23 protein-coding genes and 5 pseudogenes (2 of these 28 only partly in view) are annotated in these 57671 nt (G+C 67.7%); 11 read left to right on the top strand and 17 right to left on the bottom strand.

The features are described 5' to 3' along the window. Nucleotides 1-3790, top strand: the 3' portion of a protein-coding gene (locus tag N7L95_RS29300; RefSeq protein WP_301261128.1) for an OmpA family protein. It extends 428 nt beyond the left edge of the window; 3790 of the gene's 4218 nt are visible here — the last part of the coding sequence; its start codon lies beyond the left edge, outside the window; it ends in the stop codon at nt 3788-3790. 322 nt (nt 3791-4112) lie between these two features. Here N7L95_RS29300 and N7L95_RS29295 read toward each other — a convergent pair whose 3' ends face one another. Beyond that, entirely contained in the window at nt 4113-4352 is a 240-nt protein-coding gene (locus N7L95_RS29295) for a hypothetical protein (protein ID WP_301261127.1), read from the bottom strand. 223 nt (nt 4353-4575) lie between these two features. On the opposite strand from N7L95_RS29295, the gene N7L95_RS29290 reads away from it, so the two are divergent. After that, a complete protein-coding gene (locus tag N7L95_RS29290; RefSeq protein WP_301261126.1) occupies nt 4576-5385 on the top strand; it encodes an aminoglycoside adenylyltransferase family protein in 810 nt (269 codons plus the stop codon). A 115-nt stretch (nt 5386-5500) separates the two neighbouring features. Here N7L95_RS29290 and N7L95_RS29285 read toward each other — a convergent pair whose 3' ends face one another. From N7L95_RS29285 to N7L95_RS29235, 11 genes are all read right to left on the bottom strand, one after another. Next, complete coding sequence (locus tag N7L95_RS29285; RefSeq protein WP_301261125.1) at nt 5501-5950, bottom strand: hypothetical protein; 450 nt, start codon at nt 5948-5950, stop codon at nt 5501-5503. Between the two features lie 637 nt (nt 5951-6587). After that, nucleotides 6588-7064, bottom strand: a complete 477-nt coding sequence (locus N7L95_RS29280; protein WP_301261124.1) for a type II secretion system protein — start codon at nt 7062-7064, stop codon at nt 6588-6590. Continuing rightward, nucleotides 7051-7461: a type II secretion system protein gene (locus N7L95_RS29275; protein ID WP_301261123.1), complete on the bottom strand. Its 411-nt coding sequence runs from the start codon at nt 7459-7461 to the stop codon at nt 7051-7053. The genes N7L95_RS29280 and N7L95_RS29275 overlap by 14 nt, the downstream gene beginning before the upstream one ends. Then, nucleotides 7455-7997 carry a type II secretion system protein gene (locus N7L95_RS29270; protein WP_301261122.1) on the bottom strand — a complete coding sequence of 181 codons (543 nt, stop codon included), beginning with the start codon at nt 7995-7997 and terminating at the stop codon, nt 7455-7457. The genes N7L95_RS29275 and N7L95_RS29270 overlap by 7 nt, the downstream gene beginning before the upstream one ends. Nucleotides 7998-8015: 18 nt before the next feature. Next, a complete protein-coding gene (locus tag N7L95_RS29265) occupies nt 8016-9956 on the bottom strand; it encodes a secretin GspD/PilQ domain-containing protein (RefSeq protein ID WP_301261121.1) in 1941 nt (646 codons plus the stop codon). Between the two features lie 93 nt (nt 9957-10049). Beyond that, nucleotides 10050-10646: a hypothetical protein gene (locus N7L95_RS29260; RefSeq protein ID WP_301261120.1), complete on the bottom strand. Its 597-nt coding sequence runs from the start codon at nt 10644-10646 to the stop codon at nt 10050-10052. Nucleotides 10647-10672: 26 nt separating this feature from the next. Then, the gene (locus N7L95_RS29255) at nt 10673-11245 is read right to left on the bottom strand and encodes a hypothetical protein (protein WP_301261119.1); all 573 of its coding nucleotides are present in this window, start codon (nt 11243-11245) and stop codon (nt 10673-10675) included. Continuing rightward, nucleotides 11238-11744: an intermembrane phospholipid transport YdbH family protein gene (locus N7L95_RS29250; RefSeq protein WP_301261118.1), complete on the bottom strand. Its 507-nt coding sequence runs from the start codon at nt 11742-11744 to the stop codon at nt 11238-11240. Before N7L95_RS29250 ends, N7L95_RS29255 begins: the two co-directional genes overlap by 8 nt. A gap of 9 nt (nt 11745-11753) precedes the next feature. Beyond that, nucleotides 11754-12464: a hypothetical protein gene (locus N7L95_RS29245; RefSeq protein ID WP_301261117.1), complete on the bottom strand. Its 711-nt coding sequence runs from the start codon at nt 12462-12464 to the stop codon at nt 11754-11756. Between the two features lie 151 nt (nt 12465-12615). Further along, a complete protein-coding gene (locus tag N7L95_RS29240) occupies nt 12616-14235 on the bottom strand; it encodes a GspE/PulE family protein (RefSeq protein ID WP_301261116.1) in 1620 nt (539 codons plus the stop codon). A gap of 9 nt (nt 14236-14244) precedes the next feature. Further along, nucleotides 14245-15450: a type II secretion system F family protein gene (locus N7L95_RS29235; RefSeq protein WP_301261115.1), complete on the bottom strand. Its 1206-nt coding sequence runs from the start codon at nt 15448-15450 to the stop codon at nt 14245-14247. 1046 nt (nt 15451-16496) lie between these two features. On the opposite strand from N7L95_RS29235, the gene N7L95_RS29230 reads away from it, so the two are divergent. From N7L95_RS29230 to N7L95_RS29205, 6 genes and pseudogenes are all read left to right on the top strand, one after another. Further along, nucleotides 16497-18563, top strand: coding sequence for an RHS repeat domain-containing protein (locus tag N7L95_RS29230; RefSeq protein ID WP_301261114.1), 2067 nt, complete (start codon nt 16497-16499; stop codon nt 18561-18563). A gap of 50 nt (nt 18564-18613) precedes the next feature. Beyond that, nucleotides 18614-21226 carry an RHS repeat domain-containing protein gene (locus N7L95_RS29225; protein ID WP_301261113.1) on the top strand — a complete coding sequence of 871 codons (2613 nt, stop codon included), beginning with the start codon at nt 18614-18616 and terminating at the stop codon, nt 21224-21226. Between the two features lie 196 nt (nt 21227-21422). Next, the gene (locus N7L95_RS29220; protein ID WP_301261112.1) at nt 21423-23957 is read left to right on the top strand and encodes an RHS repeat domain-containing protein; all 2535 of its coding nucleotides are present in this window, start codon (nt 21423-21425) and stop codon (nt 23955-23957) included. Between the two features lie 54 nt (nt 23958-24011). After that, nucleotides 24012-26486: an RHS repeat-associated core domain-containing protein gene (locus N7L95_RS29215; RefSeq protein WP_301261111.1), complete on the top strand. Its 2475-nt coding sequence runs from the start codon at nt 24012-24014 to the stop codon at nt 26484-26486. A gap of 17 nt (nt 26487-26503) precedes the next feature. Continuing rightward, nucleotides 26504-27031 carry a hypothetical protein gene (locus tag N7L95_RS29210; protein WP_301261110.1) on the top strand — a complete coding sequence of 176 codons (528 nt, stop codon included), beginning with the start codon at nt 26504-26506 and terminating at the stop codon, nt 27029-27031. A 189-nt stretch (nt 27032-27220) separates the two neighbouring features. Further along, nucleotides 27221-28079, top strand: a pseudogene (locus tag N7L95_RS29205) (IS5 family transposase). A gap of 52 nt (nt 28080-28131) precedes the next feature. Here the strand turns inward: N7L95_RS29205 and N7L95_RS29200 are convergent. After that, a pseudogene (locus N7L95_RS29200) lies at nt 28132-28602 on the bottom strand (integrase core domain-containing protein); the annotation flags it as partial. 62 nt (nt 28603-28664) lie between these two features. Here N7L95_RS29200 and N7L95_RS29195 point away from each other — a divergent pair. Continuing rightward, entirely contained in the window at nt 28665-29735 is a 1071-nt protein-coding gene (locus N7L95_RS29195) for an IS481 family transposase (RefSeq protein WP_301261109.1), read from the top strand. A 35-nt stretch (nt 29736-29770) separates the two neighbouring features. Here N7L95_RS29195 and N7L95_RS29190 read toward each other — a convergent pair. The 4 genes and pseudogenes from N7L95_RS29190 to N7L95_RS29175 form a co-directional block, all read right to left on the bottom strand. After that, nucleotides 29771-30511, bottom strand: a pseudogene (locus N7L95_RS29190) (IS256 family transposase); the annotation flags it as partial. Nucleotides 30512-30559: 48 nt separating this feature from the next. Then, nucleotides 30560-30769: pseudogene (locus N7L95_RS29185) on the bottom strand (IS481 family transposase); the annotation flags it as partial. Between the two features lie 56 nt (nt 30770-30825). Further along, nucleotides 30826-31341, bottom strand: a pseudogene (locus N7L95_RS29180) (transposase); the annotation flags it as partial. Between the two features lie 827 nt (nt 31342-32168). Next, nucleotides 32169-32513 (bottom strand): hypothetical protein, encoded by a 345-nt coding sequence (locus N7L95_RS29175; RefSeq protein WP_301261108.1) that lies wholly within the window; start codon nt 32511-32513, stop codon nt 32169-32171. 180 nt (nt 32514-32693) lie between these two features. Here N7L95_RS29175 and N7L95_RS29170 point away from each other — a divergent pair, with 180 nt between their 5' ends. Next, nucleotides 32694-40346, top strand: coding sequence for an SDR family NAD(P)-dependent oxidoreductase (locus N7L95_RS29170; RefSeq protein ID WP_435870132.1), 7653 nt, complete (start codon nt 32694-32696; stop codon nt 40344-40346). 12 nt (nt 40347-40358) lie between these two features. Next, nucleotides 40359-57671, top strand: partial view of a non-ribosomal peptide synthetase gene (locus N7L95_RS29165; protein ID WP_435870131.1) — the 5' portion only. It continues 7230 nt past the right edge of the window; the window shows 17313 of its 24543 coding nt (coding positions 1-17313); the start codon lies at nt 40359-40361; the stop codon falls past the right edge of the window.

The raw sequence follows: 57671 nt of genomic DNA, 5'->3' as shown, positions 1-57671 counted from the left end.
TTTCGAGATCGTCGGCCATACCGACGTGCAGCGGATCAGCCGCTCGCTCCGGGCGCGCTTTCCCGACAACCAGGCGCTCGGCCTGGCCCGTGCGCACCAGGTGGGCCGCTACCTCACGCAGCAGCTCGGCCTGCCCGAGACGGCCTACCAGGCCGCATCGAAGGGACCGGACCAGCCCCGTGCCGAGCCGCGGGAGGCGCCTGCCAACTGGGCCGCCAACCGGCGCGTGGAAGTCAGCGTCTACTGGCAGGAAGAAGCCGCCCCGCGCGCGATGTCGTCGGTGCGTCTGGAACGCAGCGACCCGACCGAGTGCAACATGCTGACGCCGTATGCCGAAGGCGACGGCCCCTTGCGCATCACCATCGACGGCGATCCGCAACTCGGCAAGGACTCGTCCAGCGCGGATCGCCAGCGCTGCATCGACGTTCGCCTGGAACGGCACCGGCTTCGCCTGCAGTACGACAGCCTGGCGCAGAGCCGGCGCCTCAACGCGGCCGCCTGGCCGACCACGGTGGCGGCGGGCGACACCGTCCGGTTTGCCGGCTACAGCAACTACCTGCTGTTCCTGAAGAAGGCAGAGCTGCGCGTCTACACCGCCAATGACGTTCGACAGGCGCGCCTGCTGGCCACGGTGCCGCTCGACCGCGAGCTGCGCGGGCAGTGGCAGGTGCCGCCCGGCCTCGCGGAGCGTTTCGCCGATGCAGCCGGCGGCAAGCTGTACTACCGGCTGCGCGTGTACGACGCCACCGGCAATTTCGACGAGACGGGCGACTTCACCCTCACGCTCGGCGACCGTCCCACCGCGGCGGACGTGCAAGCGCGGGCCGACAAGGAATTGATGGCCGCCTACGGCGACAGCCGCCTGGCGATCACCAACATCGCAGTGCGCGGCGGCACGGTGACGGCCAGCGGCGAAGCGATCCGGGCCGACCAGAAGGTCCGGGCGCTGGGCCATGCCGTCCCGGTCGACGCGCACGGGCGCTTCGTCTTCCAGCAGATCGTGCCGCGCCGCGTGCACACTGGCGAAATCGCGGTGCTGGATGCCGATGGCAGCCAGCGCGTCTACCGGCGCGACTTCGAGGTGCCGCAGGAAGACTGGTTTTTCGTCGGCCAGGCCGACCTCACCGTGGGCCACCATCGCGTGCGGGGGCCGGCCGAGGCCGTCCGCCAGGACGAGCGGTACGGCAGCAAGCACTGGGAAGAGGGCCGCCTGGCCTTCTATGCCAAGGGACAGCTCAACGAGCGCTGGACCCTCACCGCCAGTGTCGACACCGAGGAGCGGGCGCTCGACGAGCTGTGGAAGAACCTGGACCGCAAGGACGCGGCCTCGCTGTTCCGCCGGATGGACCCGGCCGATTCCTGGTCCACCTTCGGCGACGATTCGACCACCATCGAAGACGCACCGACCCAGGGGCGGGTCTACCTCAAGGTGGACGACGGGCGATCGCACGCGCTGTGGGGCAACTTCAAGCTGGCCCTCAACGAGACCGAGCTGGCCCAGGTGAGCCGCGGGCTGTACGGCCTGCACGGCCGGTATGCCGGCACCGAGTCCACCGAGGCCGGCGATGCGCGGCTGCGGATCGACGCCTATGCGGCGGAGCCCGGCACCTTGTCGGCCCGGGAAGAGCTGCGCGGCACCGGCGGCTCGCTCTACTACCTGCGCAACCAGGACCTGACCCGGGGCGCCGAGCGCGTCCATGTCGAGGTGCGCGACCGCGACTCGGGCCTGGTGCTCTTGCGGCGGCAGCTGGTGCCGGCCTCCGACTACGAGGTCGACTATCTGCAGGGCCGGGTGCTGCTGAGTGCGCCGCTGCCCAGCCTGTCGGACGACGGCAGCATCGTGCGTGCCGGCGGGCTGACCGGGCAGCCCACCTTCCTGGTGGTGGACTATGAATACGCGCCGCTGCTGAGCTCGCTCGACACGCTCGCGGTCGGCGGCCGGGTGTCCTGGTGGGCGACCGATGCGCTGCGTGTCGGCATGACCGCCTCGCGCCAGCAGCAGGTGGGCGGCGACCAACGCCTGGGCGGCGTGGACCTGATGCTGCGCAAGACCGAGACCACCTATCTGAAGGCCGAAGTGGCACGCAGCGAAGGCCCGGGCACCACCCAGCTCACCTCGCTCGACGGCGGCTATCACTTCTCGGGAGCGCCGCTGGATCGCGACACCGACGCCAGCGCGTTCCGGGTGGAAGGCCAGGCCGACCTGCGCGACTTCGGGCTGACGAAGGCGGGCCGTGCCGGTGCCTATGTGCAGGTGCGCGAAGCCGGCTTCTCGGCGCCGGGGCAGCTGGCGGCCAACGAAACGCGCCAGGCCGGCGTGTCTGGCTCCTTGGCCCTCAACGACCGCACCGAGCTGAAGCTCAAGGCGGATCGTCGTGACGAAGAGCAGGGCTACGACAGCGATGCGGCCGAGGCCCAGCTCGGCGTGCAGCTCACGCCGAACTGGAAGCTGTGGGGCCACCTGCGCCACGATCGCAAGGACACCGATGCCGTGGTCACCAGCCCCTCGCTGCCCGCCACCCAGGCGGTGGAAGGCGAGCGCACCGATGTCGGTCTGCAGCTGGACTTCGACAGCCTGCGCGACTGGAGCGTCTACGGCTTCCTGCAAGGCACCGCGCGCCGCACCGGCACGCGGCGTGACAACGACCGCGGCGGCCTGGGCGGCCGCTACCGTGTGAACGACAAGCTGGCGCTGCATGGCGAGCTGTCTGGCGGCGATGGGGGCCTGGCTGGCAAGGCGGGCGTCGACTACCAGTACGACGACCGCTCCAGCGTGTACCTGACCTATGTCCAGGACACCGGCCGCACCGACGAGAACACCCTGGGCCGCGGCGGCACCATGGTCACCGGCTTGAAGTCGCGCGTCGGCGAAGGGTGGAGCGCCTACACCGAGCACCGCCACAGCACCGGCGCGCAGCCCGGGCTCACCCATGCCTACGGCGTGCAGTACGCCCCGGACACCCGCTGGACGGTGGGCGTGCACCTGGAGACCGGCCGGGTCGGCCGGGAAACCCTGGGCGAGCTGGAGCGCCAGGCGGTGGCCCTGTCCGCCGGCTATGCCACCGAGCAGGTCCGCTACAGCGGCGGCGTCGAGTACCGGGATGACCGCGGCACGGCCGACCATCGGCAGAGCTGGCTGCTGAAGAACGCCTTGAGCTACAAGGTGGGCGACGACGCCCGCTGGCTTGCCAAGCTGAACTGGGCCGACAGCGACAGCTCGCAGGGCGCGCTCGCCGCCGCCAGGTACACCGAGGCCGTGCTCGGCTATGCCTTCCGCCCGGTGCTCAACGACAAGCTCAACCTGCTGTTCAAGTACACCTACCTGTACGACCTGTCGTCACCAGGCCAGGTCTCGGTGACCGGGGTGACGTCGCAGGCGGTGTCGAGCACCGGCATCGACTACCAGCAGCGCAGCCATGTGTGGGCGGCCGACGTCAACTACGACCTGAGCCCCCGGTGGACCATCGGCGGCCGGTATGCCTGGCGCCGTGGCGAGCTCAAGCCGAGCCGCGACGACGCCGCCCCCTGGTTCGAGAGCACGGCGACGCTGGCGGTGCTGCGGGTGGACTGGAAGGTCGTGCGGCAGTGGGACTGGCTGGTCGAGCTGCGTTCGCTGCGCGCCGAGGAGCTGAAAGACCGGCGCACGGGCTGGCTGACCGCCGGCTACTACCACCTCAACGAGAACTTCAAGGTCGGCATCGGCTACAACTTCACCAACTTCTCTGACGAGTTGACGGACCTGGACTACCGCAGCCGCGGCTGGTTCCTCAACATGTTGGGCAAGTTCTGACCGGGAGTGCGCGCGGCGGCGCCGCGCTGGCATGCGACGTGGCGGTCTTCGGCGCGGCGGGCCCACAGTCGGCCTGGTGGTGGGCCAACCGTCGGGCACGTCGCATGAAGGTGCTCGCCACGATGGCCGCGGCGCTGCCGCCTGAACCACCGCAGGCCGGCTCGTCCCGGGCTGCCACTGGCGCCCGGTGCCGGCTGGCACGCCGCTGGACGGCCTGGTGCTCGTCGGCTTGCCCGGGCAGCGTCGCCCCGAGGCCGGCGTGGTCGCCCCGCCGCCGCGCTCGCACGGCTGCTGCTTCCGGTGATGCGCCGTGCCGCCTCACTCACCGGGACGGCCGGGACGACACGGTCCCGACCACCCCCTTGCGGAAGGCGAGCACGCCGCAGACGAAGATGAGGCCCATGACGGTGCTGCCCGAGTCGCCCAGGGACGCGAAGCACTGCAGCCCCGTCGAATGCGCCAACGCGTTGCCGATGTCGCCCGGCCGGTTCTCCGGGGCGATGATCACGAGGGCGCCTGCGAGGGGGGCGAACGGGGTGCCGAGCCCGCCCGACAGCGTCATCAGGATGGCTCCCTTCGGAAACCGTGATCGCCCCGGTGTAGGCGCGCTTCACCGCGGGTCGCATCACCCACACCGAGTGCACCAGCCTGGGCACTCGCTCCGGGGACGCAGCCTCAGTGACGCTAGCCAGCCGCGCGACCGGGGCGGCCTCCCTGCGAGGGAATGGGTCTACCCGCACCGCGGTGGGCCGGATGCGGCCTTGTCATCGAAGTAGCATGCTTCCATGGAAAGAAGCACTCCGCCCGAAGAGATCGCGCCCCAGTTGGCCGGCGCCCTGACAGTGATCGAAGGCCACCTGGCTGGCATCCTTGAATGCGTCCACCTGTTCGGCTCTGCGGTCGAGGGTGGATTGAAGCCGCACAGCGACATCGACCTGTTGGTGACCGTGCGCACGTCCTCCACCGAAGCCACCCGCCAGGCGGTGATGAGCGCGCTGCTCGGCGTTTCGGCGCCGCCTGGCGCCAGCGCTGGCGAGGGAAGGCTGCGCCCGCTGGAAGTGACGGTGATCGCGCTGCCGGACATTGTTCCATGGCGCCACCCTGCTCGGCGTCAGCTGCAGTTTGGCGAATGGTTGCGCGAGGAGCTACAGGCCGGCCACTTCGAGCCCCCCATGCCGGACCACGATCTCGCGATCCTGCTGACCAAGGTGCGTCAGCGCAGCATGGCCCTGCGTGGGCCTGAGGCCGCCACCGTGCTGCCGCCGGTACCGCCCGCCGACCTCATGCAGGCCCTGCTCGACACCGTGGCGCAGTGGCGTACACCGGCCGACTGGGCCGGCGACGAACGCAACGTGGTGCTCGCGCTCGCGCGCATTTGTTTCACGGCAGCCACGGGTGAAATCGCCTCCAAGGACGGGGCCGCGGTGTGGCTGCTGGAGCGGCTTCCTGCCACACACCGCGCGGTGCTGGCCGACGCAAAGGCGGCTTACCTGGGCCAGAGTGCAGACCATCTCGCCAGCCGTCCTGCGGACGTGGCTGCCTGGATCCTGCATGTCAAGGCGGCTGTGACCCACGGGCCGCGGGCCGCGTCGTAGGCGGTGCGATATCGGTTCTTGCTCCTGCGCTTGTGGTTCGTCATGGGCGAGGGACAGGCGCCGCGCGTCGGCCGGCAGGAACGCCAGGCACTCCCGGCCCAGTCGCCCTCGGTGCTCAGTGGCCTGCCGGCGGAGCAGCTGTGAGCAGGCGCAGATGGTAGTAGCAGAGATAGACCGCCAGGACCATCGGGGGCACCAGAGTCGGAATCATCAAGATGGAGAACAATGGCAGGGGGGACGCCACGAACACGCCCAAAGACAACAGGCCGAAGACCGGCCAATACCATGCCAGCCGACGGTCGTGCACCCAGGCTTTTGTCATGACGAAGAACGTGGCGGTGTGGAGTGCCAGGGCGCCCCAGGCAGGGGACAGCGGTATTGCCTGGCCCATGTGCCTGCGGTCCGACACGGCAACGGCCACCATCAGCAAGGTCGCAACACCCAGGCCGGCGAACAGGGAGCAGGCGAGGGCAATCGCGAAACGCCGTCCGTTCCCAGGGACGGCTTTCGCCGCTGCGGGTTGTTTCACCATGAACGAGTCTGGTGAACAGTGAGGATGATCCATGGTGGGAACCGTGTCCGCTTGAACAATACCGGCGATGCGCTACGGTGCTGCAAGAGCACGGCGCTGTCGTGCAGGAGTGCGCGGCAGTGTAGTCGCTGGGGCGGTCCTGGTTCGACCCCGTGTGCGCACGGAGTCAGGCGCTGCCGTCTCCTGTGGGACTCATGCCGTCGCAGTCGGTTCTTTCCCCCGGGCAATGCAATCTCTCACGCAGCATATGCAGACCACGGTTTTCGTTCCGGGGAAGGTGGGCAGCTTCTTTTGACTCTCTATCTGGGGCGTGTTTGGCAAGACGGCTCGCAAGTACCGCCGGATCATGGCCGGTTTGACGCCACCGAGATCGTGCAAGGCTAGCGCTTTCAAAGCGGGTAGCGGCGTCAGGCTGTCAGCAATTCCGTGTGTGAGGCGTAGCCTGTCGACCAGGAGCTGTCTCAAGCATGGTCCTTCCCGCATGACTGCGTGCGCTGTAAAGCGGCCGTTTGCCGATGCGGTGTTGCTGTTAACGTTGGGTCAGAACGCGACGCTGACATTTTTCGCGAACCAGGCCTCAGCCCTGTGGCCCTTCATCCAGGATGATGTGGCAGGGCCGGTGCCCCGCTCTGTCTTCTACCGCGTATAGGCATGGCGCCCTTCCAGCGACTCAGGCGCCCGGCGTGGAGGGAGTGAACAGGAACTGCCTCGGCGCGCTTGCCCCAGGCGCCGTTGCCGATTGCCGTAGCGAATAGACGCCCATCACCCCGCCGTCTGGTGCCCGCACGACGCCCCACTGGGCGTCGCCGCTGTAGGGGTCCAGGTAGATCCTCCGCAAGTGCCGTCGCACGAACGGAAAGCGAGGGTCACGCACCAGGGCCTGCAGGTCTGGCGGGAAGCGCCTCATGTTGCCAGGCGACGAGTAGTAGAAGGAGGCGATCGCCTGCACGTACTGCTGTCCCACCCATTCGAGCTCCTGTGCGCGTTGACGGTCCGCGGTGGCGGACCACAATGTTCCGGCCGCGGCGAGCCCGGTGGACAGCACTGCAATGGCAAGCAGCATGGCCAGATAGGTGAAGCCCCGACCACCGCCGGGACGCGCCCGGCCCAAACCGGTCCGGCGGCGGCCGACCTCACCAGCTGCCATACGAGGTCCCGTCTGCCGCCATGCCGGCCGCACCACTGCGCAAGTCGTACAGCACGGCAGGGGCTGCCATCGTGCCGCTGTCCGTTCCAGGCGGGCCGAGCAGCACCCAGCTGTCGTTGCGCTCCGTCACTGGATCCATCGGCAACTCGCGCAGGTAGCGCTGGTCCACCAGTTCCTGCAGCGAGGCAGGATACCGCCCGGTGTCGCCGCGGAACTTGTCGATGGCATCGCGCGTGATCCGCAGGTTGGTGCGCAGCACCGTCTCCTGCGACCGCTTCAAGGACGAGAAGTACTTGGGGCCCACCAGCGCCAGCAGCGTGGCGATGATCGCCATCACCACCAGCAGTTCGATCAAGGTGAAGCCCCGCCGGGACGACGGTCGTCGTGCATTCACCATTGTCGGTAGGGCCGGCCGTTGAGGCCGACCTCCGAAGACAGGCTATAGATGTCGAACACGTCGTTGCCGGGCCGTGGATCCTCCGGCTCGCTGGCGTAGGACCGCAGGCCCCAGGTACCGGCCCCGGCGAGCTGCGGCAACAAGGTGCTGGCGCGCTGGGCAACGGCGGCGCCGTGCGCGGCCTCCACGCCGCTCCAGAACGGATCGGCCGGAATGCGGCGCAGGAAGTACAGCTTGGTGCCGTTGCCAGCGCGAGCGTCTTCCACGCCGGTGACCAGTGCGGCGAGGCTCGGCGGATAGCCGCTGCCGTTGGCCGAGCGCGGCACGCGGCCTTCGTCTGCGGCCCGTTTGTAGGCATCGATGGCGGTGCGGATCTCGCGCAGCGCGGAGCGCAGTTCTTCCTCCCGCTGCCGCTTGTGAGCCAGCTCCGCGAGCGGAAACGCCACCGTGGCCAGGACGGCCATGATGGCCAGCACCACGAGCAGCTCCACCAGCGAGAACCCGCGCGTCGGTCGCATGACCTGGGTGGTTGCCATGACGTCGTTGTCCCCGCCTCAGTTGGGCACGATGGGCGGTGGCGTGAACGCCGGCGGCGGTTTCGCAGGCTCTGCTGCGGAGGGAACAGGCGCCGGCCGCGGCCGCTCGCTGCGCTCGTCCGCGTCGCGGCGTGCGGATGGCGGCGGCTCCTGGTAGGCCGGGCGCAGCTGGATGGGAGCGGCGCCCGTCGCTCCTTCGGTGCCCGAGAGGAACTCGATCTGCCCCGGGCCCGGCACATTGACGTTGCGCACGATGTGCGGCGTGATGAGCAGCACGATCTCGGTCTTGGTCTTCGAATTACTGCCTTGCCCGAACAGCTTGTTCAGCAGCGGCACGTCATTGGCAATCGGCAGCCCGTTGTTGGACGACCGCTCGTCGCGCTGGATCAGGCCCGCCAGCACCTGGGTCTCGCCGTCGCGCACGCGCAGGTTGGTCGAGGTGTTGCGCGTGCCCAGGCGGTAGGCCTGGGTGCCGGTGGCGCGGGTGATGGTTTCCAGGATGTTGCTCACCTCCAGCGCCACCTTCATCGCCACGTCGCCGTCCAGGGACACGCTGGGCTCGATGTCGAGCTTCAGGCCGACGTCCAGGTAGTTGACGCTTTCGGAGGTGCCGACGTTGGCGGTGTTGGTGGTGGTGATGACTGGCACCCGCTCGCCGATCAGCACCTTGGCGGTCTGGCGGTTGCGCACCCGGATGCGGGGATTGGCCAGCAGGTTGGAGTCGCCGCGCTCGGCCCGCAGCTTGGCGCTGGCCACCGGGTCGTTCAGCTGCAGGCGCACCAGGTCGGAGTTGAAGTGCTTGATCTCCGGCACCGTGAGCGCGCCCTTGGTGCCGGCGCGGCCGACGACGCTGGCCGAAATGGCGTCCGGCCATCGCAGGCCCAGCTCGGTGAGGCGGTTGGTCGCGACCTCCAGCACCTCCAGCTCCAGCATCACTTCGGGTTCGGCCAGGTCCTGGTTGGCCAGCAGTTTCTCGGCCAGCCGCACCACCTCGGCGCTGTCGCGCACCACCAGCAGGTTGAGGTTTTCATCGACGAACACATCGCGGGCCTTGGCGATGGAGCGCACCAGGTTGGCCGACTTGGTGATATCGGCATTGGACACATAGAACGAGCGCGTCACCAGCTCCTGGTACTCGCGCTGCTTGGCCGGCGTGGCGGGGTAGACCAGCACCGTGTCCTCATCGAGCACGCGGCGGTCGAGCTGGTTGGTGGCCAACAGCAGGCGCAGCACGTCCTCGACCGATTTGTTGGCCACCGAGAGCGTCACCCGCTGGTCGGTGCGCACCTCGCGGTCGAACATGAAGTTCAGGCCTGAAGCAAGCTTCAGGGACTCAAAGACCTGCAGCATGCCGGCGTTGACGAAGCTGAGCGAGACCGGCTTGCGGTAGGCGGCCTTCAGCTTGGGGTAGAGCCCCAGGTCGCGGCCCGAGCGGTCGGCCTGCTGCCGGAGCCACTGTCGCTGCAGCAGGGCGGCGCGGCGGTGCTGGGGGTTCTCGCTGAGCACCTGGGCGGTGTGCTGCAGCGCTTCATCGAGGCGCTCGGCGCGGGCCGCTCCTTCGGCGCGATCAAGCGCCTGCGCATGGCGCTCCGCGGCTCGAATGCGGTCTTCGCCGGCCTGCACGCGCGGGTCGCCCGGCTGCAGGGCGCCGGCATTGACCAGCTCGGCCCGCGCCAGCAGGAATTCGCGCGCTTCGAGGGCCAGTTCCATGCGATGCAGGGCATCCTGCAGCGCCCGCTCGCGCTGCTCGAAGTAGGCCTTGCGGTACTCGGCGTTGGAGGGACTGGCCTCCATGGCCTGCCGCAGCTCCTCGACGCCGGCCACCCGGCGACCCGCCTCGATGTGGCCCTTGCCTTCGGTGTAGTGCTGGTAGCCGGCGCAGCCGGACAGGACGCTGCCCACTGCAAGCAGCCCGGCAAGCCAGAGCAGCGGCGGGCGATGGCTGCACGCGCCGTGCATGCGCAGACGTGAACGTCCACGACCTGGCTCGGGGCGGCAGGAGGCGGTGGGGGAATGTCGTCGGGAGGTCATGGGACGGGTTCGAAATGGCGGTCACTGCCCGTATGCGGAGGACGGCAGGGTGGAAGAGGTCGCATCGCCAATGGGCAGGGTCAGGACGTGGCCGGCGGACACATGCAGCACCTGGAAGGTCCGCAAGTCAATCTGCACCACCTTGAACCCGCCCGGCAAGGTGTCGCCGACCTGGGCCTTAAGTGTGGTGTTGCCCTGGCTCAGGAACAGCGCGGCCTGCCCATCGGCCTCCCAGCGGCCGATGGCCGTCATGGTAAAGGGAGGCGGCGGCGGCGGGGGCGGCTCGACGGGCGGCGAGGGCAACTGCGCCTGCACGGCCACCACTGGTGCCCGGGGTGCCTCTGTTGCTGGAGTGACAGGAGCCACCGCGGTGGCGGCTGCCGCCGAGCCGAAGGGGTCACCTTGCGGTTCCTGAAGCAGGGGCTGCGGTAGCCCGCTGGTCATTGGGACTGGCGCGGCGGCAGAGGCGACACGGGTAGCGGCTGCGGGAACGGTGCCTTGCGAAGCTGTGCCACCGCGGTCGCGGCGCACCGGCAGCACCACGTCCTTGCTGGTGTTGTCGGTGTCGCGTGAGGGCTGTGGTGCCAGCCAGTTCAACACGAGCAGGCTGGCCAGCACGAGCAGCAGAAAAATGAGGCGTCGGCTCACCGGGTGTCCCTGAGCAGGATGCGGAAGGTCATCCGCCAGCGGGCGACCGGCTGCTCGGCTGAGTCGCGCATGGCGGACCATTGCGAGAGCGCGATGCCGCGGTGGGTGAGCAACACCTGGTTGATGAAGCGCCGCGCCGCGGGATAGCTGGCCTGTGCTTCCAGGCGGATGTCATGGCTGGCCAGCCGCTGTGCCGTGGCCGGCTGGCGTGCATGGTCGGTGGAGGTGACCACCACCTGCTGCAGCTGTGCAGCATCGAACACGGCGGCCAGCACCTCCGGCAGTTGGTCTTCGGCGTACAGGTGGCTGTGCCAATCGACGGTAGTTGCAGAGGATGGGGGCAGCGGCGAGGCCGCGACGGCGAGCGGCACAGCCGAGGCGGGCCGGTGCTGGAGTTGCAGGCGCAGCTCGGCCAGCTGCCTGTCGGCAGCCGGCAGGTAGATGCCGGCGACCATTGTCGCTGCCAGGACGAGCAGCAGCCCCAGCCCGCCGCAGACGCGCGTGGCCCACGAGGCCTCGTGCCACGCCGCAGCGAGGGGCGCCAGGCGATGCGAGATGGCGTCAACCATGAGGAAGCGCCCAGATCGCCGTGACGGTGAATCGGACCGGTCCAGCCGGCGCCGCCGGATCCAGCGCCTGGTGGGACAGCAGTCGGGGCGACTGCAGGCCAGCTTGTTTCAAATGGGCGAGGTAGGTGGCTGCCGCACCGATGGACGGCGCCTGGCCGCTCAGTCGCACGGACCCGGTGGCCGCATCCGGATCGATGGACAGCAGCTGGACACCATGGGGAGGCGGCACCTCGAGCGCCGAGAACAAGGTTTGCCAATCGACCAGCAGCGCGCGCCGCAGTTCAGCATGGCGTGGATCCGGAGGCGCTGCCGGGAGCTGAGTGGCTGCAATGGGCTTGTCCTGCCGTTCGAGCTGTGCTGCCAACTGCACGGCTTCAGCGCGTTGGTGTTGCCAGCGATGCAAGGCCCCTGCGCACCCCACGATACCGATGATCAGGAGGGTCAGCGAGATGAAGCCGGGGCGGCGACGGCTGACGAAGTTGACGTGTTGGAAATGCATGGAGCGCTCTCAGGTCTCGGCCAGCTGTGTTTCGGCAGAAGGCAGGACGGTGCTGCCGGGCCGCAGTGCCACCGAGTGGCTCCACAGGGGAAGGCGGGCGAGCGGCCTGTCATCGCAATCGACATGCTCAGGCGCGAGAAGGTCGGGCTCGATGACCAGTGCAGGCGCCGGCTCAGGCCATCCAAGGCGCCGCTCCTGGAGTGAAAGCAGGCGGGCAAGTGCCTGGCTGGCCGAGGGGCCCGTGCATCTCGGCAGCGTCAGCACCGCCTGCGACTGCGCCTGGTGGCGGAGCAGCGCCACGCTGCGGTCGGACTCGACCTGGACCACCCAGTGGGCCTGTGCCGCGGTTCTCCACCCCCTCGTGATCGATGAGAGGGTGTCATGCCGGGCCCGGCAGGCCCAGGCGACGCCAGGTTGCAGCGAGCGCAGCCGCAGGCCGCAGTCCGCGGCGGCTGACTGGAGTGCCTCGCGAACCGAGTTGCGGCAACCGAACACCAACTGCCGGCCTACCGGGCGGCGCTGTTCGGGGCGGAGCAGCCATTCGTCGCCTTCGTCGCTCCAGACGCTGAAGAAGCGTTGCCGCATCCACTCGGTGGCGATGTGGATTGGCAGCGGCTGCTCGCCGAAGTCCAGCGTCATGCAGGGAACGATGCGGGACGAGACGGCCACGTCCAGCGAGCCACGGCCGGACGCCCCGCTGTTTCGCAGGGCCTCTGCCAAGGCGCTTCTCAGCCCAGTGGCTGCCAGGTCGGGTCCGACGCCTTCGGCTTGCACCTCCCACTGTGGGCCACCGTGGTGCCGGCACAGCACCACGCGGCCTGGTTCCCACCAGAGCAGCCATCGCGGGCCAAACACCCGCGCAGCGAACCGTTCAATCACTGCCCGTGACACGTTCCACCTCTTCGGTTGTGGTCCATCCGCGCGCGACGGCTTCCATCGCCTGCTCACGCAGGCTGCGGGCACCTTGTGATTGCGCACAGCGCTGGATCTCCTGATAGGGCGCGCCGTCCACGATGAGCCCCTTCAGCTCGGGCGTCATCGTCAGCAGGTCGCCGATGGCAAAGCGCCCGCGGTAGCCGGTGCCCAGGCAGGCGGGGCAGCCCGGTGTGCTGGATGCGGCGGCGGTGCCGTGCGCCGGCCTCGCGGGACTGCACTGGACACACAGCCGCCGCATCAGGCGCTGCGCCAGCACGCCGTTCAAGGCCGAGGCCAGCGCATAGCGGTCGATGCCGAACTGCTGGAAGCGTCCCAGCACATCGAGCGCATCGTTGGCATGCACCGTGGTGAACACCAGGTGCCCGGTCAGCGCGGCCTGCACCGCGATCTGTGCGGTCTCGGCATCCCGGATCTCGCCGACCAGGATCTTGTCAGGGTCGTGGCGCAGGATCGAGCGCAGCCCACGCGCAAAGCTCAAGCCCTTGCGCTCATTGACGGGGATCTGCAGCACCCCGGGAAGCTGGTACTCCACCGGGTCCTCGATGGTCACGACCTTTTCTTCGGCCGTGCAGGTTTCGTTGATCGCCGCGTACAGGGTGGTGGTCTTGCCCGAACCGGTGGGGCCGGTCACCAGCACCATGCCGTGCGGCCGCCTGGCCAGGCGCAGCACCTTGGCGGCCAGCTCGGGCATGAGGCCCAGGCCGGTGAGGGTGAGGTCCTTCAGGCTGCGTGCCAGGTGCTGCCGGTCGAGGATGCGCAACACAGCGTCTTCACCGTGGATGCTCGGCATGATGGACACACGCACGTCGATGGTGCGCCCCTGGACCTGCACCTGCAGGCGGCCGTCCTGCGGCACACGGCGTTCGGCAATGTCCAGTTCGGCCATCACCTTGATGCGGGAGATGGCCTGCTCGGCGGTTTGCGGGTCGGCTGCGTCGCGGATGTGGCGCAGCACGCCGTCGAGGCGGAACTTCACGGCGAGGCCCGCGGGCGAGGTCTCCAGGTGGATGTCGCTGGCACCGGCGCGCAGGGCGTCGTAGAGGGTGGCGTTGACCAGGCGAACGATCGGGCTGCCGGTGGCTTCAAGGCGTTCGGCGGACAGGTCTTCGATGCTGTCGCCGAGGTGGCGGGGGTCGTCTGTGGCGGCTGCGCCCAGCGCATCGACGGACAAGGCCACGGCGGCCGACTCGTACCGGGCGAGCCAGTGACGCAGCGCTTCCGCGGGAACGAGCCGTTCTGGCAGGATGGGGCCGCGCGCCTGGGCCCAGTTCAGCTGGTCCAGCTCGAAGGGGTCGCTGACCAGCAGGCAGGCGCCCTCGGCGTTCCTCGCTGCAGCGATACCTCGCTGCAGGGCCGCAGAGTAGGGGATGCGGGCGAAGTCCGGTTGCCAGCGGTTCAGCGTGGGGTCGTGGTCTTCTTCCATCCCCAAGGCGTGCCCCAGTGTGGGCAGGGCAGAGGGCAGGCGTTGCCGCACTTCTTCGAGCACCGAGCGTCCCGATGCTTGTGCTGCTGCGCGTGCTTCGGCGATGGCGCCTGCAACAAGTGGCGTGGTCATGGAGCGGCTTTACTGGATCGCGCTGGCGAGTTCGAAGATCGGCATGTACATGATCACCACGATGCCACCGATGCCGACACCGATCACGGTCATCACCACCGGTTCGAGGGCCCGCATGAAGCGTTCGATGACGCGAGCGGTCTCGCCTTCGTGGAAGATGGCAGCCTGGTTCATCATGGCGCCCAGCTCGCCGCTGCGTTCACCGACCTGCAGCAACTGGTCAGCCACCGGGGAGGTCAGGCCACACAGCGCCAGGGCATGGGAGGGAGGCAGGCCCTCACGAACCTTGTCCAGCGCCTTGAAGGCGGCGGTACGCAGGTGCACGGGCAAAAGGGCGGCGGCCATCTCAAGTGCCTTTGGAAAGGGAATGCCGCCGTCGAGCAAGGTGCCGATGGTGCGATAGAGCCGGGCGAAATAGACCAGTTGGACGTAGTGACCCACGTGGCGTTGCGTGAGTATCCAGGCGAACACTTTCGCTCGCACGGTGGGCGAAGCGGCCGCCGCGGCGAGGGTGGCCACTGCGCCGGCGGCAGACAGGGCCAGTGCCGTCCCGTGGTCCTTGACGAGCTGGCCCCAGTTCAGCAGCAAGCGCGCGGTCCATGGCAAGTCGGTATGGAGGCTGGCGAAGATGCCGCTGAAGCGGGGCACGACGTAAGTCAGCAGGAAGGCCATGACGAGGGTGCCGACCGCGAGCAGCAACACTGGGTAGACGCTGGCCGTGATGACACGCTGCCGCACCGCTTGCGTCTGCTCGGCATGCTGCAGGTAACGTTGCAGGGCATCGGGCAGGTTGGAGGTCATCTCCGAGGCGCGGACCAGGGCGATGAGCAGGGTGTCGAATGCAGCCGTTGCTTCGAGAGCCTGCGCGAGGGAGCGCCCCTGCTCAAGTTCGGAGAGCAGCTGCTGCAGGACCGGGGTGCCGGCACCGCGCGACTGCTTCACCAGCGCTTTGACGGCCTCGACGGGGCCGATGCCGGCTTGCAGCAGGGTGGACAGTTGCTGCGCGAACAGCGGGCCGCTGATCGAGGCATGCCGCTTTGCAAGTAGGCCGCGACGCGAACCGTCAAGCTTTTCGGGCACCGCGCACTGCTGCAATACGGTGTAGCCCTGAGATCGCGCCGCTGCCGCCGCTTCGGAATGGGAAGCGGCCGAAATGGAAAAGAGCCGAGGTGCGCTGCCGCCCTTGGCGACCCATAGATGCAAAAGCCTGTTCACGAAGGACGCGCCACGAAATGCCGGAGATGGGGCTGATTTACCTCAAGGCGGGGCGCTTGAGATCTGCGAGCGTTACTGCTGGCGCACCGATAGGCGCCCGGTGCTCGCCCACGGAGGCGAGTCAATATTGTACGCTGTCTGTGGGTGTTTGGTAATAGGGCTGATCTAGAGCAACGTCAAGCCGCGGCTTTGCCGAAAGCGGAATCCGTCACGAGAAGATGGAGGGTCGTTCATCCGGCATTATGCGTTGCGAGAAATAAGTCCTTGTATTATTCGCGCGCCCTGATCTCTTGTGAAGGCGCAGCAGTCCCTTGTGAGGAAATGCCCATGGCTTCGGGCTTGTGTCATTGCACTTCGGATGTCTTGCGCATCGCCCGCTGTGGCAGGCCAGGTTTGAGCGGTATTATTGTGACAGCGAATGCGCTCTGCGGCAGGCATGCATGTCAGTCTTGCTTATAAACCGGGGGCTGCGCTTCGTCTTCCCCTCTTCTGGGGGGTTGTGCTTGCTGATGATGTTTTCAATTTCGCCTTTGCTGCTGCAGGCAGGCGACTCCATGGAGTGTCATCCAAATTTATGGATTTCGCCACGCGCGTTCGGCACGGCCGTCGGTGGATAATATTGGCAGTGAGGTGAGAGTTATATGATGCGAGGGTGGGTTGCGGCTCTGTTGCTGTTTGGTGTTTCAAGCGTTTCGCATGCCTATAAAGTGATCGAAAAGCCGGTTTATCAGTATCTCGTGACTGGCGGAGTCGGCTATATTGGAAGTTTTCCTGATCCTGCAGCGGCGTGCCGCGCTCTTGCGGACAGAATTGGCTGGACGTATGTGAGCTACAGCGTGCCTGGCGCTTATACCGGAAGCTGTCACTTGCTGATGAGGTCCGGGAAGCCAGATAACCAGACGTGGCGAGGCGATTGTCCAGGCTCGCTTCTCTGGTCGCCGTCGTATCAGGGTTGTCCGAGAACGGTGACGGAGTGTCCTGCCCCGATGCAGCCGAATGCAGAGGGGATATGCCAGCCGCCTGGCTGCCCTGAAGGCACGGCCTGGGTGAACGAGGCAAACGCCTGCATTCCCTACGTGGACCGCTACGAGCCCAAGCCCAGGGAATGCGGTGTGGGCAACCCGATCTACCCGGTCTCCGGCGGCAAAAGCGAGTTGCTGGCCACCGGTCTGCACCTGGGGGCGCTTCCACTGCAACTGCGCTACGACAGCAGCCGTCGGGTGCCGGACGTCGTCTCTCCGGCCGCCTCACGCACCGGGGAGAAGCTCGATGCTGCGGGCTTCGGCGAACTGTGGTTCAGCAGCTTGCACCGCCGGCTGACGGTGCAGGCCGGGATGAAGGGGGCGACGGCTTCCCGTGGTGACGGGCGCCTGATCAGCTTTCAAGGTGACGGCGGCGGCAACTTCACGGCGCAGACCGGAGAACCCGACCGACTGATGTACATCGACGGGCAGTACCTGTTGGTCGATGGAAGCACCGGTACGCTGGAGAGCTACAACGCAGCCGGGCAGTTGACGGAGCTGTGGACGACCAGCGGCGAGGTGCTGCGGTTCACCTACATCGGCATCGGTTCTGCCCTGGAAGAAGAAGTGCTGGCCGAGGTGCGCGACGATGGAGGCCGTTCAATCCGGTTCGAGCACGAGCCCAGCGCGTTCGGACAACGGGTGGTACGCGTCCTGTCGGCCAGCACGCCATTGATGACGATCAGCTACGACGCGGCAGGCAATGTCTCGACGCTGACGTGGGGTGACTCCAGCGCACAGACGTTCTTGTACGAGCGCTCCGATCTGCCGTGGGCGCTGACCGGCGTGGTGAGCGAGAACGGCAAGAGGCGCTCGACGTTTGGCTATGACACCTATGGTCGGGCGATCTCGACAGAGCGTGCCGGCGGCACCGACCGCTACAGCGTGAGCTATGTGAACCCGCCGGCGGCGTATGTCACGGTGACCTACGACGCCGTGGCCAAGGTGCTGTGGCGGGTGCACTCCTGGCAAGCGCCGCTTGGCACCATGATCACCAAGCCGGACATGACGACCAGTGCGTGGGGAGCGGCGAAGATCGGCAATGTGCCGCGTATCACGAGTCGCAGTCAGCCTGCGGGGGCAGGGTGCCCGGCCTCGTCGAGCGCGACTGCCTACGACGCGCAAGGCAATGCGGTGAGCCGTGATGACTTCAACGGCAAGCGGGTGTGCTATGGCTATGAGCCCGGGCGTGCGCTGGAGGGGGTGCGCGTCGAAGGTCTGGCGAAGACCGCGAGTTGCGAGACGTTGATCAAGGACAGCGCGACGTTGCCAGCCACGGCGCGCAAGGTGAGCACCCGGTGGCACCCGGACCGGCGACTGGAGACCCAGGTGGCCGAGCCGCGGCGCTTGGTCACGATGGTCTACAACGGTCAGCCGGATCCCTTCAGCAATGGCGCCCTCGCCAGCTGCGCGCCGGCAACGGCCAAGCTGCCGGACGGCAAGCCGATTGCGGTGGTGTGCAAGCGCGTGGAGCAGGCCACCACGGACGAGGACGGCAGCAAGGGCTTCGCAGCGACGCTGGCCCCCGGCGTGGCGGCGCGCCAGTGGAGCTACACGTACAACGAGTACGGCCAGGTGCTGAGCGAAGACGGCCCGCGCACGGACGTGGCGGACGTGATGAAGTACGAGTACTACACCGACACCACGGCCGAGTGGACGCGAGGCGACCTCAAGCAGGTGACCGATGCCGCCGGCCAGGTGACCCGCTACACCAGGTACAACCCGCACGGCCAGGTGTTGACCATGGTGGACCCGAACAACGTCAGCACCGAGTACAGCTACGACCTGCGGCAGCGGCTCAAGAGCGTGAGCACGGGCGGGCAGAGCACGAAGTACGACTACGAGCCCACGGGCCTGCTCAAGCAGGTGACGCAGCCGGACGGCAGCTACGTGCGCTACAGCTACGACGATGCGCACCGGCTGACGGGCGTCAGCGACGGGCTGGGCAACTCGGTGACGTACACGCTGAACAACGCCGGGGAGCGGGAGAAAGAAGAAGTGAAGGACCCGGGCGGAGCGCTGATGCGCAACATCAGCCGGGCCTATGACGCGCTGGGTCGGCTGCAGAGCGTAACCGGCGCCGTGCATTGAGCGCTGTCAACAAAGAACCCCATCAGAAAGCCCAATTTCTTGGAGAGGCTATGAAGAAGAACAGCCTGTGCGGCGTCAATAAGCGCGCTCGGCTCACAAAGTCAAAAGGGCGGATTCACCGTTTGATGCCGCGTGCCAAGCACTTCATCATCGCGGGAACCTGCGTCTTCGGGACTGCAACTGTGTCGGCCCAAGGGGCCAACGGTTGGTATTTGGTCGCGCCCAACGCTTACTGGTACTCCACTTTGCCAGATCCTCCTTACGGTGCCGAGAAGAACGGCATCTGGGCGGCGCCAACACCTGCGGAAGTTTGCGCTGCGACGTTGGGAGGTTCGCCGCCCAAGCTAATTCCACAGAACTATCACCCCGTCGATTTTGCTTCTCCGGCGCCATTCAAGAAGCACAGAAATGAAGGGTACTCTTGCAATTTGTGGGATGGCAGTCAGTGGGCAGATGGCGGCACAACGTATGGCGCGACGTTCCGCGAGTACGTTTACTGTGGTCTTGCTGCGAAGTGGGTGATCTACCCTGGGCAGAACTACGAGCGTCATTTGCCGAAGGGCAATTGCATGCTCTACAAGGATGTCTATGCTTCGCCGCCAACGAGCTGCAAGCAAAATCCGGCGAAAGGCAACCCGATCTACCCGCTGACCGGCAGCAAGCGGGAAGTCGTTTCGTTGGGATTGCAAATCGGCAATCAAAGTGTCGCCCTGACGTATGACAGCGTGAGGGCACGGCTGGATCTGGTAGAGCGGTTCATTACGCCGCAGCCATGGGGAGGGCAAGCGGGCGCGCTCTGGTCATCCAATGTGCATCGAAGGCTGGCCTTCAGTCACAACCAGACCGCACTGGCCTTCCGCGGCAATGGAAAAACGGTCAGCTTCAACACGGAGCCAAGCCGTGGGTGGGTGGCGCCCAAGCCGCAGCGCGACAGTCTGACAACGAACGGCACTTCGGGATTTTTTTACCGGGACGACGACGAGCATTCGCTGGAGGTTTACGACCTGAACGGACGGATGCTCAAGTGGGTCTCCAGCACCGGAGTCGAATTGCTGCCGGTCTACAGTGATGCCAGCACGCCCGCGTCGGTCGCGCCAGGGCCGGGACACCTTGTCGAGCTCCGTGATTCTTTTGGGCGCACTCTCAGCTTTACGTACACCGTTCTGCCGAGCGGCAACGTGGGAATCGCAAGCGTCAAGGATACGGCGGGCCGGACGATAGCAAGCAGCTACGACACCCACGGCAACCTTGCGAGTCTGACTTGGCAAGACGGCCTGGTGCGACGGTTCATATACGACAGTCCTCATCCCGATCAGCAATGGGCCTTGACCGGCATCGTCGATGAGCACAACTCACGGTATGCGACTTTTCGGTACAACGCGGAAGGATGGGCGCAGAGCACTGAGCATCAGGGCGGGGTGGGTAAGTACGAGTCGTCCTATGCTTCGAGCCCGCGCCTGAGCGTACGTGAAGTCGTGGACTGGAGCCGCGAGATGGTGTGGCGTTATCACGAGTGGAGCACGCCTGCCGGTGTAAAGGTCGCGCAGCCGAATGGCGACACACAGGTCATCCACGTGGCGACCGTTCGTACTCCGATGGGGCCGGATGTGTACCAGTCTCCCGTCAGCGCTGGGGTGAATCAGGCGGCAAGTGCCGGCTGCGATGCAGCCACGAGCCACCTGGAGTTTGACGCTCAAGGCAATGTGGCGCAGAGCGACGACTTCAACGGGCAGCGCGTGTGTTATGCCTACGACCTCGGCCGCAACCTTGAGACCGCCCGTGTCGAGGGACTTCCAAACACCGCCGTCTGCAACACCTACACCGGACCCGGCGCGCAGCTCCCTGCTTCGGCACGTAAGGTGAGCACCCGGTGGCATGTCGAATGGTCGTTGCCGATCCAGGTTGCCGAACCACGGCGCTTGGTGACGACGGTCTACAACGGTCAGCAGGACCCGTTCAACGGCAATGCGATCGCCAACTGTGCGCCGGCAACCGCGAAGCTGCCAGACGGCAAGCCGATCGCAGTGGTGTGCAAACGGGTGGAGCAGGCGACGACGGACGAGGACGGCAGCAAGGGTTTTGCAGCGAGTTTTGTCCCCGGCGTGGCGGCGCGCCAGTGGAGCTACACGTACAACGAGTACGGCCAAGTGCTGAACGAAGACGGCCCGCGCACGGACGTGGCGGACGTGACCAAGTACGAGTACTACACCGACACCACCGCCGAGTGGACCCGAGGCGACCTGAAGCAGGTGACGGACGCCGCCGGCCAAGTGACCCGCTACACCAAGTACAACCCGCACGGCCAAGTGTTGACGATGGTGGACCCGAACAACGTCAGCACCGAGTACACCTACGACCTGCGGCAGCGGCTCAAGAGCGTGAGCACGGGCGGGCAGAGCACGAAGTACGACTACGAGCCCACCGGCCTGCTCAAGCAGGTGACGCAGCCTGACGGCAGCTACGTGCGCTACAGCTACGACGGTGCGCACCGGCTAACGGGCATCAGCGACGGGCTGGGCAATTCGGTGACGTACACGCTGAACAACGCCGGCGAGCGGGAGAAGGAAGAGGTGAAGGACCCGAGCGGAGCGCTGATGCGCAACATCAGCCGGGCCTATGACGCACTGGGCCGGCTGCAGAGCGTGACCGGCGCCGTGCACTGAGCCGCCAACAACCGAACGAACAAAACACCAATCCAATACCCCTCGGGGGAGGAAGCATGACACCACGATGCGAGAGCGGGCGCTGCTGGGGACAGCGCGCGCTGTTGGGCGCTCTGATGGCTGCGCAGGCGCTGCCTGCATTTACCCCAACACCACGACGCAGTACGAGTATGAGAAATCTAGGAGCGATTGGTAAATGAAAAGAAGCAAAATCTACGCAAAAGAGCGGCGATTTTTCGATGCGTCCTTCAAGGTACGGTCGCTATCCTGTGTATTTTCTATTCTTCTTGCTTCATCGGCTGGCGCAGGACAAGTATCTGCCTGTGGAAGATGCCCCTCGGCTACAGAATCGAAATACCCTGATTGCAGTCCGTGCACGGAAATTAAAGGCACCGTCGACGAGGCATGCGCAGCTCTCACCGGCTACTTGAAAACCCTAGTTCCAAAATGGACTTCTTATGGGGTGGCCTACGAGGGATTCTCCAGCCGTCCAACATGCAGACTCGATGGCACATACTACGACGAGGACCAGAAGCAGGAGAAAGCCGCCTCTATTTCACAAGGGAGCATTTTCGGTTGCGGGGACGGCTATCAGATGCATCTCCCAGATGGGATATGCCTTGATATAGTCGATATTTACCAAAACCCACCAAATGCCTGCGCCACTAATCCAGGCTTTGGGAAGCCTGCCTATCCGCTGACAGGGACAGAAAAGCACGTAGAATCTCTTGGGATAAGGCTGGGTGGGCAATACCTTGATGTGACATATAATAGCGCCAGAGCGCCATGGGTCTATGGTGGAAAATATATTTCACAGCCAGGTGAAAAACCTGTTCTTGGGCAACTCGGAACTCTTTGGTGGAGTAGCTTTCATAGGGAGGTTCGCACCGTCTCGGCGCGCAGCTATTTAATAGCAAGAGGGGATGGGAGGATTGTCAGCATTGAGTTTAATGCTGCAAAGACGCCGTCTTATTTTCCTGTTGAAAACGAAAATGATCGCTATATCAGTTTTTCGGAGGACGGAAAGTATTACAGGCTTTACACCGATCAAGCCCGGCGTGTTGGAGAAGTCTACAGTTCTGGAGCCAAGCAATTGCTAAAGATGGTGGCGGCATCCGGTGCCACACTTGAAGCTCGATATAGCGACGCTACTACGCCGGCGGACGTGGCACCGCCAGGAAAAATGGTTGAAGTTCGAGATGCATTCGGTCGGCGAGTATTATTTAAGTATCTTGTCCTTTCGACTGGAGATGCTGCAATCAAAGAAGTTGTCGATCCTGCCGGTTTAAGTATAAAGTTTGAATACGATGATCTTGGGAATATGAAAAAAATCGTTTACCAAGACGGAAGCGCTCGCCAGTTCATATATGACAGTCCCAATCCTTCGCAAGCTTGGGCATTGACAGGCGTGGTTGACGAGCGTGGCCGAAAGTTTGGCGCAATTTCGTATTCACCGGAGGGCTGGGTGTCGTCGGTAGCGCTTGGCTCCTCAAAGCCCTACCAGTTCAAATATAATAGGCCGCCTCGCCATTCTGTGCTTGAAGATGTCGATTTAACGCGAAGAATAGTACGTCGCTATCATGTATGGTCACCTCCGATTGAGGCCATGGTGGTTACGCCGGAAGGGGGCGAGTTCGGCATTGCTTCCACCGCCGTGATGGCGGGGCGTACTGAATCGGAAATGGGTTCCCCACTCGTTTCCGGATTGTCCCAGCCCGCCGGTTCAGGTTGTGCTGCTGCAACTAACAAATTGATTTTTGATGCCCGCGGCAACGTTACCCAGAAAGATGATTTTAATGGACGGAGGGAGTGCTACTCCTATGCGGCGGATCGGAGTGTTGAAGTCATTCGCGTCGAGGGGCTGGATAAGACAACTGATTGCAGCGATGTTCTCGGCGTGGCTGCTCTTCCTGCAAATAGTCGCAAGATCAGCACGCAATGGCACCCCGACTGGCAACTGTCGGTCAAGGTGGCAGAGCCACGGCGCATCGTGACGACGGTGTACAACGGCCGACCCGATCCCTTCAACAGCAACGCCATCTCCAGCTGCGCGCCGGCAACAGCCAAGCTGCCCGGCGGCAAGCCGATTGCGGTGGTGTGCAAGCGGGTGGAGCAAGCGACCACGGACGAGGACGGGAGCAAGGGCTTCGCAGCGACGCTGGCTCCCGGCGTGGCGGCGCGCCAGTGGAGCTACACGTACAACGAGTATGGCCAAGTGCTGAGCGAAGACGGCCCGCGCACCGACGTGGCCGACGTGACCAAGTACGAGTACTACACCGACACCACCGCCGAGTGGACCCGAGGCGACCTCAAGCAGGTGACGGACGCCGCCGGCCAGGTGACCCGCTACACCAGGTACAACCCGCACGGCCAAGTGTTGACGATGGTGGACCCGAACAACGTCAGCACCGAGTACACCTACGACCTGCGGCAGCGGCTCAAGAGCGTGAGCACGGGCGGGCAGAGCACGAAGTACGACTACGAGCCCACCGGCCTGCTCAAGCAGGTGACGCAGCCCGATGGCAGCTACGTGCGCTACAGCTACGACGACGCGCACCGGCTGACGGGCATCAGCGACGGGCTGGGCAACTCGGTGACGTACACGCTGAACAACGCCGGGGAGCGGGAGAAAGAAGAAGTGAAGGACCCGAGCGGGGCGCTGATGCGCAACATCAGCCGGGCCTATGACGCGCTGGGCCGACTGCAGAGCGTGACCGGCGCCGTGCACTGAACACCGGCGGCACAAGCAAACACAACATCAACACCCCGCACTGGGGGAGGATTCATGACACAAGCAGACAAGCGGGCGCGCCGCTGGGGGCAGCGCACGCTGCTGGGCGCGCTGATGGCGGCGCAGGCCGTGCCAGCCCTGGCGCAGCAGAGCACCACCACGCAGTACGAATACGACGCCGAAGGCAATCGCACCAAGATCACCGACCCGCGCCAGCAGGTCACCACGCAGAGCTACGACGAGCTGTACCGGCTGAAGCAGCAGACGCTGCCGGCGGCCAAGGCCGGCGAAGCCACACCGGTGATCCAGTACGGCTGGGACAAGCGCGACCAGCTCAGCAGCGTCACCGACGCGCGCAAGAACACCACCAGCTACGCTGTGGACGGCCTGGGCAACCCGGTGAGCCTGATCAGCCCCGACACCGGCACCACCAGCAGCAAGGTGGATGCAGCGGGCAACGTGATCGAGGTGAGCAACGCCCGCGGGCAGAAGATCAGCTACAGCTACGACGCGCTGAACCGGCTCACGCAGGCCAGCTACCCCGGTGGCGCCAAGACCGTGTACGGCTACGACGCCTTCGTCACCACCGTGGGGGCGGAGAACCACGGCCGGGGCCGGCTGACCAGCATTGCCGAGATCAATGCCGCTGGCCAACAAACCAGCCGGCTGGAGTTCGCCTACGACCCGCAGGGCCGGGCGCTGCGGCGCTGCCAGATCTGGGGCGCCGCAGCGAGCTGCACCCCCGCCGACACGCTGAGCTACCGCTGGGACAGCAGCAGCGGGCGGCTGCAGGGGCTGACCTACCCGTCGGGCCGCCGGGTGGACTACCAGTACGACAGCCAGGGCCGCATCAGCGCCATCACCACCACCGACCCCGGCAGCAGCACGGCCCAGGCGGTGGTGAGCAACGTGCAGTACCAGCCGGTGGATGCGGGCAGCTACGTGGTCAAGGGCTGGACCTACGGCAACGGCAGCACCGCGCCCGTGCAGAGCTACAGCCGCAGCTTCGACCTGGACGGACGCATCACCGGGTTCACGCTGGGACAAGGTGCGGCCGGTGTCACGCCCGAGCAGGCGCAGTACACGCTGAAGTACGACGCGGCCAGCCGCATCGAGGCGATCCAGAGCGGGCCGGCGGCGAGCCCGACCGTGGCCAGCTTCGGCTACGACAACCTGGACCGGCTGACGCAGGCGGTGATCGGCAGCACGACGTACAGCTACGAGTACGACCTCAACGGCAACCGCACGCGGCGCATCCTGAGCGGCGCGGGCAGCAGCGCCACGACGTACAGCTACCCGGCGACGAGCAACCGGCTGCAGAGCGTGCAGGTGGACAGCCAGGCGGCGCAGGCGATCACGACGGACGAGACGGGCAACATCACGACCGATCCCGCCAACCCGGTGGGGGCGGTGAACTACAGCTACACCACCGGAGAAGGGGTGGTGGTGACGGGGCGGCTGACGCACAGCTACGGGCCGATGGCGCGGCATGTGTACAGCCACAACGGGCTGGGGCAGCGCACGCGCAAGACGGGCTCCACCCTGACGGCCAATGGGACCACGTACAACCCGCCGAGTTATGTCGGGTCGAGTGAGACGTTCTTCCACTATGACCAAGGTGGGCAGCTCATTGCCGAGCGGGATCAGAACCAGTTGGTCAAGCGGGAGTACATCTGGCTGCAGGACACACCGGTGGCGGTGGTCACCGGGGCCACGCCGACCCAGCCCGTCCGCGCGAGTGGCACGCCGCTGAACGTGCCGCAGGTTCGCTTCATCCACCCGGACCACCTCGACACGCCGCGGCTGATCACCGACACGGCGGGCGCGAAGCGCTGGGAGTGGAGCATCATCGGAGAGCCCTTCGGCATCGGAGCGGCCAACGGCGCACCACAAGGCCAACCGACGGCACAGCGGCTGGATTTCCAGCTTCGTTTCCCGGGGCAGTACTTCGATCAGGAAACGGCTACGGCGTACAACTACTTTAGGACATACTTTTCTTACAGCGGGCGTTATCTGCAAAGTGACCCTGTTGGCCTCCTCGGAGGACCCAATTCCTATTCGTACGTCGATGGCAGTCCTTCCCGCAGGTCGGATCCTTTCGGGCTCCAAGCTAAAGACCCCGGGAAAGGAGCCGGTCCTTATCATCCTCCTCCTGGGATAGGCCTAAAATGCACCCGCGCAGACGACTGTCCACGCCTTAAAGAGAAGATTACTCTGCTGGAAAGAATGATTGAGTCTCATACAGGCTGGGATAGGCATAACGATCGACCAAAAGGCGGAAACCGGCACGCAGAAGAAATCGCTGATCTCTGGAATGCGATAGCAAAGTGCCAGGAATTTTGGCGTCAGAAAGACTGTGACAATTGCCAGCCAAAGGAAAGGACGTTTGGAGATTGGTTTAGGGAGACGTTTGGGAGGGGTGCGCCAGATCGTTATGATCCTAGGCTAGACAGGATGGTGCCAGCAGAGCCGTCAAACGGTCCCGGTTTTGCTTCTCCTCCCCCTCTATGGCAGTACGCCATACCTTGACGCGAGGATATATGCAAATGGATCTACTTGGCGACTTGATCGAAACCTTCGAGGGGAAGGGGTCTATTCCTCTGGCTAAGGTCCACGAGTGGTTGAATGCTGAAGACATCGAGGTATGTGGGGCCGCCTACGCATACTTCGAGCGACTTGACTGTGTTGAGCGGATCGAGCCGCGCCTTACGCACGACGAGTTTGATGTATTTGTGCTTCGCTACCTGCAGCGATGTATTGTTGAGGGTGGGCACCATGACTGGGCTCATTCCCGATATGAGGCGGCTTGGGCTCTTGCGTCCTGGTTCACTCTCACATTCTCGAAAGACGCTCGCAATGATCGCCTGAAAGAGCTTCGCCTGTGGCTGGAGAGAACTTACCTGGATCGTGCTGATCTCCGAAGCGTCATAATCAACGGCTTTCTCGAGCACGTCGTTTCTCACAGAGGGATGGCTGAATTCTTCAAAGGATGGCGGTGCAATACCGAGTTGGCTGCCGCATTGCGACGAGCCAAGGAATGGCAGGCTTCGAGCGGAAACTCCCCGCTGGGTTAATGGCGACCTTATGGTTGTCCATCCAAGGGCGAGCAGGCATCCAACCTGCCAGCGAGCGCTCGCAAGGTGAGCACGCAGTGGCATCCCGACTGGCAACTGGCAGTCAAGGTGACAGAGCCTAGGGTGTGTTTGATAGGCGAGCCGATCCCGCCTAGGGTGAACGGGCATAGGTGAGGATAGGAGGAACGGATGGCACATCATCGTCATGAACTGTCAGATGCTGAGTGCGCGGTGCTGGAGCCGCTGTTGCCACCGCGCAAGAGGCGGGGCGACCGTACGGGGAGCATCGCAGGATGCTTAATGCCATGCTGTTCCGGCTGAACACCGGTATTGGGTGGCGCGATCTGCCCGAGCGTTACGGCCCGTGGCAGACGGTGTATTCGCGCTCGCGGCGGTGGTGCCGTTGTGGATTGTGGGACCGGATGCTGCAGGCGCTGCAGAGCGAACTGGACGCGGCGGGCCGCATCCAGTGGTCGCTGTGGTGTGTAGACGGCTCCAACGTGCGCGCGCACAAAGCGGCGGCTGGCGGCCAAAAAAATGTCGCCCGGCGCGCGAACCAGCGGACCATGCACTGGGGAGTAGCCGCGGCGGCTGGGGTACCAAGCTTCATGTGGTGAGTGACGGCGCCGGGATACCGCTGGCCGTGAAGCTCAGCCCTGGGCAGGCCCATGAATCGCTGTACGCTGAGTCAGTGCTCGACTCCGTGCGCGTCTGTCGGCCCAGCGGCACAGTGCGGCAAAGGCCCGAGCGCGTGGCTGGAGACAAGGCCTACAGCCAGCGGCGTATTAGGCAATGGCTGCGGCAGCGACACATACGAGCGGTCATCCCTGAACGGAGTGATCAGCAACAGCGTCGCCGAGGCCGACCTCCTGACTTCGACCTTCAGCAATATCGCCGCCGTAACGTCATTGAGCGCTGCATCGGCTGGTTGAAGGAAGCACGTGCCGTTGCTACCCGCTTCGAGAAACTGGCCTTGCACTATCTCGGTGGCGTCAAGCTGGCCATGATCTGTGGGATTCGCAGACATCGTTTCACTTTTTTGGCTTGACGCCACCCCCTGCTTGGTCGCTCCGCTTTGAGCGGGCAGAGGGCAAGCCGGCAACGATCTGGTCGGTCTTCCAAGCGCTGTAGCAAAGGCGTTCCTTGGAGCAGTCGTATAGAGCAGCGACCTCTTCATGTAGGGGCGTCTTTGCTGCCAGTTCGCCAACCCGTTCAGCCGGTGTTCGGCCCTTCAGACTCCCATGCGAACGGCGCCAGTTGTACTCGAATTGCCATTCTTCGATCAGCTGGGCAATGCGTGGATCCTTGGGGTCACGGCGGCTCCAGAACTCCACCAGATCGGTCAACTGCGAGCGCTCGACCTTTCCGTTGAGGTGAGGTGAACGAGGCGGGATTGGACGGAACTTGATGAACTCGTCCGCAAGCCGTCGCTGTACCTTCTCAGCAAAGAACTCCAGCCCCCGGTCGGTCTGGATTCTCTGGATGGCGAAGGGCATCTCTTCCACGACTCGCTCAAGAAACGCTACTGTACTGGCCGCGTCACGCCTTCGGGATACGGCAAGGACTCTGAAGTGTCATAGCTACGACTTGATCTGACATTACCCTTGCCCGACAGGGCGTTCAAGGAAGTCAGATGACACAAGATCAGAAGATCATTCGCAACCAGATCGGGCTATTGAAGCTGGCGCAGACGCTGGGCAGCGTATCAGAAGCATGCAAGGTGCTGGGTTTCAGCCGAGACAGCTTCTACCGCTTCAAGGAACTGTACGAGACGGGCGGAGAAACGGCGCTCGCAGAGATCTCCCGCAAGAAGCCCAACCTGAAGAACCGGGCGGACCCCATCATCGAGCGAGCGGTGATCGACTTCGCGCTGGAGCAGCCGGCATACGGCCAGGTGCGCGTTGCCAACGAGTTGAGAAAGCGCGCCATCAGCGTATCGCCCGCCGGCGTGCGCACGATCTGGCTGCGCCATGACTTGCAGACCTTCCAACTGCGCCTGAAGGCGCTGTCGGCCAAGGTGGCGCAGGAGGGCGTGATTCTCACAGAGGATCAGGTCCGTGCGCTGGAGAAGGCCAAGCAGGAGAAGGAAGCGCACGGCGAGATCGAGACCGAGCACCCGGGCTACCTCGGCTCGCAGGACACCTACTACGTGGGCAATCTCAAAGGCGTAGGGCGCATCTACCAGCAGACCTTCATCGACACGTACAGCAAGCTCGCGTTCGTCAAACTCTACGACCGCAAGCATGCGATCACGGCGGCGGATATGCTCAACGACCGGGTGCTGCCGTTCTTCGAGGACCACGGGGTGCCGCTGCTGCGCATCCTGACCGACCGTGGCAGCGAGTACTGCGGCAACCGGGAGACGCACGAGTTCGCGCTGTATCTGGACCTGGAGAACATCGAGCACACGCGCACGCGCACGAAGAGGCCTCAGACCAACGGGATCTGCGAGCGCTTCCATCAGACCATCCAGAACGAGTTCTACGCCAGCGCCTTCCGGCGCAAGCTGTACAACTCGCTGGACGAACTGCAGGTGGACGTTGACGAGTGGATGCAGAGCTACAACGCCGAGCGGACGCACTCGGGCAAGTACTGCTACGGTAAAACGCCGCTGCAGACCTTTATCGAGAGTGCAACGCTGGCGTACGATAAACAGCTGGATCAGATCAAGCAGACACCTCACACCGATACGGCCGTCGCTTGACGGCTTGTCTGTCAGATCAAGTCTCGACTAGGACACTTGAGCCCGTCAGTGACGGCGATCAGGATGTCGCCCACCCCGCGGGTCTTCAGATCGTTGAAGACCTTGAGCCAGAACTTGGCGCCCTCGGTTCCCTCGATCCATAACCCCAGGATGTCGCGGCTGCCGTCGGGCAGCACCCCAAGCGCGAGGTAGATGGCCTTGTTGCGCACCACCGCATCCTCTCGGATCTTGACCCGTAGGGCGTCGAAAAACACCACCGGGTACATCGGCTCCAGCGGCCGGCTCTGCCAAGCGGTGACCTCTGACATGACGGCGTCGGTGACCGAGCTGATGAACTCCGGTGACACCTCGGTGCCGTATTGCTCAGCAAGGAACCCCTGGATCTCACGCACCGTCATGCCACGGGCGTACATTGCGACGATCTTGTCGTCAAAGCCGGTGAAGCGGCGCTCGTGCTTGGGGATCAGAACCGGCTCGAAGCTGCCTTCGCGGTCGCGCGGCACCTCGATGCGCAGCGGCCCATCCTCGGTCTGCACGGTCTTGGCGCTGGCGCCGTTGCGCTGGTTGCCGGCCTCTTCGGGCTTCGCAGCGCCAGGCGGGTAGCCCAAGTGGTGCGACAGCTCCGCGCCCAGCGCGCGCTCGATCAAAGCCTTCTTGAACGCCATTGAGGCGGCCTGAACCGCCTCGGCACTCATCGGGCCCTTGACGAACTGGTCCACGAGCTCCTTCGGGATCGTCGGCAGCGCCGCCGCCGGCGGCTTCTTCTTGCTTGGCATAGATGTTCCTCTTCGACATGCTATGCCTCAAACACAAAAATCCTGACAGGCTCCCTCAGCCTCGCTGAGCTTGGCGCTACGTCGTTGTCTGGGACCCATCGGTGCGTCTGTCGTGGTGGTGCGGCGGCGCCACTTCGCCACCGTCTTCTCGTTCAAGCCGTAGCGGGCGGCGAGTGCGCGAGTCGTTTCTTGCGACGCTTGCAACTCGGCTCGAACTCTCGGCGTTGTGCGGGCTGAACCGTGAAGGCTTGCTGCCACAGACAGTCCTCCTGTTGGGCCGTCAGAATTCCACCATGACTCTCCGGGACTGAACACCTAGGACACTTGATCTTGTGCGCTTGCGTGATGCGCTCCACCGGTGGCGGCCGCACGTCTCGCCGACCTCGCGCAGGTCGGCGAACACCCGCCGTGCGTCGTAGACGCCGTGGCTGCCGGTATAGGAGTGGCGGATCAGCTCCAACAGCCGCTGGTCCTCCTGCTCGCGTTGCGACAGCGGCTCATGCAGCCACGCATAGAACCCGGCCCGTGCCACCTTCAACACCCGGCACATCAACGTGACAGCGAATTCACGCCGATGCTCGACCATGAAGCGGTACTTCACTCAGGCTTCTTGGCAAAGTACCGCGCGGCTTTTTTTAGCAGGTCTCGCTCCTCCTCCAGCCGGCGCATCTGAGCTCGCAGGCGAAGGATCTCGCTCTTGGCCTCCAGAAATTCCTTGGACTGCTGCTCGTCCTTGCCCGGTGTCACGGCCTTCACCCACTTGTACAGGCTGTGCGCCGAGACCCCCAAACGGGCCGCCACGTCGGCCACCGAGTAGCCCGCTCCGTCACTTGCTTGACCGCCTCTTCCTAAAATTCCGGTGTAAACCTCGGTGTTCCCACTGTCTGCCTTCTATGTTCAAAGGATAGGTTGGGCTTGTCTAGCGAACCGAGAGCAGTCCATCTTGCGGCGATCCCCATACGACGGTCCCGCCGTCTGACGCGCTGGCAGCGGCAGCTCCAGCACCGCCCGCTCCACATCCCACAGTTCGTGCCAATGATGTGCGATCTCCGCGCTGCTGATCGTCACCCAGATCCCGCTGCTGCGCAGGCCACGACAGGCAGCCTCTTCAGCACACCCAGTCATTCAGAGATTAGATTGTCCGGCAAGCGAAAGGCTGCACCATCCGCGCCAAGGCCCGTACCCGCGGGCATTGCGACCCGTCGCTCTCAAGCTGACGCAGCGGCTCCCCCTTCATACCGACTTCGTCCCGCCCCACAACCGCGAATGACATGACACCTGATGCAGATCAAAGATGTTCGCTCGGCGTGTTGACATGAGGTCGGGGCATCGTGTTGGTCCCTGCCGCCCTGTCTCGCCGACCGCGGCCTCGTTGGCATTCAGCTTCTTCACAGGTTGAAGAGATCCATCGCCCACAAGCCGTGCCTTCGTGCGGCCAACAGCTTCGGTGCCATGGGCCGACTGTCCGTCTGTTCAGTCACCTCCCGGCACCAGTCGCGGCGACATGATGAAGCGGCGCAAGTAAAGCCGGCGCCTGACCCGCCATCGTCCATCGAGCCCCACGAGTGGCGGCCAGCGCCGCTTGGACACTTATTTCGCCTGTGAACCAACGGCATCTTCATCACCCGCGTGTCTCACTCCACAGCAGTGTTGAAGGTCAAAGATGACAAGAAAACAAGTGCGTGATGTCAGTGCTGTCAGGTGATAAGAGGCACAGGTTCAGATAGGCTGCATCCGTCATTGGTTCGAGACATCGCAGAGAGACTGAATGATCGGAGACCGGCATCGCCTGCATGCGCATTTCATGCGCGGCGTTGCCAGAGCTGGCGCAGTCGCGGAAGGGGCGCTCAGGCACGTGCCCGTGTCGTTCGTTCACTTCGACAGCCACTGCATCCACCGCACCCATCGGCATCACATCGACGATCTTCCACGCTGCCCACTTGGTGGCTGGTCCATCGTCGCGAGCGGCGACGCTCGACCGGTGTTCAATCACATGCGACATCTCGGCCGGCCTCCTGAGGATGGCGCCGATCTGATGACCACGGCGTCCGGCCCTCATGGACGCAGAGGCCGGCGCGATGCTCTCGGAGCGTGGTCAGGCGTGCTCCTGCCATTGCAGGAGGCAGCGCTGCCCCGCCTCGGACCTGCGTAAGGCCCGTCGTCCGCAATCTCGGAAGAAGCCATGTCGTCTGCCTTGTATCGCTACGCTCGCGGTCTCGCCTCGGTTCCTGTCATCGCAGCCTGTCAGTCAGCAGGGCTGTTCGATCTGTTGGAGCAGCACGGGCAGATGTCGGCAGCGCAACTGGCGCAGGCACTGCACGCGCGTCCCGGCCCGCTCGGCGCTGCCTTGCACCTGCTCGACTCCTTGGGATGGCTGCGACGTGTGGCTGGCACGGACGCCTACGCACCGACGGTCCAGGCGCGCCTGCGACACGAGATGCCGGCCGACTTGCCAGCGCTGCTCTCATTCGACGTGAATGCCTACCTGTCGGGCCAATGCGAGCCGCCGCACGGTGGTGCACGCTGGCTTCAGCTCAGCGCTCGCGGCTGGAACGTGTCCCACCCGGCGCTGGCCGACGATCTGGATGCCTGCCTGCTGCTGCCTTTGCTGTCGGCCCTGGCACCAGCCGGCCAGCTGGAGACGCCGCTGCTGCAAGGCGTGCCCGAGCCGGTGGCGAGCGAGCTGCGAGCGTGGCTGGCCAGCCGGCAATGGTGTGAAGGCGAGAAGGGCGTGTGCCGGCCGACGGCAAGCGGTCGCCGGCTGTTCGACCAACTCGGCAGTGCGTTCACCGCGCTGTCGTACCGCCCGCTGATGAGCCGCCTGCAGGCGGCGATCTTCGCACAGCCACCCGCCGCCGGGCCGCAGCCCGACTCGCCGGGCGAGGCCATCGACGATGCTTCTGGCTGGGCCGGCTACATCGAGAACGCAGCCGAACGCGCGCGCTACCTGGAGCAATTGCGTGAGATCGTGGTGGGGCTCTTCGATCGCCTGCCGGTCGAGGCACAGCCGGTCGGCATCGTGCACCTTGGCTGCCGCGACGGGGTCTTGCTCGAGATGCTGGCCGACCTGGTGGTGCACGAGTGCGGCAGGGGGCGGCTGCTTGCCCGCCATCCATTGCGCCTCATCGGGATCGGTCCCGATGCTGCGCCAGGGCACAGCACGCGGGCGGGGGTGGCCAGCCGCAACGCGGAGTTCATCCGTGACGCTGCGGATGACCCGACGCACGTCTTCGGCCTGCTGAAGCACCACGGCGTCACCGACACGCAGGCGATGTTGTACGTGCGCGCCCGCGAGCCGTTGCTGCCTTCCTTCTGCACGCCGAGGGTCCTCGGCGGCGCTGCCGCGCTGGCTGAGGCGCTCGGCGGCCAGGGCGGCCTGCCGACACTGGACGGTGGGCAACGCCACGATGCGGACCGCGCGGGTCGCTGGGCCGCGGGCATCGGGGCGGCGGCCTGGGTCGAGTTGAACGAGTACGCGTGGCAGGTCGACCCTGCAGGCGGCGCGGATGACGGCGAAGTTGCAACCTCCGAGGCCGGAGCGCCGCCTCCACATGCGCAGGCGCATGCGCTTGCCCATGCGCCTGCGCCGGTGCGCGACCTGATGACGCTGGCCGGTGCGGGGATGTTCCCGGGCGCTCAGGCGTTCCACAAGTACCCGCGTCGCCGCCCGGTCACGCTGGCCACCCTCGGCTTCTACGAGCGGCGCGCGTACACCGTCCGCTTTGCCCGGGTCGATGACCTGCCAGCGCTCAGCGCGCTGGAGGCGCAATGCTGGGCGCCAGGCATCCGCGCCGACGACGCCGCATTGCTCCAGCGGGTGACGCGCGACCCGCACGGCCAGTTGGTGCTCGCGGTCGACGGCATCGTGAAGGGCTGCATCTACTCGCAGCGGCTGCGTGCTGCCGAGCTGCTGGACGGCGAGACCTTCGAGACGGCGAGCCGGCTGCACAGCCCCGATGGGCCGATCGTTCAGCTGCTCGCCCTCAACATCGCCCCGGATGTCCAGGATCAGCAGTTCGGCGACCAGCTGCTGGAGTTCATGCTGCAGCGCTGCTCGCTGCTGGAGGGTGTGCACAGCGTGGTCGGCGTCACTCGCTGCCGGGACCGCGCGCGGCATGCGCACCTACCGCTGGCCGACTACATCGCAATGCGCAACGAGCGTGGAGAACTGGTTGATCCGGTGCTGCGGCTGCACGAGCGACACGGCGCCGCGATACGCAAACTGATGGCCGGGTACCGTCCGATGGACGATGTGAACGACGGCCACGGCGTGTTGGTGCATTACGACCTGGCACGCCGGACGCCGGCGGCAGCGCTCGGCGCTGGCGAGCGCGCACCGGTGTCGGCGGGTGCCGCGCCGCCGCTGGCGCTCGACGCCGAGACCTGGGTCTGCACGCGATTGCGTTCGCGGCTGCAACTCGACGACAACGCCGAACTCGACCGCGATCGACCCCTGATGGAGATGGGGCTGGACTCGGCCGACCTGCTCGACCTGGCGGCCGACATCGGCAGCGCGTTCAAGCTGTCGCTGACGGCCCTGTTCTTCTTCGAGAACAACACCTGCCGCAAGATCATCGCGGCGCTGCAGGTGCGTTGCCAGCCCCTGCAGGCCGAGACACACGCTGCCTCCCCCTCGGCGGCGCCTGGCGCGCCCGCACCGCACGAGGCGCGTCTGGCGAGCCCGCAGCCACCAGCCTCGTCCTCCTCCCCGCAGCCGCGAGCCGGCGACATTGCGATCGTCGGGGCCGCCTGCCGCCTGCCGGGGGATGTCGACAGCCTCGAGCAGTTCTGGCGCTTGCTGGTGCAGGGAGAAGAGGTGGTCGGCCAACTGCCCGCCGACCGGTGGCAATGGCCGGCGGACATCGACCTGGAAGGGCAGCACCGCGGTATCGACCGCGGCGCCTTCCTGAGCGACGTCGGCCGCTTCGATGCCGCGTTCTTCCGGATCTCGGCCCATGAAGCCGCGTTGATGGACCCACAGCAGCGCATCCTGCTGGAGCTGGCCTGGCAGTGCCTCGAGGACGCCGGCCATGCGCCGGCCGCGCTGGCCGGTTCCGACACCGCGGTTTACGTCGGTGCGAGCGGTTCGGACTACCGGCTGCTGGTGGATCGCGTCGGCGCCGCGGTCGAAGGCCATTCGGGGCTGGGCACCTCCATGTCGATCCTGGCCAACCGCATCTCCTATTTCTTCGACTTTCGCGGGCCCAGCCTGCAGATCGACACCGCGTGTTCGAGTTCCCTCGTCGCAGTGCACGAGGCGGTGCAGTCGCTGCGCGCCGGGCGCTGCAGCCAGGCCTTGGTCGCCGGTATCCACTTGATGTGCGACTTGTCCACCACGCTCGCGTACTACCGCGCCGGCATGCTCTCGCGTGACGGCCGCTGCCGCAGCTTCGACGCGTCCGCCAACGGCTACGTTCGCGCCGAGGGAGCGGTGGTGCTGCTGCTCAAGCCGCATGAGCAGGCACTGCGTGACCGCGACCACGTCTATGCGGTGCTCAAGGGCAGTGCGGTCAACCATGGCGGGCAAACGGGTGGTCTGACGGTGCCCAGCCCCGGCGCCCAGGCCCGCCTCGTCCTGGAGGCCTGCCGGGATGCCGGCGTGCCGGTGCGCTCGCTCGGCTATGTCGAAGCACATGGCACCGGCACGCCGCTGGGCGACCCGATCGAGGTGGCCGGGCTGGCCGGTGCCTTCGAGCAGGACGGGCCGGCGCCGGGGCTTGCCAACGCCCGCTGCGGGCTTGGATCGCTCAAGACCAATGTGGGTCACCTGGAGGCGGCCGCCGGCATCGCGGGCCTGCTCAAGCTGATGCTGTGCCTGCAACACCGCTGGTTGCCTGCCAGCCTGCACTTCGAGCGACTCAATCCGCAGATCACGCTCGCGGGCACCCCGTTCCATGTGGTGGATGCGGCCGGCCCGTGGGCTGCTGCCGGGGCACAGCCGCTGCGCGCGGGGGTCAGCAGTTTCGGGTCGGGGGGCACGAACGCGCATGTGGTCCTTGAGGAACATCGCGCCGCGCCGGCGGCCGAAGCGCAGCGGCCCCAGCCCTCGCCGTCGCGCCCGGCGCTGATCGTCCTGTCGGCGCGCAGCGCGGAGCGGCTGCGGACGCTCGCGGCATCGCTGCGGACGCACTGGCGCGGCCAGCCTCCTGCGCAGGGGGCGCTCGCCGACATCGCCTACACCCTGCAGGTCGGTCGCGCCCAGCTCGAACACCGGCTCGCCTTCACCGCGGCATCACCTGTGGAGCTGCAGGCGAAGCTCGATGCCTACCTCGACGCCGGGTCCCCGCACGAGGCGGGCGGCCTGGCCGTGGGCGAGGTGAAGAAGGGCAGCGACAAGGGCAGCGACCCGCTGTCGGCGCTGGGCGAGGACGACGACGTCCTGCAGCTGTTGAATGCCTGGATCGAGAAAGGCAAGTGCCAGAAGCTGCTCGCACTGTGGGCAGCCGGGCTCGATCTCGACTGGCCCCGCCTGTATCGCGACGGCGGCGCCTATGCCGCACTGACGCCTGCGCGGGTCAGCCTGCCGACCTACCCCTTCGAGCGCACCCGGCACTGGGTGGCCAGCCCGGCGGCGCCGGCCAGACCGGCCGCAAGCGTGCCGGGCGCGGCGGCCGGCCCGGCGTCCACCGGGGTGGCGGCGTCGCGCCAGGCGCAGGACATGATGGAGGCGCCGGCCTTCTTCGTTCCGGCCTGGGAGGCTTGTGCAGCGGCCACCGGCGACGCGCCCCCCGCGCATGAGCGTGTCGTCGTGATCACCGCGAGCGCGCAACAGCAACCGATGGCGCTGGCCATCCGGCACCCGCTCATGCACGTCGTCGGCTGCGACGAGCACGACAGCGTCGACCAGCTGGCCCAGCGCCTGCATCTGTGGGATGACATCCGCCACGTCGTGTGGGTCGCACCGCCTCACACCGGCACCTCGCTCCTGGACGACGAGGTGGTCGCGCAGCAGCAGCGCGGCGTGGTCCACTGCTTCCGCCTGGTGAAGGCGCTGCTGCAGCTCGGCTATGCACGCAAGCCACTCGGCTGGACCTTCGTGACCCGCCAAAGCCAGGCAGTGCTTCCCCATGAGCCGATCGATCCCACACACGCCACCGTGCACGGCTGGGCCGGGGCGATGGCCAAGGAACAGCCGCAATGGCAGGTGCGCTCGGTCGACCTGCCGTTGCAGCACGACGAGCCGCTGGCGGAGATGCTGCGGCTGCCGGCCGCCGAGGGCGGCAGCGCCTACGCCTACCGTGACGGGGAATGGTATCGGCAGGCGCTGGTGCCGTGCGAGGTGCCGGTTTCCGCGGCGCCCCCGGCATACCGCAGGCAGGGCGTGTACGTCGTGATCGGCGGCGCAGGAGGCCTTGGCGAGGTGTTCAGCCGCTTCCTCATCGAGCGGCACCAGGCGCAGCTGATCTGGATCGGGCGCCGCCCGCCCGACGCGCAGCTGCAGCACAAGATCGACCAGTTGGGCGCGCTCGGGCCCGCGCCGGTCTACCTGCAGGCCGATGCCACCGACCGGGCGGCGCTGGGGGCGGCCTATCGTCACATCAAGGCGCAGTTCGGCGCCATCCACGGGCTGGTGCACGCAGCGATCACGCTGCGAGACAAGAGCGTGGCGCAGATGGAGGAGGCACAGCTGCGCGAGGGCCTGTCCGCCAAGGTGGATGTCTGTGTGCGGCTCGCGCAGGTGTTCGCGCCGGAGCCGCTCGACTTCGTGCTGTTCTTCTCGTCGATGCAGGGCTTGTTCAAGCCGGCCGGGCAGAGCAACTACGCGGCGGGATGCACCTTCAAGGATGCCTATGCCCATGCGCTGGGCCAGGTGTGGTCGTGCCCGGTGAAGGTGATGAACTGGGGCTACTGGGGCAGTGTCGGCATCGTCGCCTCCGACGCCTACCGTGCCCGGATGGCGCGCCAGGGCATCGGCTCGATCGAACCGGATGCCGGCATGCAGGCGCTCGACACGCTGTTGCGCGGCCCGCTGGACCGCCTGGCCTTCCTGCGCATCGACCGCCACTCGCCGTTGGCGTCGATGGTTGATGCAGACCGGTGGGTCCGGCTGCCGGCCAGGGCCGCCCAGACCGGCACAGCGGCGGCCCCTGCCGGACCGGCCACGGTGATGGCGCTGCCCCCCGGCTTGGCCGCGGCGGCGGACGAAATCGCCGGGAGCCCGGCGGTCTCCGCGCCACTGCTGGCCCGATGGCTGTTCGTCCAGCTGCGCAAGGCCGGGCTGCCGGTGCGCGAGGACGGCCAGGTGGACCAGGCGCAGGTGGCTGCGTGGCAGCACGCCGTCGACCTGCCGCCGCTGTACGGCCGGTGGCTGCAGCATGGCCTGCGCATTGCGCGCGCACAGTTGGCAGAGGGGCAAGCCGCAGGGCCGGCCGTTGGGCCGCTCGACGAGGCAGCGCTGCGGCGGCTGTGGGCGGCGCACAAGGCTGAGCTGTCCGCACATCGCGGCATGCAGGCACAGGCGGAGCTGGCCGAGGCGGCGCTGCAGGCCTTGCCCGACATCCTGGCCGGGCGGCGGGCCGCCACCGACGTGCTGTTCCCGCGCGGTTCTCTCGAGCTGGTGGGCGCGGTCTACCAGGGCAACCCGGCCTCCGATTTCTACAACGATGTGCTGGCCGGCCTGCTGGCCGGCCAGGTCCAGGAGCGTGTGCGGCACGATCCGGCCGCGCGCGTGCGCATCCTGGAGATCGGTGCAGGGACCGGCGCCACCACCGCGCGCGTGCTGCGCCAGCTGGAGCCGCTGCGTGATCACATCGGCGAGTACTGCTACACCGACATCTCCAAGGTCTTCTTGATGGACGCCCGGCAGCGGTATGCCGCAGGGCCGGGCTACCTGACATTCAAGCTGTTCAATGTCGAGCAGCCGCTGCGCGAGCAGGAGATCGAGGTGGGCGCCTACGACATCGTGGTGGCCTGCAACGTGCTTCATGCCACACGCAACATCCGCCGCACCTTGCGAAACGCCAAGGCCTGCCTGCGACGGCAGGGGCTGCTGTTGCTCAACGAACTGTCGAGCATCAGCCTGTTGCACCACCTGACCTTCGGCCTGCTCGACGGCTGGTGGCGCTACGAGGACGAGCGGGTGCGCATCGCCGGCTCGCCGGCCTTGCCGCCCGCCATGTGGCGGCGCGTGCTGGAGGCAGAAGGCTTCCTGCACATCGGCTTCCCGGCGTCGGGCGCGCACGAACACGGCCAGCAGATCGTCGTTGCGACGAGCGACGGGTGGGTGCGGCAGCCCGCCGCGCTGCGGGTGGACCCCGTCGCACCCCTTGCCGGCACGCAGCCCCAGGCGGCACCGGCCGCTGCCACGGCGGGCCCGGCCGCTCGCCTGGCGGCCGCATCGTCCGGCGGGTCGGTGTCGGCCTTGGCACCGCAGGGCGTGCGAGAACGGGTGATGCAGCGCATCTCCCCGGTCATCGGTATCCCGGCGGACGAGATCGACGCGGACGTCGACTTCAACGAGTACGGGGTGGATTCGATCCTCGCCATGAAGCTGCTGCACGAGCTGGAACAGGAGTTCGGGGTCTCGCTCCCGAACAGCACCCTGATCGATCACCGGACGATTGCGCAGCTGTCGGCCGCCCTGCTCAAGGCGGCCGCCGAGACGCGGGCTGCCGGGGCTCCCGGGGCCGGCGAGGTGCGGCCGCCCGGCGGTGCCACCGCTGCAGGTGCCGCCCTCGGCGGCATGACCGAGGCCGATGCCAGGGCCGATGCAGCGAGGCCTGCGAGCCCCGTGCCACCTCCCTCGCGCCGGATCACCGAGGTGCTGGAGCAGTTCCGGGACGGGGACATCGAGCTGGACCAGCTCGACACGATGTTGGCTGGCTGGACCGAGTAGGGAGTGTGCGCTGTGACTCGCCGTGATTTGCTACTTGCCTACAAGCAAGGCGCGCTGACGACACCCGACCTGGTGGACGCGCTGAAGGCGCTGGACGCCGTCAGGTGCTATCCGCTTTCCGAGGGCCAGCGCGGCCTGTGGGCGACCGAGCAGGTGTCGAACCAGCGCTACGCCTACAACGTTCCGCTGTGCCTGCGCACCCGTAGCCCCGTGGACGTGCCGCTGCTGCGCGCGGCCTGGAGCCTGACGCTGATCGATCATGCGTCGCTACGCGCCGTCATCGAGCAGCAGGAGGACGGCACGCTTGGGCAGTGTGTACGGCCGTGGGACCGCCTGCCGTTTGCACGGCATGACATCACGTCGCTCGAACCCGGCGCGGTCACCGCGTTGATCCAGGCGGAGCTGCGCAAGCCGATCCGGCTGGACGAAGGGCCGCTGTGCCGCTTGCACCTGCTGTCGCGCGGCGAACAGGATCACCTGGTCCTGGTGGTCGTCCACCACATCGTCTTCGACGGCGGCTCCGCGGAGCCGCTGCTCGATGCACTGCTCGGCCACTATCAAGCCTTGCTGGACCGGCGGCCCTTGCAGCCGCGGCCGACGCTGCGCTACGAGGACTTCGTCGCATGGGAGCGCGCCCAGCTCGACACCGAGTCGATGGCCGAGCACCGGCGCTACTGGCGGCAGCAGCTGGCCGGCACGCTGCCGGTGCTGGCCCTGCCGACCGACCGTCCACGCTCGACCGCTGGCGGGATCGACGGCCGCACCTGGGCGCATCGCTTGCCGGCCGCGCTGGTCGACGGTGTCCGGCAGGCCTGCCGGGCGCAGCGCGTCAATGCCAGCGTGCTGTTGCTCGGCGTGTTCGCCATGCTGCTGCACCGCTATGCGGGCGAATCGGACCTGGTGATCGGGGTGCCCACGCTGGGCCGGCCCCCGCGCGGTTTCGACCGGGTGGTGGGCTACTTTGTCAACACCATCGCGCTGCGCTGCCGGATCGCCGCGGACCAGCCGTTCTCGGCGTGGCTGCAGGCGCTGCAACGCACGATGAGCGACGGCCTGGACCATGCGGCCTATCCGTTCGCACGCGTGGTGCGCGACCTGGCGGGGCCGCGCGACGGGACCCACCAACCCGTCTTCCAGGTGGCCTACGAGTACGAGAGCAGCGCCCTGTTCGACTTGGGCCGCACGCTGGCCCGCCACGAGGCCCTGCAGCTGGCACCGGTCGAGGGGATCCAGCAGGACGGGTACTGCGAATTCGTGCTCGAGGTGGTCGAGCGGGCCGACGGCCTGGTGGCCAACTTCAAGTACGACGCCAGCCTGTACACCGAGGCCACCGTGGCCCGGATGGCAGCGCACTACCAGCACTTGTTGGCCCAGGTGGTCGAGCAGCCCGACGTCGCGCTCAGCGGCTACCAGGTGCTGACGCCCGCCGAGGCCCACCGCCAGCTGGTCTTGTGGAATGCGACGCAGGCCCCCTATCCGGCCGACCGTGGCGTGCACGAGCTGGTCGACGACCAGGCGCGTCGCACGCCGGACGCCACCGCGGTGGTGTTTGGCGACCGGCGGCTGTCGTACCGGGCGCTCGCGCAGCAGAGTGACCGGCTGGCCGAGCAGCTGGCGGAACGCGGCGTGCAGCCGGGGGACCGGGTCGGCGTCTGCCTGGCCCGATCGAGCGCGTTGCCGGTCAGCCTGCTGGGCATCCTGAAGGCCGGCGCAGCCTACGTGCCGCTCGACCCCAGTTTCCCGCAAGACCGGCTGCAGTACATGCTGCAGGACAGCGAGGCCCGCTGCGTGGTGACCGAGGACGCGCAGCGCCGGCTCATCGGGCGCCTGGCTCCCGACGGGGTGCAGATCGTCTGCCTGGACGAGAGCCGGCCGGACGACACCCTGGACGGGCCGTCGCGCCGCTCCACCGACAGCCGGCCCACCACTGCGCGCCCGGCGGCGCTGCCTGCGGCCGAGCCACATGCGCTGGCCTACGTGATGTACACGTCCGGCAGCACCGGCAAGCCCAAGGGCGTGATGATCACGCACCGGTCCCTGACGAACTTCCTGATCTCGATGCGCCGCGAGCCGGGCATGACCGAGCGGGACCGCCTGCTGGCGGTGACCACCTACAGCTTCGACATCGCCGGGCTGGAGCTGTACCTGCCGCTGATCGTCGGCGCCACCTGCCATCTGTGCGATACCGCCACCGCGAAGGACGCCGAACGGTTGAGGCAGGAGATCGCCCGTGTCCAGCCGACCGTGATGCAGGCCACGCCCGTGACCTGGTCGACCTTGCTGCAAGTGGGCTGGCGCAACGAGACCGGGTTGCGCATGCTGTGCGGCGGCGAGGCGCTGCCGGCCGCGTTGCGGCGCCGCATCGTCGACGAAGGGTGGCCTGCCTGGAACCTGTACGGTCCCACCGAGACGACGATCTGGTCGACCGTCGAGCGCATCGTCGACGCCGAGGGCGACTCCATCGGCAGACCGATCGCCAACACGCAGGTCTACATCCTCGACCCGTACGGCCAGCCTGCGCCGGTGCTGGTGCCGGGAGAACTCTGCATCGCCGGCGACGGGCTGGCGCTGGGCTACCTGCACCAGGCCGAGCTGACGGCCGAGAAGTTCACCGACCACCCGGTCTGCCCGGGCCGCAAGCTGTACCGGAGCGGCGACCTCGCGTACTGGCGCGCGGACGGCTCAATCGGCTACCTGGGCCGTGCCGACGGGCAGGTGAAGCTGCGCGGCTACCGTCTCGAGCTGGGCGAGGTCGAGCGCTGCCTGAACCAGCATCCGCAGCTGCAGGCGGCGGCGGTCGCGCTGGTCGAGCGGGACGACGGCAAGCGGCTGGTTGCCTGCTGCGTGCCCCGGCCATCCACCGCCGGCGCCGCAGCGCTGGACCTGTCAGCGGCCGACACGCTGCGCGCCCTGCGCGAGTACCTCGGCACGACGCTGCCGGACTACATGGTCCCGGCCCTGTTCATTGAAGTTGCGAGCCTGCCGCTGACCCCGAACGGCAAGCTGGACCGTCGCCAGCTCGCCCTGACGGCCGCCGCCGCCGTCGACCGGCGGCGCGATGCCGTCGCCGCGCCGGCGCCCTCCGGCGAGCATCGCGACGAAGCCCGGCGCGTCGATGTCGAGCGCCGCCTGCGCCGCATCTGGCAGCATGCGCTGGCGCGCGATGCCATCGACCCGGATGCCGGCTTCTTCGACCTCGGCGGCGATTCCGTGCTCGCGGTGACGGTGGCCGCGCAGATCCGGGCCGAGTTCGCTTGCGAGTTCGACACCACCGCGGTGTTCCGCTACGGCACGCTGCGTCGGGTCACCGACCAGGTGAGGGCGCAGCTGTCCCGCGACGTCGTGCCCCCCGCGGAACCCGCCGCGGAACCCGCGGCCGATCGCGCCAACGAAGCCGCCATCGGCGACCGCACCCGCGCGCAAGACGACACCGCACCGGTGTCGGCCGGGGCCACCAGCGAGGCGGCCGCCGACACGTGGCCGCCTCACTACCGCGACAGTGTCGCGATCATCGGCATCTCCTGCGAACTGCCGGGCGCCGAGCACCACCGGGCCTTCTGGCAGAACCTGGTCGCAGCCAAGGAGAGCGTCCAGGTCCTGTCGCCGCCCACCTTGCGCGCGGCGGGTGTGCCGGAGCGCCTGCTCGCCGACCCGGCCTATGTGCCGGCGCACGCGGGCATCGCCGGGCGCGCCTGGTTCGATGCCGAGTTCTTCAAGATCGCACCGCGCGACGCCGAGCGGATGGACCCGCAACTGCGCCTGTTGCTGCAGCACGCCTGGAAGGCCGTGGAGGACGCGGGGTATCGGCCCGGCGACCTGCCGGACACCGGTGTCTTCGTCACGAGCAGCCGCAACGACTATGCGGGCGCCGCAGCGGCAGGCGACCCCGGCCTGGCGGTGCTGGACAGCGGCGAACGCTACGTGTCGTGGCTGTTGTCGCAGAGCGGCACCATCCCGACCATGATCTCGCACCGGCTGGGCCTGAAAGGCCCCAGCCTCGCAGTGCACTCGAACTGCTCGTCATCGCTGGTCGCGCTCAGTCTGGCCTGTCGCAGCCTGCTCAGCGGCGAAACCCGGCAGGCGCTGGTCGGTGCGGCGGCGCTGCTGGCGCCCTGCGATCTGGGATACGTCCACCAGCCGGGCCTCAACTTCTCCAGCGACGGCCATGTGAAGGCCTTCGATGCGTCGGCCGACGGCCTGGTCGGCGGTGAAGGCGTCGCCGTGGTCCTGCTGAAGCGGGCCTGCGATGCGGTGGCCGACGGCGACCCGGTGTACGCGCTGATCCGCGGGGTGGCGGTCAACAACGACGGCGATGCCAAGGCCGGCTTCTACGCACCGAGCGTGGACGGCCAGTCGGCGGTCATCGACAAGGTGTTGCGCGAGACAGGGGTGGACCCGCAGTCGATCGGCTATGTCGAAGCACACGGCACCGGCACCGCGCTCGGCGATCCGATCGAGCTGGCAGCGCTCAGCCATGCCTATCGGCGCCATACCGACCGGACCGGCTTCTGCGCCATCGGCTCGGTCAAGACGAACATCGGGCACCTCGACACGGCCGCCGGTCTGGCCGGACTGGTCAAGGTGGCACTGAGCCTGCGGCATCGCGCGATCCCGCCGACGCTGCACTACCAGTCGCCCAACCCGGCCTTCGCGTTCGAGCAGTCGCCGTTCCATGTGGTCGACCGCTACGTCGACTGGCACCACAACAGCGGCCCGCGGCGCGCCGCGCTGAGTTCGTTCGGCATCGGCGGCACCAACGCGCATGCCATCCTGGAGGAGTTCATCGCGCCGCCGGCCCTTGTCTGCGCCGGGGCGCCAGGGCCGGCCTGGCAGGTGGTGCCGTTGTCGGCCCGCGACGCCGAGCGGCTGCTCGACCTGGCCGGCGCGCTGCGGCGGTATCTCGACGACCCCGCAGGCGCATCCCTCGACCTGGGCGACCTGGCCTACACCCTGCAGGTCGGCCGGGTGCCAATGGAGCAGCGGCTGGCGTTCGTGGTGCAGTCCCTGGACGACCTGAAGGGCAAGCTCGACGCCTATCTGGCCGGCCCCGCCGACGCCGGCCGCATCCCTCACTGCTACGGACCGACCGGCCGCCGCCATGACGCGGTGCCCAACAGCGACAGCCCCGCGTTCAGCCCAGCGGCCGATCCGGCCATCGCCCGGCTGCCGGACGGCCGTTCGTGCGACGCCGAGGCCTACCGTGCCTGCCTGGAGCACTGGGTCGGCGGCGCAACGGTGGACTGGGCCGGCTGGCACCACGCCGGCATGGCGCCGGGACGCAGCCCAAAACGCCGCGTCTCGCTGCCAACCTATCCGTTCGCCAAGGTGGCTTACTGGCGCCACCCGGCGCCCCGGCCGGCCCAGCACGGCGCTGTCGCGTCCCCCGCCGGCACGCCGAACGCCGCCGTGCAGGACGCACCGCCCCAGTGCTTCGTCGAGGCATGGCAGGACGCGGCGCCGACCGCAGGCAGCAGCACGCCGCCCGCCGTCCTGGTGGTGTTCCTGTCCGGGCCGACCCGTCAACGCGCATGGTTCGACACCGTCGCGCAGCTCGCGCCGGGCACCCGGGTGGTGTTCGTCGAGCAGGGCGCGGCGGATGGCGACGCCGGCGCCGATCTTGACGCGGCGGCCCGGTCGGGCTCCGCTGCGCCGGCGGCCTTCGCACGCCACGCGGTGCGGCGCGACGACCCCGATGCCTATGTCGCGGTGTGCAAGCGCATCCGGGCCGCCGAAGGGGCGCTCGACGCCGTCTGGTACGCCTGGGCGCTGGAGGACCGCAGCTGCATCGACGACCCGCGGCCCATCGCCTGGCTATTGCACGGCTTGGGCGAGGCCGGCGCGCGCCGGACGCGGGTGTTGCTGGCGGCGGAGTTCGGCTGCGAGGTGGAGCGCTGCCACATCGAGTCGTGGATCGGCTATGAGCGATCGCTGCCACGGGTGCTGCCCGGTGTACAGGCGGCGGTGGTCCACCAGCCCCGGGGTGCCGCACAGCCGGCCGATGCAGGCGCTGCCACCGGGTGGCCGTGCTGGGCGCGACGGCTGTGGCATGCAAGCTCGGCGCCGACGCTGGAGAGCATCCTGTATGCCGGCGATCGACCCCAGGTCTTGCGCATGAGCCCGGCGGCGTTGCCCGACGACAGCGCCGGCGGCGCATTCCGCGTCCACGGCACCTATCTGATCACCGGGGGCCTGGGCCGGCTCGGGTATGCATTTGCACGCCACCTTGCGCAGCAGTACGCGGCACGCCTGATTCTGACCGGGCGCGCCGCCCTCGATGCCGACCGGCAGGCGCTGTTGCAGGACTTGCACCGCCTGGGCGGCAGCGCTGTCTACCTGGCTGTCGACGTCAGCGACGCTGTCGCGATGCGCGGCGCGCTGCAGCAGGCCGAGGCGCGGTTTGGCCCGCTCACCGGCGTGCTGCATGCAGCCGGCACCGACAGCGAGGCCACCCTGCTGAGCGCCACGGCGGCCGAGGTCGACGCGGTCCTGCGGCCGAAGGTCGCCGGCACGCTGGCGCTGGCTGCCGTGCTGGAGGCGCGCCCCCTGGACTTCGTTTGCTACTTTTCGTCGAGTGCGGCGATGCTGGGCGACTTCGGTCTCTGCGCGTACGCGGTGGCCAACCGGTTCGAGTTGGCCCATGCCAAGTACGCACCGCGGCCCGCCATGGCGATCTGCTGGCCACTGTGGGCCGAGGGCGGCATGGGATGGCGCGATGAGGCCGGCACCCGGCTGTACCTGCAAGCGAGCGGGCAGCATGCGCTTGAAACGCAAGCCGGCATCGCGGCCTGCGCAGCATTGATCGCGCAGCACCGATCGAACGGCGTGCGCCACGGCCTGGTGATGGTCGGCGACCCCGGCCGCCTGGGCCCGCTGCTCGGTGTGCCGGCCGGCGCGCCTGTGCAGGCGGTGGCGGGCAACTGGCCGTCGCACGATGCAGCGCCGCCCGGCTCGCTCGACCAGCGCGTGCTGAAGGACTTGAAGGACCACGCGGCTGCCTTGCTGAAGCTGCCGGTTGAGAAGCTGGGTGCCGAGACGAGCCTGGTGGACTTCGGCTTCGACTCCATCAGCCTGGTGAGTTATGCGAAGCAGCTGTCACAGGCATTCGGTTTCGATGTACTGCCCAGCGTCTTCTTCAGCCACGGGACCTTGCAGAAGCTGGCCGACCATCTCGTCTCGAAGCACGCCAGCGCGTTGATGCGGCGTGACGCAGCCGGTGCCCTGTCCGGCGCAGCGACCGCACAGGCGCAGCGCGCGAGCGCGAGGCCAGCGGCCAGCCCGGCGCACGCCTTGCCTCCCGGGACGCCGGGCGCGGTGCCGCGGCCCCCTGCAGCGCACGGCGACAACACCGGGCCCGAGCCGATCGCCATCGTCGGCATGAGTGGCCGTTTTCCCGGCGCAGCCAGTGTTGACGAGCTGTGGCAGCTGCTCGCCGAGGGGCGTGACGCGATACGGGAAATCCCGCTGACCCGTTTTGATTGGCGCGACTGCTACCACCCGCCGGGCGCAGCGGGCGAACCGGGTGGACTCCCGGCCGGCAAGACCAACAGCAAATGGATGGGCTGTCTCGATGGCGTCGACGAGTTCGATCCGCTGTTCTTCGAGATTTCGCCGAAGGAAGCGGAGCTGCTGGACCCACGCCAGCGCCTGCTGCTGCAGGAAGCGTTCAAGGCGCTGGAAGACGCCGGCTTCGGGGCCGTCCAGTTGCGCCAGCACCGGGTCGGCATGTTCGTCGGCGTGGAGCAGGGCGACTATCAGGCGCTGGTTGGCGACGCGGGCAGTGTCACGGCGAACCATGATGGCGTGCTCGCCGCACGGCTGTCGCATTTCCTGAACCTGACGGGCCCGGCCATGGCGATCAACACCTCGTGCTCGTCCGGCCTGGTCGCGGCCCACCTGGCCTGCGCCAGTCTGCGTGCGGGGGAATGCGACACCGCGGTGGCGGCTGGCGTCAACCTCATCCTCACGGCGCGTGCCTATGTCGACCTCGGGCAGGCCGGCATGCTGTCGCCTGACGGCCGGTGTCACGCATTCGACCGGCGGGCCAACGGCATGGTGCCGGGCGAGGCCGTGGTGGCCGTCGTGCTGAAGCGGCTGGCGCGTGCCGAGGCGGACGGCGACCCGATCCATGCGGTCATCCGTGGCAGCGGCCTCAACCATGACGGGCGCACCAATGGGCTCACCGCGCCGAGCGGGACGGCACAGGCCGCCCTGATCGGCGAGGTGTACCGGCGTGCCGGCGTGCAGCCGGCGGACATCGGCTACATCGTGACGCATGGCACGGGGACGCGGCTGGGCGATCCGGTCGAGATCCAGGCGCTGCAGGAAGCCTTCCAGGAGGCGGTGTTGCCGCCGCCCGGCTGCGCACTCACCTCGACCAAGTCCAACCTGGGCCACACCTTTGCAGCGTCGGGCCTGGTCAGCCTGGTGGGCCTGGTGCAGGCCCTGCGACACGAGACCATTCCCGCGAGCCTGCACTGCGACCAGCCGAGCGACTACGTCGACTGGTCCCTCAGCCCCTTCTACGTGAACACGCGCAACCGCGCCTGGCCGCGTACGCCGCATCGCCCCCGCTGCGGCGCGGTCAGCGCCTTCGGCATGAGCGGCACCAACGTCCACATGGTGGTGCAAGGGCATGACGCGGCGGGCCCCCTGCAGGCGCCCCATCGTGCCGCGCCCTGCCATCTGCTGGTGCTGTCGGCCAAGTCGGAGCTGGCCCTGCGCCAGCGGGCGGACGACCTGATCGCCATGCTGGAGGACCCCCGGCGCTGCTGGGACGCCGCCGCGCTCGCGGCGATGAGCCACACCCTGCTGAACCACCGCCAGCACTTCCACCACCGCCATGCCTGCGTGGTGGCGAGCCGCGAAGAGGCGGTGCAGGCGCTGCGCAGGCTGGACGGCGGCGACGGCCCGGTGGTGAGCCGGCGAGGCAAGGTGCCGCGGGAGGTGGTCGAGCAGCCCGGGTTGCGGCAGCAGCTGGACCAGGTGCTGGACGGGATCTCTACGCTGACCGAAGATCCGGCGGCGTATCGACAGGCCCTTGCGGTCCTCGCCGAGGGCTATTGCCAGGGCTACGCCCTGCCAGAGTGGCCGCTGTTCGGTGAGACGCCGCCCCGGCGCATCCCGCTGCCGACCTATGCCTTCCTGCGGGAGCGCTGCTGGGTCGAGGCCGGCGGCCGCGAGGACCGGGGGCCCGCGGCGGCCCCGGCCACCGCATCGCTTGGCGGCGCCGCGCCGCGGGCGCTGCCTGCCGGTGGCCCCGGGGTGCAGCTGCTGCGCAAGGTGTGGCAGCCGAAGGCGCTGCTGCCGGAGGAGGCAGGCGAGCGACGCGACGAGGCGGTGCCGCAGGTGGAGGGCGGGCGGCAGGTGCTGTTGGCGGGCGGCTTCGCGGCGCAGCTGCCGGCGCTGCAGGCGATGGCGCCAGCGCTGCGATGGCAGCTGCTGGGTGGCGCGGCAGACGGGGACACGGTGGCGCCCGGGGCGCTGCTGGCGCTGGCCGAGCAGGTGTACGGGCAGGTGCAGGCGCTGCTGCAGGGCAAGCCGAGGCAGCCGGTGCTGCTGCAGGTGGTGACCGACAGCACGAGCGGGCCAGGGGAGCTGGCGGCGGCGTTGAGCGGGTTGTTCAAGAGCGCAGGGCTGGAGAACCCGGCGTTCAAGGGGCAGGTGCTGGTGCTGCCGGGCACGGCGACGGCGCAGCAGCTGCACCAGGCGGTGCAGGAGAACGCGCAGGCTGCGGCACGCGAGGACGGAGAGATCCGCTACGTGGCGGGGCGCCGCGAGGTGGCCGGGCGCCAGGCGCTGGGGGCCGTCGAAGGCGCGGCCGCGGCGGCGACGGCGGGGGCCGGCATGCGCGCGCCGTGGCGGGCGGGCGGGGTGTACCTGGTCACCGGCGGGGCTGGTGGACTGGGGCTGATCTTCGCGCGGGAGATTGCGCAGCAGGCACGCGAGGCGACGATCGTGCTGGCGGGGCGCTCGGCCCTCGGGGAGGCACAGCGCCAGGCGCTGCAAGCGCTGCAGGCGCATGGACAGGGAGTGCGGCTCCACTACGTGCAGCTGGATGTGTGCGACGCGCAGGCGACGCAGGCGTGCATCGAGGGCATCGTGGCGCGGCACGGCGGGCTGCACGGCATTGTGCACAGCGCCGGGGTGATCCACGACAACTTCATCCTGAAGAAGAGCGCGGCGGAGTTCCGTGCGGTGCTGGCGCCCAAGGTGCTGGGGGCGTGCCACCTGGACCAGGCGACGCGCGAGCTGCGGCTGGACTTCCTGGTGCTGTTCGCGTCGATGTCGGGGGTGGAGGGCAACGTCGGGCAGGGCGACTATGCGCTGGCCAACGCGTTCCTGGATGGCTATGCCCGCTATCGCAACGGGCTGGTGCGGGTGGGGCTGCGCCACGGCAGGACGCTGTCGATCGACTGGCCGCTGTGGGCCGAGGGCGGCATGCGGGTGGATGCGGCGACGCTGGCGCAGATGCGAGCGCAGGGCCTGGACACGCTGGACAGCGCCGCCGGCATCGAGGCCTTCTACCGCGCCTGGCTCAGCGGCGAGGCGCAGGTCATGGTGGTCTCCGGCGCGCCGTCGCAGGGCGTGCCGGCATGCAGCTCCCCGCGGGTCGCGCACGACCACGCAGCGTCTGCGGCGAGCGCGGCGCCGGTGCCCGCCGAGCGCGCGACACACGCGCATGCCGAAGCGGTGGATGTGCAGGCGCGCTGCCTTCAGCGCCTGCAGCAGCTGCTCGGCGAGGTCCTGAAGCTGGCCCCCGACAGGATCGACGCCGACGAGCCGTTCGAGGCTTACGGCATCGATTCGCTGATGATCGTGCACCTGAACCGCCGGCTTGACTCCGTCTTCAGCCGCCTGTCGAAGACGCTGTTCTTCGAGTATTCGACATTGCGCGAGCTGGCCGCCTACCTGAGCGGCGCCCGCCCGCAAGAGTGCCGGCGTTGGTGCGAGCTGCCGGCTGGCGCGCCCGCATCCGCCGCGCCGGACGCCACCCTGTCGGGCGGCGCCGCCTCGGGCCCGCAGTGGCACCGCGCTGCGGTCGCGCCTGTGGGGCAGGTGGCAGCGCCGGGGCGGGAGGGCATCGCGGTCATCGGCTTGAGTGGCCGTTACCCGGGGGCGCGGACGATCGCCGAGTTCTGGGACAACCTGCGTGACGGCCGGCACTGCATCGGCGAGATCCCGCCGGAGCGCTGGCCGCTCAGCGGCTTCTACGAGCCCGACATGGACGTGGCGGTGCAGCAGGGCAAGAGCTACAGCAAGTGGGGCGGCTTCATCGACGGGTTCGCGGATTTCGACCCCTTGTTCTTCAACATCTCGCCGCGCGAGGCTGCCAACATCGATCCGCAGGAGCGCCTGTTCCTGCAGGCCAGCTGGGAAGTGCTGGAAGACGCCGGCTACACCCGGGAGGCCCTGAGCGCGCGGCATGCGGGCCGGGTCGGGGTGTTTGTCGGCATCACCAAGACCGGCTTCAACCTGTACGGGCCGCCACTGTGGCAGCGGGGCGACAAGGCCATGCCCTACACCAGCTTCGGCTCGGTGGCCAACCGGGTGTCCTATGTGCTGGATCTGCACGGCCCCAGCATGCCGATCGACACCATGTGCTCGGCCTCGCTCACTGCGCTCCACGAAGCGTGCGAGCACCTGCTGCGCCGGGAGTGCGAACTCGCCATCGCGGGCGGCGTCAACCTCTACCTGCATCCGAGCAGCTACGTCGGGTTGTGCTCGCAGCGCATGCTGTCGCCCAACGGCCTGTGCAGGAGCTTCGGCGCGCAAGGCAACGGCTTTGTGCCGGGCGAGGGCGTCGGCGCGGTGCTGCTCAAGCCCCTGAGCGCGGCGGTGCGCGACGGCGACCACATCTATGGCGTGATCAAGGCCACCAGCGTCAACCATGGCGGCAAGACGAACGGCTATACCGTGCCGAGCCCTGCCGCACAGCGCGACCTCGTGCTGGACGCGCTGCGCAAGGCCGGCGTCGACCCCCGGGCCATCAGCTACATCGAGGCGCACGGCACCGGCACCGAGTTGGGCGATCCGATCGAGATCGAGGGCCTGGCGCAGGCCTTCGGCCGCTACACGCAAGACCGGCAGTTCTGCGCGCTCGGTTCTGCAAAGACCAACATCGGACACCTCGAAAGCGCCGCCGGCATCGCCGGCGTCACGAAGGTGCTGCTGCAGTTGCAGCACCGCACGCTGGTGCCCAGCCTGCATGCCGAGGTCTTGAATCCGCTGATCGACTTCGAGCACACGCCGTTCCGCCTCCAGCAGGGGCGCAGCGCATGGCACCGGCCCGTCATCGAGCGCGACGGGGCGCCGGTCGAATGCCCCCGCCTGGCCGGCGTGAGCTCGTTTGGCGCAGGCGGCTCCAATGCGCATGTGCTCATCGAGGAGCACACGGAGCCGGGCGACGCAGGGAACGATGAGGCCGGGCGGCCGTCGCGCCGGCCGGCCTTGATCGTGCTGTCGGCCCGCACGGAGGAGCGGCTGCGGGCGTATGCGCAGCGACTGCTCGAGCATGTGTCGGCAACGCCGCTGTGCGAAGCGGACTTGTACCGCATCGCCTACACCTTGCAGGTGGGACGCGAAGCGATGGAGCACCGCATGGCGTGCGCAGTGTCCAGCCTCGACACTTTGCGCCGCACGCTCGCCGCGTTCGTCGAGCATCGGCGCGACGGCGAGGGCGTCGAGCGGGTCTATCAGCATGACGTGCGCCAGCACAAGGAGGCGGTGTCGGCCTTCAACAGCGACCCGGCGCCATGGCAATCCGCCGTGGCCTCGCTCGCGCAAGGCGATGCTGCGCAGCTGCTGCAGCTGTGGACGCAGGGGCTGAGGGTGGACTGGTCGCATCTGTACCAGGATGACGGCGCCTACGGGCCGCGGCCACCGCGTCGCATCTCGCTGCCCTCCTATCCGTTTGCGGGCCGGAAATACTGGCCGGGCGGCGTGCAGGACGCAGTGGCGCATGCCGCGGCGGCGCCGGACAGCGGCGCAGCGGCGGCAAGTGCCGAATCGGCCACGGCGCCAGGCGCCGATCGCTTGCCACGCGTCGTGCTGAGCGACTTGCGCCTCGCCGGGCGGCCGCCGGTCGCCGCGCTTTCCGCGAAGCCGGAGCCCGGCCGCGATGCAGGGCCTGGCGGCCGGGTGGCCGGGCAGCAAGGTGCCACCGAACCTGCCGCAGCGGGGCCGACGCCCGAGCAGCTGCGGCAGGAGCTGGTCGACAGCCTGGCCCAGGTCTTGTACCTCGAAGCAGCGGAGGTCGACTTCGACACCGCCTTCAGTGAGCTGGGGCTCGACTCCGTCACCGGGGTCGAGTGGACGCGCACGCTGAATCGCCGCTACGGCACCTCGCTGGTCGCCACCCGTCTCTACGACTACCCGACGGTCCGAACGCTGTCGAACCATCTGATCGCCCAGTCATCGTCTATGAGCCCCTCCACTCCGTCTCCCGTTCCGCTTGAGCGCCGTCCGGCGCCCGCACCTGTCGCCATGGCGGCACAGCAGGCCGGCGGCGTGTCGGCCCGCCTCTCGGTCGAGCTGCCAGCGACGGCCACGCCGGTGCCAGGCGACGACGCGGCCCGGCAGCCGGCCCGTTCGCGCGAAGACCTGTGCGCCGAACTGGCCGATGGGCTGGCCAGGGTCCTCTACCTCGAACGTCAGGACGTCGACCTCGACACCTCGTTCAGCGAGCTGGGCCTGGACTCGATCACCGGGATCGAGTGGATACGCGACCTCAACAAGCGCTATGGGTTGTCGCTGGTCGCGACCCGTCTCTACGACCATCCGACCGTCAACCGGCTGTGCGACTACCTGTCGACGCAAGCGCCGCGGCCTGGCCATGGTCTCGCTTCGGCTTCGGCTTCGGCTTCTGCGCAGGCCACGCCTCCGGCCACGGCACCCCTGCTGGGCGCCGGGCCAGCGGGCGGGCAGCCGGGCCCGGTGCAAGGGGGGGCGGCGGGGAAGCCGCCAGCACCCTCTGGTGGCAAGCCGACGGGCATCGCACTGGTGACGCTGGAGACGGGGCCGGGCGCGGTGTCCGGCGCCGCGGCTGACGCCGCCACTCAGGCGTGCGCCAGCGCCGGCGCCCGAAACCTCGCCCCGGCCGAGGCCGGTACGGAGGCCGGTGGCCTCTCGTCTGCCGAGCTGGCCGCTGCGCTGGCGCAAGGCCTTGCCAAGGTGCTGTACCTGGAGGGCGAGGATGTCGACCCGGAGGTCGCGTTCAGCGAACTTGGCCTGGACTCGATCACCGGGGTCGAATGGGTGCGGGAGCTGAACCGCCAGTACGGCACGTCGCTCAGCGTGGCGCGGCTCTACGACCATCCCAACATCCAGGCCCTGGCCGAGCACCTGCTGGCGCAGGAGGCGGTGCGATCGCGTGGCGCGTCCCGGGCCCGGCCGATGCCACCGGCGACGGCGGCGGCATCGATGGCCACGCCGCCCGCAGTGCAGGCACCGCAGGCACCGCGAGCGCCCCAGGCACAAGGTGAAGCCGCTGGCGCGGGCGCGTATGCGGCGGCTGGCGGGCGTGCGGAGCGTGGGGGCGAGGCGAAGGAGGTGCGCAGGCAGGGCATCGCGGTGGTGGGGATGTCGGGTGCGTTCCCGATGGCGGGTGACGTGCAGGCGTTCTGGGAGAACCTGGCGCAGGGGCGTGATTGCGTGTCGGAGGTGGGGGGGCATCGGTGGTCGATCCAGGAGCACTACGACGCGGACCCGCAGGCGCCGGGCAAGACGTACAGCAAGTGGATGGGCAGCCTGGAGGAAGCGGACCGGTTCGACGCGCTGTTCTTCAACATATCGCCGGCCGAGGCGATGTCGATGGACCCGCAGCAGCGGGTGTTTCTGGAGCACAGCTGGCGCTGCATCGAGGAAGCGGGGATCGACCCGCGCAGCCTGTCGGGCAGCCGCTGCGGGGTGTACGTGGGCTGCGGGCCGGGGGACTACGGCTATGCGCCCGGGGGCAGCGGGCTGACGGCGCAGGTGCTGACGGGCAACTCGTCGTCGATCCTGTCGGCGCGGATCTCGTACTTTCTGAACCTGCGGGGCCCGTGCATGGCGCTGGACACGGCGTGCTCGTCGTCGCTGGTGGCGATCGCGCTGGCGTGCGACAGCCTGGAGAGCGGGACATGTGATGCGGCGCTGGCCGGCGGGGTGTGCGTGCTGACGGGGCCGAGCCTGCACATCATGACGAGCAAGGCGCGCATGCTGTCGCGCCAGGGGCGCAGCTTTGCGTTCGATGCGAGGGCGGACGGTTTTGTGCCGGGCGAGGGGGTGGGGGTGCTGCTGCTCAAGCGCTATGCGGATGCGGTGCGCGAGGGCGACCAGATCCACGGGGTGATCCGTGGCTGGGGGGTGAACCACGACGGCAAGACCAACGGGATGACGGCGCCGAGCGTGAACTCGCAGGCGCAGCTGGAGCGCGAGGTGTACGAGCGCTTCGGGATCGACCCGGGGACGATCACGCTGGTGGAGGCGCACGGCACGGGCACGCAGCTGGGGGACCCGATCGAGGTGGAGGCGCTGACGGCGGCGTTTGGTGCGTACACGCAGCGGCGGCACTACTGCGCGCTGGGGTCGGTGAAGAGCAACATCGGGCACCTGCTGGCGGCCGCGGGGGTGGCGGGGGTGATCAAGGTGCTGCTGTCGCTGAGGCACCGGATGCTGCCGCCGACCATCCAGTACGAGAAGCTGAACGAGCACGTGGTGCTGGAAGGCGGGCCGTTCTACATCAACGACCGGCTGCAGCCGTGGGAGACGGGGGGGCAGGGTGCGCGGCGCGCGGCGGTGAGTTCATTCGGCTTCAGCGGCACGAATGCGCACGTGGTGATCGAGGAGCCTGAGGAGGGTGAGCGCGACGAGGCGCCGGTGGTGGTGGTGAATGAGGCGCAGCCGGGGCTGCTGGTGCTGTCGGCCAGGAGCGAGGAGCGGCTGCAGGCGCAGGCGCGGCAGCTGCAGGCGCACCTGCAGGCGCAGGCGTGGAGCGAGGCGCAGCTGGCGCAGATGCTGTACACGCTGCAGAGCGGTCGCGAGGCGATGGAGCACCGGCTGGCGGTGCAGGCGCGCACGCGGGAGCAGCTGGTGCAGGCGCTGGGGGACTTCATTGGTGGCCGGCGCAATGCCGACGTGCAGGTGGGGCGGGTGCAGCGCACGGCCGAGGGGGGCTGGCTGAGCGAGCAGGACGAGGACGTGGGGGCGCTGATCGAGGCGTGGGTGCGCAAGCAGCGGTGGAAGAAGCTGGGCGAGGCGTGGGTGCGCGGGGTGCAGATCGACTGGCGGCGCCTGTATGCCGCGGGCCGGCCGCGGCGCATCTCGCTGCCCACCTATCCCTTCCTCAGGGAGCGCTACTGGCTCGAGGACGACCAGCGTCCCGGCGCTGCGCGCGTCGTGGCCGGCCCCGGCTTGCATCCCCTGCTGCATCGCAACACCTCGAGCCTGAACCGGCAGCGCTTCAGCTCGCGGTGGGCCGGCGACGAGTTCTTCCTGGCAGGGCATCGGGTGGAAGGGCGGCCGGTGCTGCCGGGGGTGGCCTATCTGGAGATGGCGCATGCGGCGGTGCAGGCATCGCTCGACGCACCGGCACCCGAGGTGGGCGCCATCGCGCTGGAGGACATCGTGTGGGTCCGGCCCCTGGCGGTCGTGGCGCCGGTCGAGGTGCACATCAGCCTGGTCCCGACGGAGTCCGGCCAGATCGAGTTCGAGGTGTACACCGACGCCCCCGCACAGCACGGCGATCGGGAGCGCGTCGTGCACGCCCGGGGCCGCGCGACGACGAGCGACGCCGGCGCAGCATCGGCCTCGATGGACCTCGCCGCGTTGCGCGAGCGTTGCGACCTCTCGTTCGAGCCCGGGCAGTGCTATGACGCTTTCCGTGCGATGGGACTGGACTACGGTGCCGCGCACCAGGGATTGGCGGGCGTGCAGGTGGGCACCGATGCCAGCGGCGCGCGTTTCGTGCTGGCGCGGGTGGTGCTGCCCGGTTGCGTCGCGGGCTCGGCCGAGTCTTTCGTACTGCATCCCAGCGTGCTGGACAGCGCCTTGCAGGCCTCGATCGGCCTGCTGCTCGACCGCCAGGACAGCTCGATCGAGCCGGCCCTGCCGTTCGCGCTCGAGCATGTCGCCATCCGGGCCCGCAGCCCCCGGCAAGCCTGGGTGGTGGTGCAGGGCGGTGCCGGCGGCGAGGCGGCCGCGGGTGGGCGGAAATGGGACCTCACGATATGCGACGACCGCGGCGCGGTGTGCGTGCAGCTGAGCGGCCTCACCTCGCGTGTCCTCGTCGACACGACCGGTGTGGCGGATGACGCGCCGCAGCCCGTGCAGCTGCTGCGCAAGGTGTGG

The organism is Eleftheria terrae, assembly GCF_030419005.1.
GTDB classification, from domain to species: domain Bacteria; phylum Pseudomonadota; class Gammaproteobacteria; order Burkholderiales; family Burkholderiaceae_C; genus Caldimonas; species Caldimonas terrae.
The sequence above is the reverse complement of the archived record's forward strand: the minus strand, read 5'-3'. Positions and strand labels throughout refer to the sequence as shown.

Excerpts from the sequence above, each read along its gene's own strand:
- N7L95_RS29265 (WP_301261121.1), bottom strand. The coding sequence starts at position 9,956 with ATGCACGGCGCGTGCAGCCATCGCCCGCCGCTGCTCTGGCTTGCCGGG.
- N7L95_RS29280 (WP_301261124.1), bottom strand. The coding sequence starts at position 7,064 with ATGGCAGCTGGTGAGGTCGGCCGCCGCCGGACCGGTTTGGGCCGGGCG.
- N7L95_RS29175 (WP_301261108.1), bottom strand. The coding sequence starts at position 32,513 with ATGTCGCATGTGATTGAACACCGGTCGAGCGTCGCCGCTCGCGACGAT.
- N7L95_RS29240 (WP_301261116.1), bottom strand. The coding sequence starts at position 14,235 with ATGACCACGCCACTTGTTGCAGGCGCCATCGCCGAAGCACGCGCAGCA.
- N7L95_RS29285 (WP_301261125.1), bottom strand. The coding sequence starts at position 5,950 with ATGGATCATCCTCACTGTTCACCAGACTCGTTCATGGTGAAACAACCC.
- N7L95_RS29215 (WP_301261111.1), top strand. The coding sequence starts at position 24,012 with ATGACACAAGCAGACAAGCGGGCGCGCCGCTGGGGGCAGCGCACGCTG.
- N7L95_RS29225 (WP_301261113.1), top strand. The coding sequence starts at position 18,614 with ATGAAGAAGAACAGCCTGTGCGGCGTCAATAAGCGCGCTCGGCTCACA.
- N7L95_RS29220 (WP_301261112.1), top strand. The coding sequence starts at position 21,423 with ATGAAAAGAAGCAAAATCTACGCAAAAGAGCGGCGATTTTTCGATGCG.
- N7L95_RS29290 (WP_301261126.1), top strand. The coding sequence starts at position 4,576 with ATGGAAAGAAGCACTCCGCCCGAAGAGATCGCGCCCCAGTTGGCCGGC.
- N7L95_RS29170 (WP_435870132.1), top strand. The coding sequence starts at position 32,694 with ATGTCGTCTGCCTTGTATCGCTACGCTCGCGGTCTCGCCTCGGTTCCT.
- N7L95_RS29250 (WP_301261118.1), bottom strand. The coding sequence starts at position 11,744 with ATGCATTTCCAACACGTCAACTTCGTCAGCCGTCGCCGCCCCGGCTTC.
- N7L95_RS29195 (WP_301261109.1), top strand. The coding sequence starts at position 28,665 with ATGACACAAGATCAGAAGATCATTCGCAACCAGATCGGGCTATTGAAG.
- N7L95_RS29255 (WP_301261119.1), bottom strand. The coding sequence starts at position 11,245 with ATGGTTGACGCCATCTCGCATCGCCTGGCGCCCCTCGCTGCGGCGTGG.
- N7L95_RS29210 (WP_301261110.1), top strand. The coding sequence starts at position 26,504 with ATGGATCTACTTGGCGACTTGATCGAAACCTTCGAGGGGAAGGGGTCT.
- N7L95_RS29275 (WP_301261123.1), bottom strand. The coding sequence starts at position 7,461 with ATGGTGAATGCACGACGACCGTCGTCCCGGCGGGGCTTCACCTTGATC.
- N7L95_RS29270 (WP_301261122.1), bottom strand. The coding sequence starts at position 7,997 with ATGGCAACCACCCAGGTCATGCGACCGACGCGCGGGTTCTCGCTGGTG.
- N7L95_RS29295 (WP_301261127.1), bottom strand. The coding sequence starts at position 4,352 with ATGACGCTGTCGGGCGGGCTCGGCACCCCGTTCGCCCCCCTCGCAGGC.